This is a genomic window from Bacillus sp. PPSBB_2 (assembly GCF_045291115.1).
GTDB classification, from domain to species: domain Bacteria; phylum Bacillota; class Bacilli; order Bacillales; family Bacillaceae_G; genus Bacillus_A; species Bacillus_A cereus.
Map to the genome: position 1 here is coordinate 890,999 of NZ_CP147983.1, position 57,671 is coordinate 948,669.

Sequence of the window (57,671 nt, forward strand, 5' to 3'; positions counted from 1 at the left end):
AATAACGAATGTATAAGCTTCCGCAATGGTTCCTGATAATGTTGAGAATAGGAATACTTGCGACATAATGTTTGTTAATCGTAATGAGTAAATTGGACTTCCTTTTTTATTTGTTTTCGTGAAGAAGGAAGGGAAGAAACCTTCTTTTGCTGCTTGATAAGGTACTTCTGAGCTTAATAAAATCCAGCCTAAGATAGAACCGAACAGGGAAGTAAGAGCAAGTAATGCCATCAGTTTCCCGCCGCCATGACCCATTGCAGCGTTTAGTGCATCTGCTAATGGACGTTCAGAAGCTTGTAATTTATCAACGTGAAGTACACCCATTGTTAAAATTGTAATTCCTAAGTAAATCGCAACTGTAATAAGTAATCCCGCAACTGTTGCACGTTTTACCGTTTTTGGAGAAACAGCACGGTTTGATAAAAGAACGGCTGATTCAATTCCGATAAACGCCCAAAGCGTTGTAAGAGCAGCTAAATTTACTTGTGAAAGAAGACCGTGTGATGCACCTGATTTATCAATCATCGGTGTGTACCATTGTCCAAACTTAGAAGCTTCGAATGCAAATAACGTAACGACGATGAATAAAAGGAATCCAGTTACTTTCGTTGTTGTTGCTAAGAAGTTTAGTTTTCCAGCTCCGCTTACACCGTTTGTTAATATAATATGAGTTCCCCAAAGTAAGATGGAACAAATCGTAAATGTAATTAGTTTTCCGACTTCTACGTTAAACGAGCCGATTGAAAATAGTAGTCGCGTATCTTTCATAATTGGGAAGAAGAGTGATAAATATCCCGCAAATGATGTAATGATGGCAACGTTACTTGCCCAGTTTGCAACCCAATATCCCCATACCATACTGAAGCCAGCCATTTTTTTCTTTTTTGGTGTTGAGAATAAAGCATATGCATGACTTTGTGGCCCTGTCGTTAAATCAGGACGACGAATTGCTAAATTACCGAAAACAAGAGCTAGCATTAAAACACCAAACCCTGTAGTTAACCAAGCTAAAGTGACACCGAGTGGGCTTGCTGTTTGTGCCAACGTACTTGGCACCATGAAAATACCAGCGCCAACCATGTTACCGACAACGAAAGCTGTTAGTACCCAAAAGCCCCATTTTTTTTGTTGCATAGAAAATACCTCCAAAGTTAGTATAACCAAGTCAAGCGAGGAGATATGTATGTCTTCCTGAGTCAGGAAGAGAAGTCCCAAACAAAACAAAAAAAGCACGTAATTTGCCGCTACATGCTTTCTATCTTATAAGAAACCCACGACATACCTCTCGATAGCTCTCCACAAACGAAACGTTTGTGACAGTTCTGCACTTATTAAATGCAGACCCAGCAAGCGTGCATGGTGGACACGACTTACTTCGGCAACCATTCCTTTCTCATTCCTTCATCAATGCCACTACATCTCCTGAAATGATACTCTTAATGATTGCAACCTCTACCTCACCGAGATACGAATGAGGATTTAAATATTAAATTAACGTCTTTAAGAGTAACAAATGAATTTTTATAAGTCAATGGATATAGTAATAATCAGATTATAGAGAAGAGTTTGTGATTAAAAGTAAGAGGGATTGTTATGTGATATTTGAATTTTCGTAATATAATACATGTTATTAGCGCTAGATGATTGAAAAGGGGATGAAGTAAATGTCTGTATGTCATAAACATTCAGTAATAGGTGTGCTAGATTCGGGAGTTGGAGGATTAACAGTTGCGAGCGAAATTATAAGACAATTGCCTAAAGAAAGCATTTATTATATTGGTGATAATAAGCGTTGTCCGTATGGGCCAAGAAGTGTAGAGGAGGTGCAATCTTTCGTATTTGAAATGGTTGAGTTCCTCAAACAGTTTCCATTAAAAGCGCTAGTCGTAGCATGTAATAATGCTGCAGCTGCTGCAGCTGCTGCATTGAATGCGCTGCAAGAAGCACTTTCCATTCCAGTTATTGGCGTTATACATCCAGGAGCAAGAGCGACAATTAAAGTTACAAAGAAAGGGGAAATCGGGGTAATTGGAACTGTAGGTACGATAAAATCTAATATGTATGAAAAAGCATTACACGAGCTGGATACATATTTGGAAGTGCATAGCTATGCTTGCCCGACTTTAGCCACAGTTGTAGAAAATCAATTAGAAGATACAGCATATGTCACGCAGCAAGTGAAACAAGCTTTACTTCCATTAACGAAAGAAGATATAGATACGTTAATTCTTGGATGTACGCATTATCCACTTTTAGAGTCCTATATAAAAAAGGAACTAGGAGAAGACATAACGATTATTAGTTCTGCAGAAGAAACAGCGATAGAGTTAAGTACCATTTTACAGCACAAAGGAATTTTGTCTGACAATCTGAATCCGAAGCATCGCTTTTTTACAACGGGATCTGTTTTATCATTTGAACATATCGCTGAGCGATGGCTAGGGTATCAAATTTCTGTAGAATGTGTACATTTGCCTATGAAAAATGCGTGTATACATAATTAAGATTTAGTAAATTACTTTTTTTAATAAATGAGGTTCGTTTCATAAGAAGGAAAGAATAAGCTTTTAATTGAAGTGTTTAAGGGCAGTTCAATTAAAGGGGAGATTGGATTATGGAATTATTAAGATCTCAATTATTTGCTTTAGAGTATATTTCAAAATATGCAGAGAACGAAAAACGTGGGGCTAAAGCAACGATTAATCATATACTTAAAATGTCTAATATTACAGATGAAATATTTGAAGAAGCTGTCGCTAATTTAAAATCTCATGCAAGGATTGCTTTACACTTTCATCCAGACAGACTAGATTCGAATATGAAAAGTGTTGCTGAAGCACTGTTTGAGCAAGGAGTATATAAAAGTCAGTTTGAAACATTGCTATCTAATGGAAGCGTATCTGCTTACCCTGGTGGTGAACGTGACCTTTGGGAAAAAAGAATATTTGGAGGAGCATATCAATTAGAAGGCGTAACAAATAATCAACGGCCAAAATATGGAGCGCTAAATTTAATGTTACATCCAGATGGGCCGGCTCCGCGTTTTGGTTCCTGTTATTTTCTCTTATCTTCAAAAGTTTCTTCGCGCTCTACATATACGTATTTAGATTCGCATCAAGATCCGAAAGAAAAGGGGACTTATGAGGAGTTTGATATGATTTTAGCTGCTCTTTTGGAAGAGACATTTGTAAGAGATTTTGCAATTGGTGAAGGAAATTTGACTCCAACAATATTAATTAATCATTTACTGGCTAACCTGAAAAGGCCGTTTATAGATGTAGTAAGCAAAGAGCCAGCCCGTAATCTTAATCATTATATTGAAGCGCAGATTCATGGAGAGATTTCTCTTAAAGAAGACGTGGAGGCGCTTGTTGCAGATCCTTCATTTAAGGGTACGGATGTAGGAAGGGTTTTAGAAGAAATTTGCCTGAAGTATGCGATTGATTTGTATTGGCACATCGGTTTTGTACTTGCGGTAGAAGAAGTTCCGATGGATTTTAGAGGTTCAAAAATGCCATCTTTAGCAAGACGTATTGCACGGAATCATTGTATCGATGCAAATATAATCGGTTCTGCTGTAGCGGATTTGAAACGCAATCCATTATCTTGGAGTGATCGTGGAACTTATGAAGAAGTGCTTCAGGAATTAAAATTATTATGGCATGTTTTAGTTCGATTTGGAAAACCAAATCGGAAGTAGAACGAAATACTCCGTTTTCGGGAAGTATCTATATAGAAAAGAAGCTGATCTAAAATTAGATCAGCTTCTTTGTATAAGATTAAACTAAGTTTAATACAGTTACTTTTTCACGTGTCATAGACTCAAGGCTCTTACGAATACCTTGTGCGCCCATACCTGAACCTTTTACACCGATGAATGGGAAGTGGTCAGGGCCGCGCTCTGTGCGTCCGTTAATTTGAACAGAACCAGTTTCGATTTTGTTAGCAATTGCAAATGCTTTGTTAATGTCTTTAGTGAAGACACTTGCTTGCAGACCGAACTCTGATTTGTTAGCAATTTCAATTGCTTGCTCATCTGAAGAAACACGGATGATTGGAAGGATTGGGCCGAATGGCTCTTCCCAAGCAACTTTCATTTCTTCAGTTACGTGGTCGATTAATGTTGGGTAAATTAAGTTACGCTCACGTTTTTTACCGATAACAATCGTAGCACCTTTTTCTACAGCGTCGTCAACTAAACCTTGAACGAAGTCAGCAGATTTATCGTCGATTAATGGAACGATTGTGCTGTCTTGTTCTGGAGATCCAACTGATAGTTCAGCTACTTGCGCTTTTAATAAGCTAACAAGCTCGTCCGCTACGTTTTCGTGTACAAGTACACGTTTAATAGCTGTACAACGTTGACCAGAGTAAGAGAATGCACCGCTTACGATATGGTTTGCAGCATCTTGTAAGTCAGCATCTTCACGAACGATACCAGGATCTTTACCACCAAGTTCTAATACAAGTGGAATCATGGAAGCTTTTTTCGCTAAATGTTTACCTGTGTTTGTACCGCCTGTGAACGATACCATATTGATGCCTTCGTGTTCTACTAAGTAGTCACCAATTACAGAACCGCGTCCTGTCGCTACGTTTACAAGACCTTTTGGAAGGCCAGCTTTATGAAGTGCTTCAACCATTTTAATACCGCTAATTGCACCTTGAGTGGCTGGTTTGAAAATAACAGCGTTACCCATAATTAATGCTGGTGCAAGTTTTGCAGCAGATAAATTTACTGGGTAGTTAAACGGTGCGATTGCTAATACAACACCAAGTGGTGCGCGTTGGATAATCGCAAGTTTAGATTTTGTACCGCCCGGGAAGCTATCGCCCATCATGCTTTCTCCGTGCATATGTAAAGCTTCTTCGATTGTGTAACGAATGAAGTCAGCTGTACGAACAACTTCTTTCTTCGCATCTTTATATCCTTTACCGACTTCTTTCATAATGATATCGGCAATTTCATCTTGCATATTTACGAGCTCATCAGCCCATTTATATAAGTATTTTGCGCGATCTTGTAGAGAAGCTTCTGCCCATGATTTTTGAGCTTCTTTTGCAGATGCAATTGCTTCATCTACTTCTCCGCGAGTAATTGCTTGTACTTGTCCAATTACTTCGTGTAAGTATGGAGATGGAATTTCGATTGTTTCTCCTGAAGAGCTTTCTCTCCATTCTCCGTTTAAATAAAATTTGTACGTATTGCTAGTTGTCATGATTAGTCCTCCTAAAATAGCAACTTGTAAGAGTGAGTATAAGGTGATTGTAGGGGGTTTGATAACATTTTTCAAATGAAATGTTTGTGAAAACGATTTCTTATTCTTTTTTTATTTTGTATGCCCTTTCTTACAGAACATTCCCTTATTTCAAAATGGTGTATCATATATTTTTATTTAAAGTGTGAAAAAAATAATTGACAGAATACTCAATAAAGTTGTAAGATTATAAATGGAAAATAAATGAAAGGGGTGTGCGTAATGATTGTAATCGTAAATGTAATGGGCTTAGCTCTGTTAAATGGCAGAAAACATTTATATCATTACGCAACCCGTGCGGATATATAGGGCATCTTTGTCTTATAAGAAGCGTACGTTGCGTATATCGTAACGTACGCTTTTATGCATTCCTGTGCATATCGTCAAGCGGCGGTATGCTTTTTTTTGTTTATTTTCCCTTGTTTAGTTCCGATAAAAAACTTTGGAAGGTGGAAAAATGTGATGAGATTGTATGGGTTACGAAATGTAAATGTGATAGGTCTGGATAGTGGATAAAGAAATGAGAGGTAAACGAGAACGAGAAGGGAGAGGTTACATTGTTATCAGTATTACTAAAGCTAAAATGGTTTTTTAGGGAGCACTGGAAGAGATATAGTATTGCCATTGGAGCTCTTTTAATTGTGAATATAGTTGAAGTGATTCCCCCGAAAGTGTTAGGGGTTACGATAGATAACATAAAAACAGGAACGTTATCGAACGAAGCTATTATACAGTCTATTCTTATTTTAATAGGGGTTACGATCGTTGGATATGGCCTCACTTTCGTATGGCAACATCAATTGTTTGGCGGTGCATTCGTACTTGAGAAAACGATGCGCTCTAAATTTATGGGGCATTTACTTAAGATGACGCCGACTTTTTATCAAAAAAATCGTACTGGTGATTTAATGGCGAGAGCGACAAATGATTTGAAAGCAATCGCTATGACAGCTGGTTTTGGTATATTAACGCTTGTGGATTCTAGTTTATATATGCTTACGATTGTCTTTATGATGGGATTTACAATTAGTTGGGAGCTTACATTTGCAGCGCTTATTCCGCTTCCAATTATGGCGTATGCGATGAATATATATGGAAAGAAATTGCATGAAAGATTTACCGTTGCGCAAGATGCGTTTGGTGATATGAACGATAAAGTGCTTGAATCAATCGCTGGTGTGCGTGTTATTCGTGCATATGTACAAGAGAATGCAGACGAGGAAAGATTTCATCATTTAGGAGATGACGTCTACGAAAAAAATATGAAGGTAGCAAAGATTGATGCATTATTCCAACCAACTGTGAAAATGCTTGTCGGTCTTAGTTATTTAATCGGCTTAGTGTACGGTGCATACCTTGTGTTCCAGTCAAAGGTGACGCTTGGTGAACTCGTTTCTTTTAACGTGTATTTAGGGATGATGATTTGGCCGATGTTTGCAATTGGGGAACTAATTAATGTTATGCAAAGAGGAAATGCTTCGCTTGACCGTGTGAATGAAACGTTAGCGTATGAGCCAGATGTAAAGAATCCGAAACATCCAAAGCTTGTGCAAGAGCCGGATTATATTCAGTTTGATGATGTGTCTTTCTCATATCCTTCATCAACTGAAGAAAATTTAAAAAAGGTTTCTTTCACATTAAAGCAAGGAGAAACGCTAGGGGTTGTCGGAAAAACAGGAAGCGGGAAAACGACGCTTGTACGTCAGCTTCTTCGCCAATATCCGCTTGGAGATGGAGATATTGCAGTTTCTGATGTGACGTTAGATAAAATGACGAATGAAAATGTACTCGGCTGGATTGGTTATGTACCGCAGGAGCATATTTTGTTCTCAAAAACAGCGCGAGAAAATATTTTATTCGGAAATAGGGAAGCGACTGAAGAAGAACTAGAGAAAGCAATTGAAATTGCTGCGTTTAAAAAGGATTTAGAGTTTTTACCAGAAGGGTTAGAAACGCTCGTTGGAGAGAAAGGTGTTTCTTTATCAGGAGGGCAAAAACAAAGGATCTCGATTGCACGAGCTGTTATTCAAAATCCAGAAATTTTAATTTTGGATGATTCTTTATCAGCTGTAGATGCTCGTACGGAAGCAGCGATCATTGAAAATATAAGAACGGAAAGAAGCGGAAAGACGACGATTATTACGACGCATCGTTTATCTGCAGTGCAACATGCGGATTGGATTCTCGTTATGGATGAAGGTGCAGTTATAGAAGAAGGTACGCATGATCAGCTTATCCAAAAGGGAGGCTGGTATGCTGAACAGTTTGAAAGACAACAAGGTGAAAGTGAAAGTGCGGATAGTGGGGTGAAAATATGAGCGTTTCAAAACGATTGTTTCAATACGCGATGAAAGTGAAAGGGACGATTTTTGCTGCGATGTTAATGTTATTTATTTTCGTCATCGCAGAGCTTGCTGGTCCTTTCGTTGCTAAAACGATGATTGATGATCATATCGTCGGGATAGAGAAACCTTGGTATGAAACAGAACAGAGTGAAGAAGCTGTTTCGTATAATGGCGCTTTTTATAAGCGAAGTGATCGCTTTGAACAAGGCGAGACAAAAGGTAAAGAAGTACGTGTGATACAAGTCGGTTTTCAATATTATTTTGTACCGAATAAAGTAAATGCGGAAGGGTCACGGACTGTAAAAGGGGATATGATTACCGTTCAAAATGGTAAGGCGGTGCAAGTTTATAAAGCGAAAGCATTAACAAAGGAAGAAGTATTTGCATTTTATAAGCCAGAAATAAACCGTCTATTATTACTTGGTGGTGGCTATTTCGCTTTATTAGTAGTCGTGTCATTATTTGCATACGGAAAGCAGTTCTTCTTGCAAAAGGCAGCGAACAAAATTATTCAAATTATGAGGGAAGATGTTTTTTCTCATATTCAAACGTTGCCAATTCGGTACTTTGATCATTTACCGGCGGGGAAAATTGTTTCGCGTGTGACGAATGATACAGAGGCCATTCGTGATTTATATGTAACGGTGCTGGCAACATTCGTTTCTAGTATCATCTATATTATTGGGATATTCGCTGCGTTATTTTTATTAGATGTGAAGCTCGCTTCATTATGTTTATTAATTATCCCAATTTTAATTGTTTGGGCGATTCTTTATAGAAAATACGCGTCTGTATACAATCATAAAATGCGCTCTCGTTTATCTGATATTAACGGAACAGTGAATGAATCCATTCAAGGGATGCCAATTATTCAAGCGTTCCGTCAAGAGCGTGAAACGAAAAAAGAATTTGAAGAATTAAATGGCGATTATTTTAAGTATCAAAATAAAATTTTAAATTTAAATGCAGCAACTTCGCATAACTTAGTAGCCGTATTAAGAAATATCGCTTTCACAGGAGTAATTTGGTATTTCGGCGGTGCGTCATTAACTGCTACAGGTATTATTTCACTTGGGGTACTGTATGCGTTCGTCGATTATTTAACACGATTATTCTCGCCAATTACGAATATGGTGAACCAGCTTGCAAACTTAGAGCAAGCGCGCGTTGCATCAGAACGTGTCTTTGAATTGTTAGAGGAAAAAGGGGAACCGGTAGAAGAAGAATGTATGCCTCGTTTAAAAGGAAATGTAAAATTTGATAATGTATCATTTTCTTATAATGGAAAAGATGAAGTGTTAAAAAATATTTCTTTTGAAGCGAAACAAGGCGAGACAGTGGCACTTGTCGGTCATACTGGATCAGGAAAAAGTTCTATCATGAATGTACTCTTTCAATTTTATGAGTTTGAAAAAGGAAAGCTTACGATTGATGGTCACGATGTAAAAGAGATGCCGAAACAAGCAACCCGTGAACATATGGGAATCGTACTGCAAGACCCGTTTCTTTTTAGTGGGACGGTCGCTTCCAATGTAAGCTTAGAAAATGAAAAAATTTCAAAAGAGCGCATTGTAAAGGCGTTACGTGATGTTGGTGCTGAAAGATTTGCGAACAATATAAATGAAGAAATTACAGAAAAGGGAAGTACGCTTTCCACTGGAGAACGTCAGCTTATTTCGTTTGCTAGGGCGCTCGCTTTTGATCCGGCTATTTTAATTTTAGATGAAGCAACGTCTAGTATTGATACAGAAACAGAGGCGATGATTCAACAAGCACTAGAAGTTGTAAAAAAAGGAAGAACGACATTTATTATCGCTCACCGCCTTTCAACGATTAAAAGTGCAGATCAAATTATTGTGCTCGATAGAGGAACCATTTTAGAAAAAGGCTCTCATGATGAACTCATGAAAAAGCGCGGGCGTTATTACGATATGTATAAAACGCAAATGGAAGGCAATCAGAGTGCTTAATATGCATGGAGGAGAACTTGTGATTTTCACAAGTTCTTTTTTATTGATGAACATGTCGACTCTTTAGCGAATTACGACAGTTAAATAAGAAGTATTGTTTTACCTTTTTCTCCATAAATGCTATATTAAAAAATGTTACTTATTTTTTGTATGTAGCGTTATTTTTCCCTTTTGTTTGATTATGAAGAAAAAGGATAAACTAAATAAGAACATTTTCATTGAAAAATTGTTCAAGATTGCATACAATCAATATAGTTTTTAAATTCCTATCAGAATACTTGGAGGATTACTATCATGAAGAAATTATTTTCAGTGCTTGCAGTAACTACATTAGCGATCGGGATTGTAGCCGGCTGCGGTAAAGAAGAGAAAAAAGATACAGCTAGTCAAGACGCGTTACAAAAGATTAAACAAAGCGGTGAACTTGTAATTGGTACAGAAGGTACATATCCACCATTTACGTTCCACGATTCAAGCAATAAATTAACTGGATTCGATGTTGAATTAGCAGAAGAAGTTGCAAAACGTTTAGGTGTAAAACCTGTATTTAAAGAAACACAATGGGATAGCTTACTTGCTGGCCTAGATGCAAAACGTTTCGATATGGTTGCAAACGAAGTTGGTATTCGTGAAGATCGTCAAAAGAAATACGATTTCTCTAAACCATATATTTCATCTTCAGCGGCATTAGTTATCGCAAAAGATAAAGATAAGCCTGCTACATTTGCTGATGTAAAAGGGTTAAAAGGAGCACAATCTTTAACGAGTAACTATGCAGATATTGCTAAGAAAAACGGTGCAGAAATCGAAGGTGTAGAAGGATTTAGCCAAGCGGCAGAATTATTAGCTTCAGGACGCGTTGATTTTACAATTAATGATAAGTTATCAGTATTAAATTATTTAGAAACGAAAAAAGATGCAAAAATTAAAATTGTAGATACAGAAAAAGAAGCTTCACAAAGTGGATTCTTATTCCGTAAAGGTAGCGATAAGCTTGTACAAGAAGTAGATAAAGCGTTAGAAGATATGAAAAAAGACGGTACGTATGACAAAATAACGAAAAAATGGTTCGGTGAAAATGTATCTAAGTAGTGCATTAGTTTCAGATCGATTGTCTACTTGGATAGATATTATGCAGTCTTCCTTCATGCCTATGCTGAAGGAAGCTGTTTTTACAACAATTCCATTAACGCTTATTACATTTATTATCGGTCTTATACTTGCGACGTTAACAGCGCTCGCACGTATTTCAGGTAGTCGTATTTTACAATGGATTGCTCGTATCTATGTATCTATCATTCGCGGAACGCCACTTCTTGTACAGTTATTTATTATTTTCTATGGTCTTCCAACTCTTAATATTGAAGTTGAGCCATATACAGCAGCAGTTGTTGGATTTTCATTAAATGTCGGTGCATATGCATCTGAAATTATTCGTGCTTCTATCCTTTCCATTCCGAAAGGGCAGTGGGAAGCAGCTTATACAATTGGGATGACATATCCACAAGCATTAAAACGTGTTATTTTACCACAAGCAACGCGCGTATCAATCCCGCCGCTTTCGAATACATTTATTAGCTTAGTGAAGGATACTTCATTAGCATCGTTAATTTTAGTAACAGAAATGTTCCGAAAAGCGCAGGAAATTGCGGCGATGAACTACGAGTTTTTAATTGTTTATTTTGAAGCAGGTCTTATTTATTGGGTTATTTGTTTCTTATTATCAATCGTACAACAGATGTTAGAAAAGCGTTCAGAACGCTACACATTAAAATAATCCTTTTACAAAAGGAGTTTTTGTTTTTATGATTTCAATTCAGCACTTACAAAAAAGTTTCGGAGATAATACCGTACTAAAGCATATAGATTTAACAGTTGAGAAGGGCGAGGTTGTTGTTATTATTGGGCCGTCTGGATCTGGTAAAACGACATTCTTACGTTGTCTCAATGTATTAGAAACGCCAAACGCTGGTAATATTCGTATCGGTAATAAAGAGCTTAACTTCTCTCAAAAAGTAACGAAGAAAGATATTGTTAATCTTCGTACGCAAACAGGTATGGTATTCCAGCACCATAATTTATTCCCGCATTTAACAGCACTTCAAAATGTAATGGAAGGGCTCGTTACAGTGAAAAAGATGGGGAAAGAAGAAGCGAAGAAAAAAGCAAACTATTTCCTTGAAAAAGTTGGTTTAGCAGATAAAGTGGATTTGTATCCGTTCCAATTATCAGGCGGACAACAACAGCGCGTTGGAATTGCGCGCGCACTTGCGATGGAGCCGGAAGTGTTACTATTTGATGAGCCGACGTCAGCGCTTGATCCTGAACTCGTTCAAGAAGTTCTGAAAGTAATGAAAGAACTTGCTAAAGAGGGCATGACGATGGTTATTGTAACGCACGAAATGCGTTTTGCACATCAAATTGCGAACCGTGTTATTTTCATGGATGGTGGTGTCGTTGTCGAACAAGGTACACCAGAAGAAGTATTTACAAATCCAAAAGAAGAACGCACGAAGAAGTTTTTACAAATGTTGCAATAAATTAAGGAAGGTCTCAAGGCATATGCCTTGAGACCTTTTTGCCATATATATTTATTTGTGGAATCCGCCAAGGCTTTGCTCAGCCATTGCAACTAGACGTTTTGTGATTTCTCCACCAACTGAACCGTTAGCGCGAGCCGTAGAATCTGCTCCTAATTGTACACCAAATTCTTGAGCGATTTCGTACTTCATTTGATCGATTGCAGCTGTTGCACCTGGTACTACTAATTGATTTGAAGAATTTTGGTTTGCCATAGGAATATATCCTCCTTAGAGTTATAAAAGTTTTTTTGGTTGGACTAGCTGGAGTTGAACCAGATTATCGCCCCGGTTGGCGCTAATCCATCGGTAATTAAGTTTGTACTCATAGTATGGATGTTACCTAGAAAGATATACAAAATAATAATTTGTAAATTTTGTCAAAAAAACGTATTGATTTCGTAAATTATGAAATAAGAGTAATCGTTGTATTTTTAAGAAAACAGGCCAAACTAAGGAGGATATTAAATATAATTTTTTCATTGTAGCCTGCTACTTGTAGGCTAATTATTAGCTTCTTATTTATGATTTATTGAAATAAAAATGAAATCGGTAGCAACTTCATAGTTCTATTTTTAAGTAGGGATGGAGTGGGCGCTCCTATGTCTGGATAGGTTGCTCTCTTCACTCTAAAAAAGAGAGGCTTATAAACGATAACGTATGGAGGAATCATGATGGGAATTTGCCCGCTTTGCAACGCATTAGAATCACAAACATATTCTTGTCAAAATTGCCAAAGTATACTCCAAGATTATGGGAAGTCTGTAGATTACATAGACGATTATAGTGCCTATATGGATCAAGAATTATTAAGTGCAGTAGATGGTTTAACGCATAATAATTCAAATGAATATTGCAATCATATTTTTTATTGCAGAGTATGTAACGTGGAAACTGAGGTTGTAGTAAAACTTGTGTAAATAGAAAACTTCCACCTTATTATCTAGGTGGAAGTTTTTGTTTTTGTATTTGTGAGTGAATCATAGGAGAAGGGATATGTTCGGTGTTTGATGAAGCCCCTGATTTTATTTGAGACATTTTTTCTTTTGTATCACGTAAAGAATGTTCAGTTAAGTAGACGGCATATTCGTAAAATAACTGGCGCGTCAGTTCACTTTGCTCTTTTAATTTTTTATCTTGGAATACAGTTCGCCCAGGTTTAGAGTTGGCTTCAAAGAGCCACGGATTTTCCTTTGTGTCTAAACCGATATCAAAACCGATTTCTCCAATATTTCCAGTTACTTGTTCATCGAGCGCGTAACTTATTTGTAAGGCAGTATGTTTTAATTTATTTTCAATTTGAACTTGTTTCGTTGAATCTGGAAAAAGCTCTTGTAATAATTTTGTATCACCGCCACTATTTACGTGCGTTGTTAAACTGCCTTTGCCGGCGATTTTGGCGACGATTGCACTAACTATCCAATTACCGAAATGGTTTTTATTTGTATGAATGCGGAAATCAACAGGTTGCCCATCGAAGCGAAGTAACGAAATACCTTGCTGTACGATAAACTTTTTTAAATCATGTCCTTTTAATACATGGTTTAGAAGCGTTTCTAATGATTGATACTTTCTCAGTTTATTTTCTTCATTTTCGCGATAACGACAGTAGTAGCAATTCTCTGTTTGAGAATAAAATATTTGATGAATATTTCTACCAAAGCTCCCGTGTATTGGTTTCATGTACACTGATTTATACGTGCCAAGAAACCGTTCTACTTGTTCAAAATGCTGAAATGCTTCTGTATTTGGTAATAAGGGTTTAATTGATTCGTCTTTCGTAAGAAGTTGATGAACTTCCCATTTATTGAAAAAACCTGGGTTAAACCATGGAATGCAGTAGTCTTGTTCTAATTTTCTTTTTGCCCTGACAATTGGTTTATAATTTTCCGCTTGCCGATTCGGTAAGCGATCGTAAATGACATTTGGTAAAGGGACTTTTTTCTTTATCCATTGTTTCTCTTGAAAGAAATATCCTTCAATCGTTTCTTCTTCCCAGTGTATATGTTGAACGCCAAAGACGAATACGAACGGTCGTAATGAGAATGGTGGTGTTAACAACTCACTCAGAGCAATTGAACGATTTCCTAAAGGGTTAGAAGAATCATCATTAAAGCCAGCTGTAAAAATGCCGATTAATGGTCCGAAAATAATTGTTTGGTTTTGTGTAAATGCATGAATAGTAGTTGATTGAGGCAGTAAAAGTTTTTCGGCAATATGCTTTCCGATAATAATTTCGCGAGTAAAGGAATAATGAATTTTCACCTCTTCACTTGCAATATGACGTATGCCGAAGGAGAGAGATGTAATAGGCGGTGTAATAGAAAAAACGTAAGGTAAAGTAATGCTATTTGGATGGTCATCTGAAATATTTAATGTATATATATGCTCTTTCAAAATAGGTTTACCTCCTTTCATTATGGTGTAAAGCGACTGAATTTAAGTGGTCCGTGAAATATCTTTTCAGCTAATGAATCACTATGACGAATGTATTGTTCGTAAGGAGGAATCGTGTTGACATACATAAGCCAAATTGCGCCTTTTTGATCCATAATTGTGGAAAGTTCTAGTTCGAATAATGAAGAATAAGACTGATCTAGTGTTTGGAATACTTCATTTATAATGTCGTGTAAAGCGTCTTGCAATAGTTGCACACCTGTACTAGATAGTACGTATTTAATTTTTGAAAATGAATGCAATGAATCATCGTCTGTTGCTGAGGGTAAAAGTTGATTAGGAAATGAACTTTTTTGTATAAATTGACCGATAATATTCCAAGTTTGTTCTTTGTTTTTTTGCAAAATGGTTCGAATGTGGAGTGGGTATGTTAATTGATTTGGTGGTTGTAGCATGGTATGCACTATGTAGCGTGATGAACGTATGTTAGATTTACACCAAGATATAAATTCATCTGTCCGCTTGATTGGAAGAGAAGTATGGTATTTTTCATTTACTGTATCGATATGAAACGTTTTATTTTTGTAAGCGACTCGATATAAGTTATCTTTAGAATGTATATTAGTGGGGCGTATAATAATATCTTTAGTTTTTAACAACAGTTTGAAAATGTTTTGTATCGTTGCCACTTCAAATTTGGGTATATAAGGAGACAGTTTTTTATTAGTGAGAAATAAATCATGTAGTTCACTTAAGTTAATAAGTGTGTTATTTAAAAAGGTAGTGGAAGGACGGTTGTGCAAAGAGTGAATAATTGATTTTGCTTTTTCAAAGTCTGTTTCCTCGTGAAAAGAATAACGATCATATATATAAGAAGGAATAGGGAATGTTTGCTCTTTCCATTTTCCTGTATCTGTATCGTAAATAAGACCAGAAACAAGGTCTGTTTTAGAATCAATACAAAATGGCGTAAACTGGGCAACGACATTATGATAAAGCCGAGCGCGTTTAGCGATTTCGGTGTAATACGTTTGCTCATAATGAAGTTTAGAAGTTAAAAGGCCGAGAACCAACGAAATCACTCCTTTACTACTATTTGCATAATAGGCGAAGCTATATATTGCAAATACGTTTTTATACCATTATACTTTTGTCCGTATGATGATATGCTATAGTTTTGGAGAAGTGAAAGGTTGATTGTAATGAATATATGGTTAAATATGTTAACGACGACAGGGCTCGGAGCAATTATTGGGGGATACACGAATCATTTAGCGATAAAAATGTTATTTCGTCCTCATCGTCCTATTTATATCGGAAAGTTTCAAGTTCCATTTACACCAGGGTTAATTCCGAAGCGTCGTGATGAACTTGCTGTTCAATTAGGAAAAATGGTTGTAGAACATTTGTTAACACCAGAAGGAATCGGAAAAAAGCTAACAAATGAAGAGTTTCAAAAAGGTTTAATCCACTGGGCGCAAGTGGAAGTGGATAAAGTAATTACGAATGAACAATCACTGCGATATATGTTAGAAAAATGGAATGTAGCGCATGTAGAAGAAGAAGCGACTCGAAAAATCGAATATGTGATTACAGAAAAAATTCATGCATTTTTAGCAGAGTATTATACATATACATGGGAACAGGCTTTACCTCATTCTGTACATGAAAAGATAGAGAATGCGATTCCGAATGCCTCGGCGTTTATTTTAGAGCGAGGAATTAGCTTTTTTGAAAGTGAAGAAGGGAAAGCGCGTCTTTCAAAAATGATTGATGATTTCTTTGCTTCTCGTGGAACGCTACTTAACTTAGTTGGGATGTTTTTAGGAAATGTAAGTGTTGTGGATCGTGTGCAGCCAGAAGTTATTAAGTTTTTAGGGCAAGATGCTACAAAGCAGCTTTTAACTGACGTACTACAAAAAGAGTGGGAAAAGTTAAAAGGAAGAGATGTAAAAGAATTAGAAGCATTTGTGGAGAAAGAAATGATTGTAAGCTCCGTGCTGTCAGCAGTTAAAGTAGAGGAAACAGTGAGTAAGTTTTTAAATCAATCTGTTCAGCAAGTATGTGAACCAGTTCGAGAAACAATTATTGAAAAAGTGGTTCCAAGTGCAGTAGCGAAAGGCTTAAAGTGGGGAACAGAAAATGTAGAGAGTATACTAAATAATCTACACCTTGCGGAAATTGTCCAGCAAGAAGTGTCTACATTCTCAACAGAAAGATTAGAAGACTTAGTTCTGTCTATTACGAAAAACGAATTGAAAATGATTACGTATTTAGGAGCGTTATTAGGCGGAATGATCGGGCTCGTACAAGGATTGTTACTATTGTTTCTTAGATAATAAGGTGAGTACATAGAAATAAAAGTGAAATTTCTTCACATCTCTTGCATAGTTTGATATGGTAAGAAGAGGTGCGTATGTAAATGCACGTAAAAGGCAGTGCGAGTGAAAAGCGCTAGCCTTCTAAAGGAGGAAAAATAAAATGACAAAGAACATTCATGATGTTGCATATGAATTACAAAAAGCAATCGCTGAAAACGAAGACTTCAAAACTTTAAAAGAGAGCTACGCAGCAGTTCAAGCTGACACAGCTTCAAAGAACTTATTCGATGAGTTCCGTACAATGCAACTTAGCCTACAACAGAAAATGATGCAAGGCCAAGAAATCACTGAAGAAGACAACCAACAAGCACAAGAAGTTGTAGCTCGCATTCAACAAGATGCTAAAATTACAAAACTAATGGAAACTGAGCAACGCCTAAACGTTGTAATCGGTGACGTTAACAAAATTATCATGAAGCCACTTGAAGAATTATATAGCGCGCAACAACAAGCGTAATGAGAGAAGACGCTCCTAGTATAGGGGCGTCTTTTTCAGTGACAATAAAGGTGTTTAATTTTAGTATAAGAAATGTAATAGCCACCTATTAAAATTAACTTGTAGGTGGTTTTAAATTTATTTAAAACTAAATTTAATTGTTGTAGCCTTTAATTTATAAAAATAATAAAGTTGGTTAATTTTTCTTCAACTAATGCCGCTTATTGAAAAAAAGTAGCTTGCTCCATTTACTAAATTTTTATCCTGTTTTACATAGCTTAATCTGCCTCAACATCTTTTTCAACTAAATTTTGAACAAATCTTAATAGATAACCATCAGGATCCATAATTAAAAATTCTTTTTGTCCCTTTAATTTAGTATCAGCTCTATACCAATTCTCTTGAATATCAAATTTAATTGGATACTCGTTCTTTTTCAAACTATCATATAGTGAATCAATATCATTTATGATAATTTGAAAATTGATTCCTCTTCCGTAGGGATAAGATAACTCCCCAGTACTCCAATGACCATTTACTTCTTCAATCATAATCTGGCAGTCATTTAAAGACAGTAAAGCAAACTTATCCTCTGGTCTTTGATATTCAATTTTAAACAGGAGAATTTCCGAATAGAAATTTAAACTTTCCTCCATATCTGAAACTGATAGCTCTGGTATTAATGCATTGAGTTTGTGCAAAAATGCTGCCCCCTTTGCTTAAGTTATTGATTATTATAACACTCACTATAAATTCTTCTTCCATTAAACTACTTCGTTAGCCCTATAAGAAGTAAACAAGTTTATTATCTCTACACACGTCTTTTTTGTTTGTTATTTTTTGAAATACTCCGTTTTAATGTTTTTCTCCTTCAAAAACTCTTCAATTTCTTTTTGCTTCCTACCATTAACTTTCTCAAAGCGCTTTGTAAAAGAGAAATCAGTTTTGAATAAGTTACCATCTTGAGCGAATTTTTCTATTTCCTGATCTAATTCTACTGAAAGTGCTGTAGATGCTGAAATATAATTATGAATTTCCTTCGAAGGCTGTTTGTAATCAGCAGGAATCGTATTGTTACTAATAAAATGATGGAAGTTCGCATCGTTTTGTTGAGCTAAATCTATTAGTTTTTGTAATTTATCCCGGTCGGACTCAGTAACCTTCTCGTCAGACATGGCTGACGAAAGTGGAACGATGTTTTCGTATAACTCTCCGCTATAATCTAAATAAGTTTTTATATTTTGCTTCATTTCGTCTTCATTAATAGTTTCATTTTTCTTTGAGGAACTAAATATATTTTCTGGAACTTTAATAGCAACATCTTTAATAGATTGTACATCGTTTTCTTCCTTAGGTTGTGCACTGTTTGAACAAGCTGATAGAAATAAAATTGTAAGTAACATGAGTGGATATAAAATATATTTTTTCATAGTAATCTCCTTTTACATTCATTAGTATCTTTGTAAAATAGCTAAATTCCATTTTAAATACTTAACTAAAAGTGAGTATATATGTTTTATCATTTGATAACATATGACGGATATTAGTAAGCCGATGCAAAAGGCTATGAATACATTGTAAACATCGGAATAACTGATTTGATGAAACCCTTTAAAGAATCCTAATCCTATTAATAAGATAGGTGAAATAATTAATAACGGAGTGGCAATTATAAGTGTTAGAAGAAGCGGTAATAGAAAGAGTAATACGAAAAAGGCGATAATGATAAATATAAAGTTTAAAACACTTAAGCTCATAACAGAAAACAGTGCTGTCATAATATTTTTTAGGCTGCGTTTCTTGTCAGCTTTACTTATTACATATGAAATATTAAGTTCTTTAGCGATAGTTTTAGGGTTTCCTAGCTTTTTAGAAATTTCCTCTTCAGATATTCCATCTTGTTTACCACTAATAAAATGAGTTTCGTACTCTGAGATAATATCCTCCTTTTCTAAATTAGGCATATTCCGTAGGGAAGAACTAAGTTGCTCTAAAAATTCACTTTTGTTCATAACAATCACTTTCCTTTATAAAATGATGAATTATGGCTGAAAATCCTATCTTTTTTCTAAACAGCAAACACAATCTATATCTACTTTTTGAAAGGAGATATACTAATCGTGAATAATATTCCAAATAATGGTTATCCCATTATTTACAAATATATCACTTACTATTATTCTTTGCAAGGTACTATAAATTTGTTAATAATGTGAATAGGTGGAAGTATTTTTGTACATTTTTAGAAGAGATATAAAAATGTTATTTTAAGATAAACAAAAGATTGTAAGCGCATTCTTTAAATATTGTCAAAATAATGTCGAATTCATATCGTTGGAAAAATAATGCATTTGTAATATAATGATAAATGATACTTCACCACATTAATTAACTAGGTGAAATTAAAATCTTTATTACACACATTATGAAATAAAGGGATGATTAGTTTTGAGTACAGGTGTAAAAGCAAACGACGTGAAGACAAAAACAAAGGGAGTAGATCTTGTTGTTGATTGTTTAATTAAACAAGGTGTTACACATGTTTTCGGTATTCCAGGAGCAAAGATTGACTCTGTATTTGATGTATTGCAAGAAAGAGGACCAGAGTTAATCGTTTGTCGTCATGAACAAAATGCAGCATTTATGGCAGCTGCTATTGGTAGATTAACAGGAAAACCGGGCGTATGTCTTGTAACTTCAGGACCAGGGACATCAAATTTAGCGACAGGTCTTGTTACTGCGAATGCGGAGAGTGATCCCGTTGTTGCTTTAGCTGGTGCAGTTCCGCGTACGGATCGATTAAAACGTACACATCAATCTATGGATAATGCTGCACTATTCGAACCAATCACAAAATATAGCGTAGAAGTAGAGCATCCTGATAATGTGCCAGAAGCATTATCAAATGCATTCCGAAGTGCGACTTCTACAAATCCAGGAGCAACTTTAGTAAGTTTGCCGCAAGACGTTATGACTGCGGAAACGACTGTAGAGTCTATCGGTGCGCTTTCTAAGCCACAGCTTGGAATCGCTCCCACACATGATATTACATGCGTAGTAGAAAAAATAAAAGCAGCGAAATTACCAGTTATTTTACTCGGTATGAGAGCAAGTACAAATGAAGTGACGAAAGCTGTTCGTGCATTAATTGCGGATACAGAGCTTCCTGTTGTTGAAACATATCAAGCAGCTGGTGCGATTTCACGTGAGTTAGAAGATCATTTCTTCGGCCGCGTTGGATTATTCCGTAATCAACCAGGTGATATTTTACTAGAAGAAGCAGACCTTGTTATTTCTATCGGTTATGATCCAATTGAGTATGATCCAAAGTTCTGGAATAAACTTGGCGACAGAACGATTATTCATCTTGATGACCATCAAGCAGATATCGACCATGATTACCAACCAGAGCGTGAATTAATTGGTGATATTGCCTTAACGGTAAATAGCATCGCGGAGAAATTACCGAAACTTGTATTAAGTACGAAATCAGAAGCGGTATTAGAACGATTACGCGCAAAATTATCAGAACAAGCAGAAGTTCCAAATCGTCCTTCAGAAGGTGTTACGCATCCACTTCAAGTGATTCGTACACTTCGTTCTTTAATTAGTGACGATACAACTGTTACATGTGACATCGGTTCCCATTCTATTTGGATGGCGAGATGTTTCCGTTCTTATGAACCACGTAGATTATTATTTAGTAACGGTATGCAAACGCTAGGTGTTGCACTTCCTTGGGCAATCGCAGCTACTTTAGTAGAACCAGGTAAAAAAGTAGTTTCCGTATCAGGTGACGGTGGTTTCTTATTCTCTGCGATGGAGTTAGAAACGGCGGTACGTTTAAATTCTCCAATCGTCCATCTTGTTTGGAGAGACGGCACATATGATATGGTTGCATTCCAACAAATGATGAAATACGGCAGAACATCCGCTACAGAGTTTGGCGATGTTGATCTTGTGAAATATGCGGAAAGTTTCGGGGCGTTAGGTCTTCGTGTTAACACGCCTGATGAATTAGAAGGTGTGTTAAAATCCGCGCTAGCAGCAGATGGTCCTGTCATTATTGATATTCCAATTGACTATCGTGACAACATTAAATTAAGCGAAAAATTATTACCAAACCAATTAAACTAATGGAGGCAGATTTGAGATGACTGTTGCGCAATTAATTGATATTGATGCGAAAAAAACGAAAACGAGTAATGAAGTATATCAAACATCTACAATGCTTGCGCTATTAGATGGTATATATGATGGTGTAATTAGCTTTGAAGATTTGAAAAAACATGGTGATTTCGGCATCGGCACATTTGATCAATTAGATGGTGAAATGATTGCATTTGATAATGAATTTTATCATTTACGTTCAGACGGTTCAGCAGAAAAAGTAGAGCCAGAAGAAACAACGCCATTTGCGACTGTAACGTTTTTTGAAAAAGAAATGAGTTATACGGTAGAGCGTCCGATGAATCGTGAAGAAGTTGAAGCGTTATTACATGAATTAATGCCAAGTAAAAACTTGTTTTACGGTATTCGAATGGACGGTACGTTCCGTGAAGTAAGGACGAGAACTGTTCCAAGACAAGAAAAACCGTATACACCGCTCGTTGAAGTGACGAAATCACAACCAATCTTTTCATTTGAAAATACAGAAGGTACGCTTGCTGGATTTTGGACACCAGATTACGCACAAGGTATTGGGGTAGCTGGATTCCACTTACATTACATTGATGATGAAAGAAGCGGGGGCGGACATGTTTTCGACTATGTTATAGAAAACTGTACGATCCAAATTTGTCAAAAAGCTCATATGCATTTAGCACTTCCAGAAACAGCTGATTTTATGGCGGCTGAATTATCAAGAGAAAATTTAGAGGATAATATTGCAACTGCGGAAGGTGCAGAGTAAGAGGGAAAGACTGTTCCATTTTGGAACAGTCTTCTTTTATTCGTAATGTTATTATTTGTCGATAAATCGATATTTCTTGTCGAACCGTTGATATATTGTAAGTTACGATAGATATATTCGAAAAATCGTTGATATCGCTTATTTCTTTGAAACAAACGGATGCCCCTCATAATAAAAACGCCACGGATAATGTACAGCTTCTTCTGCATAGTCGATATTAATACGAGGTCCTGCTGTTATTTTATATTGTGATGATATGTGTTCTTCTTTTGGAACTAATTCAATATGTAACGTATCATTTTGTAACGATACGCCGCGTTCTTTTAAAGTAATTCCGAGTGCACGGCATAGTTTGCCAGGACCGTTTGTTAAATTTTTGTACTGCGCTTTTGTAATTTCGGTCTTATTGTAGCGCGCTAGTTTTATTTCTGCTATTCCATCTACTGGCTCAAGGGCTCGAATGAGAACACCTTGCGGGGTGCCCACTGGCGCTGTAATAACGTTAAAGCAATGATACATACCGTAAATTAAATATACGTAAGCATGCCCTGGTGCACCAAACATAACTTCTGTGCGATCTGTCCGTCTGCCTCCGTAACTATGTGCGGCCTTATCATCTGGGCCTTTATATGCTTCTACTTCTACAATGATTCCGCTTCGCTTTATTCCGTCTACAATATGAACAAGTTTTTGCCCGAGTAATTTTTTTGCGACTTCTAACGTATCGCCTTCATAAAAAGAAGGAGGTGCCTGCATTGTACTATCTCCTTTGCTAAGTGTATATGTATATAGTAAACCAAATTTTCAGTAGTAATTCTAACTCGTTCTATTTGCTACATTTATTTCATAAATTATGGATAGAGTACAACAGCGAAGAGGGGGAGTGCGACATGATTTATCGCTTACTAGCTCTTAATATAGATGGGACACTACTATACAACAATGGAAAAATTGCAAAAGGATTAAGAGAAACAATTGAATTTGTGAAAAGAAAAGATGTATACGTTACGTTATTTACGAGTCGTAATTTTCAATCCGCTCATAAAGTAGCAAAGGCGTTAAAATTAGATTCTATATTAGTGACACATGGTGGTGCTTTCGTTTCAGCAACGTTAGATAAGCCGTACGTTCAAAGAAGATTATCTGAAGAGAAGACTTTTAACATTGTGCAAGTGTTAGAGCACTTTGATTGTAACGTACGCATTTCTCATGAACGGTTTTCGATAGGAAATCGTGAGAGAAATACACCAAACTTAATTGCGCGCACTGTATTATCAAGCGCAGATCCGTTATTTTATCCAGTTCAATTTGTAGATTCGTTAGGTGACGCGCTTCGTGACCATCCGGTAGCAGCGCCAAAAATTGATGTTATTTTCCAAAGTAAAGGTGAAAAAGAAAGAGGACTGAACACATTAAGAAAAGCGTTCCAAGATGTAGAGTATGTTGAATGTGATTCAAAACGAATAGAAATTTTACCGCAAAATGTATCAAAATTACGTGGATTACAATTGCTTGGAGAGCATTTAAATATTTCGCTAAATGAAATGGTTGCGATTGGAGATAGTATGGAAGATTTAGAGGTTATTGAAAACGTGGGACTTGGGGTAGCGATGGGGAACTCGCCTGTAGAATTAAAGCAAGCAGCAGATTGGATTACACGTTCAAATAGCGAAAACGGTGTAGAGTATATGATTAAAGAGCATTTCCGTAAGCAATTCCCGCTTCCGTTTTTGAAGAATCATAAAAATACACCGAAACGATGAAAGAAAAACGTAGCTTTTTGGCTACGTTTTTTTGTTGAGCTTATTAAAAGGAATGGAAACGTTTTAAATTGTGAATTGTGTATGGGATTCATACAATTCACTTGAATCCTTTAGAAAACTAATGTAAAGTGAATGATGTTGTCAAAATAGTTACACCACATGAAATATTCTTCAGATTAATTTTATTGGGCTCCCATACGTAAAAGTATTTCCGCATGACAGTTTAGTTCACGTATTATTTCAAAAATGAATTGTAGTAATTTTATTAAGTAGTTGTAGCGTTCCTTTGTTGTATTTAAATGGATTATTTTAAGTTAATGTGAGTAAGAACTGGTACATATGAAATGTACTTCTTTTTGTGGTTTTAGGAAGTTTAAAAGGGGGAATGAATTTCTTGAGGAAATCATTTAATCAAAAAATTAAAAAGTTAAGTAGTAGTTTAATAGTTGTATTACTAATATGTATGAATTTTTTAATCCATTTACCATTTAAAGCAGAGGCAGCTACAACAGAATTAAAAGGTTTAGGTGATGTATCTTATTACAACGCCATCATTTTTGGAGATCATAGTGCAACGAGTGCGGATATTGAAGGTGCGATGGCTGTTCAGAAAAATATGAACGCATCAAGTTATACAGTCGTAGCGGCTGCAACTGGAGCAAATAACTTAGCTGGAGCAACTTGGGTAGATGAAGGATATCCATCATTATTACTAGGCGGTCAATTTACGAAAGCTGGAGCAGGACAGGTAATTATTCAAGATGGAACAGTGGCGATGACAAAAGACGGTGACCCAGATGGCGCAATGAAAACATCGTATGACCGTATCTCTTATAAAGAGCAAGCGGAGATTGATGCTAAGTTTAAAGAATTTAGAAAAGACGTTGATGGTGTAATTGGGGATGCAAGTAAACTACACACTGATAAGCCAAAACCTAATATGAGCTTTGGAATCGGTGAAGATGCAAACAACCCTAATATTTATGTCTCTTCAGGTCAGACGGGAAAGAAAGCATTCGATGTAAAAGACGTTTTTCTTCCGAATGTAGAGAATAAAGATTTTATTGTTATTTATTCAGATGCAGAAGAAGTGAGTTTTGGTGGCGGTGCAATTTTGTATGATACAAGAAATACTGGGATGGCGACGGATTTAATTAATACATCTCAAGCATATGACCCTAATTCATCTTTTACTGAGTTAGCTAGTAAGGTAATTTGGGTATTTCCTAATGCTACAAAGATAACAACTAAAGGTTATGGTGTAGTAGGTAGTGTGTTTGCACCTAATGCAGTTGTAGAAACAAAAGGTGGTTCTATTAATGGACAAGCCTATGTTGGAGGATTACACCAAAGAGATGGTTTTGAGGTTCATAACTTTAAATTTAACTGGCCAAAATGGAATAAACCAGCAGCTGAAAAAGGACATTTACAAATTAAAAAAGTTGATGAAAACGATGAAAACATTGTTTTAAAAGACGCAAAATTTGATGTTATAGACAAAGATAATAACGTTGTGGCTACTGTTACAACAAACGAAAAGGGTATTGCGGAAGTTAAAGATTTACCACTTGGTGACTATTTTGTAAAAGAAATAAATGCACCAGAAGGATATATAAAAGTTGATACACCAGTCAAAGTAACAATTGATAATACAAACGTAATTGAACTTGTTATGAAGAATACGAAAAGAGTAGAGAATGGCCAATTTAAATTATTGAAAAAAGATAGTGAATCTGGTCAACTTCTGCCAGGTGCAAAATTTGATGTTATCGATAAAGATGGTAATGTTGTGGAAACAATTGTTACAGGTGATAAAGGCGAAGCCTTATCGAAACAACTTCCAGTTGGAAGCTATACATTAAAAGAAGTAGAAGCACCGAAAGGATATGAATTATCATCTAGTTCAGTTTCTGTTGATGTAAAGGCTAATAAAGTAGTGACTGTAGATGTGGTGAATAAAAAGATCCCCGAAAAAGTAACAGGTCAATTCGAAATTGTGAAAGTAGATGCGGAAGATAAAACGAAAGTATTATCAGACGCAGAATTCGAAGTGTATAAAGACAGCAAGAAAGTAGATACGTTACGAACAGATAAAACTGGTAAAGTAATTTCTCAGAAATTAGAACCAGGAACATACACATTAAAAGAAACGAAAGCACCACAAGGATATAAATTGCTAAAAGAAGAAATTGAAGTCGTTGTGGAAGCAAACAAAGTAGTAGAAGTACAAGTAGAAAACGCAAAAGAACTAGGAAGCTTACAAGTAATCAAAAAGGATTCGGAGAGTGGAAAAGTTCTAGCAGGTGCAGATTTTAAACTGAAAAATGAAGCTGGTCAAGTAGTTGGAGAAGCGAAAACAACAAATAAAGACGGTGTTGTGAAATTCGAAAGCTTAGTGCCAGGAAAGTACACGTTAGAGGAAACGAAAGCGCCGGAAGGTTATAAAGCGCTAGAAGTGACAGTAGAAGTGAACGTTGTAGCGAACGAAGTAGTAAAACAAGAAGTCATGAATGAAAAAGTAATGGGTCAATTCGAAATCGTGAAAGTAGATGCGAATGATAAAACGAAATTGTTATCAGGTGCAGAATTCGAAGTGTATAAAGATGGTAAAAAGGTAGCGGAACTGAAAACAGATGAGAGTGGAAAAGTGATGTCACCGAAATTACCGCTAGGTGAATACACAGTGAAAGAAACGAAAGCACCAGCGGGCTACAAACTTTCAAATAAAGAATGGAAAGTAACAATTCAAAATGAGAAAGAAGTAGTAAAAGTAGAGGCAGAAAACGAAAAAATCTTAGGTTCTCTACAAATTATTAAAATGGATGATAAAGATCAAACGAAACGCTTAGTAGGCGCAGAATTTACATTGAAAGATGCGAAAGGAAATGTTGTAAAAGAAGGAATTACAACAGATAAGTCTGGAACGGTTAAAGTAGACGGACTTGTGCCAGGTGAATATACGTTAGAAGAAACAAAAGCACCAGAAGGTTATGAGTTAACAAAACAAATAATTCATGTAACAGTTGACGGTGAAAAAGTTATTGATGTAAAAGTAACGAACGGTAAGAGCCTTGGTCAATTCGAAATTGTAAAAGTAGATGCGGAAGATAAAACAAAAGTATTATCAGACGCAGAATTTGAAGTGTATAAAGATGGTAAGAAAGTAGATACATTACGAACAGATAAAACTGGTAAAGTAATTTCTCAGAAATTAGAACCAGGAAAGTACACATTAAAAGAAATGAAAGCACCACAAGGATATAAACTACTAAAAGAAGAAATTGAAGTCGTTGTGGAAGCAAATAAAGTAGTAGAAGTACAAATAGAAAACGCAAAAGAACTAGGAAGCTTACAAGTAATCAAAAAGGATGCAGAGAGTGGAAAAGTTCTAGAAGGTGCGGAATTTAAATTAAAGAACGAAGCTGGTCAAGTAGTTGGAGAAGCGAAAACAACGAGTAAAGACGGTGTTGTGAAATTCGAAAGCTTAGTGCCAGGAAAGTATACGTTAGAAGAAACGAAAGCACCAGAAGGTTATAGAGCGTTAGAAGTAACAGTAGAAGTAAATGTTGTAGCAAATGAAGTAGTAAAACAAGAAGTTATGAATGAAAAAGTGAAAGAAGAAATTACAGGTCAATTAGAAATTACAAAGGTAGACGCTAATAATACAAATAAAATATTAGCAGGCGCAGTGTTTGAAATTTGGAAAGACGAAACAAAAATTGACACATTAACAACAAATAAGAGCGGTAAAGCAATTTCTCAGAAGTTAGAACCAGGAGATTATATTTTAAAAGAAATCCAAGCGCCAGAAGGATATACTTTAGCCGATAAGGAAATGAAATTTACGATTTCTAATGAAAAAATTGAATTTGTAAAACTTCAAATTACAAATAAAAAAGATACAGAAAAAGGTCCGGAAAAACCAGGTGAAGGAACAGAGAAGCCAGGTGAAGGAACAGAAAAACCAGGTGAAGGAACAGAGAAGCCAGGTGAAGGAACAGAAAAACCAGGTGAAGGAACAGAAAAACCAGGTGAAGGAACAGAAAAACCAGGTGAAGGAACAGAAAAACCAGGTGAAGGAACAGAAAAACCAGGTGAAGGAACAGAAAAACCAGGTGAAGGAACAGAAAAACCAGGTGAAGGAACAGAAAAACCAGGTGAAGGAACAGAAAAACCAGGTGAAGGAACAGAAAAACCAGGTGAAGGAACAGAAAAACCAGGTGAAGGAACAGAAAAACCAGGTGAAGGAACAGAAAAACCAGGTGAAGGAACAGAAAAACCAGGTGAAGGAACAGAAAAACCAGGTGAAGGAACAGAAAAACCAGGTGAAGGAACAGAAAAACCAGGTGAAGGAACAGAAAAACCAGGTGAAGGAACAGAAAAACCAGGTGAAGGAACAGAAAAACCAGGTGAAGGAACAGAAAAACCAGGTGAAGGAACAGAAAAACCAGGTGAAGGAACAGAAAAACCAGGTGAAGGAACAGAAAAACCAGGTGAAGGAACAGAAAAACCAGGTGAAGGAACAGAAAAACCAGGTGAAGGAACAGAAAAACCAGGTGAAGGAACAGAAAAACCAGGTGAAGGAACAGAAAAACCAGGTGAAGGAACAGAAAAACCAGGTGAAGGAACAGAAAAACCAGGTGAAGGAACAGAAAAACCAGGTGAAGGAACAGAAAAACCAGGTGAAGGAACAGAAAAACCAGGTGAAGGAACAGAAAAACCAGGTGAAGGAACAGAAAAACCAGGTGAAGGAACAGAAAAACCAGGTGAAGGAACAGAAAAACCAGGTGAAGGAACAGAAAAACCAGGTGAAGGAACAGAAAAACCAGGTGAAGGAACAGAAAAACCAGGTGAAGGAACAGAAAAACCAGGTGAAGGAACAGAAAAACCAGGTGAAGGAACAGAAAAACCAGGTGAAGGAACAGAAAAACCAGGTGAAGGAACAGAAAAACCAGGTGAAGGAACAGAGAAGCCAGGTGAAGGAACAGAAAAACCAGGTGAAGGAACAGAAAAGCCAGGTGAGGGAGTAGAAAAACCTAATTTACCAGAAAAAGGACAAGGTTCTTCTAATAATCAACAACTTCCAGCTACAGGACACAATACGAATTACGTTTCATTCATCGGTTTTATGCTTCTGTTACTAGGAATACGTTTAAGATTCATGGCTAAAAATAGTTAACGGATGTATAAAAGGCATCAGAGATATATAATCTCTGATGCCTTTTAAGTGAATACAGATAAAATGAAAATATCTATATGGAATGATAAATATGTTAAGCTTCAATTACGCTAAGCATTCTGTTTATAAATGCAGCTGCGTGAGCACGTTGTGATGGTCCTTTTGGTACGAATTGATTAAATTCATTACCTTTTACAATTCCATATCCATACACTCTTTGTACTTCTTCTTTAGCGTAAATTAAGTTTTGGTCTACGAATGGTAGTTCAACTTGTTTTGCAAAAATACCAGCGTGTTTTAGAGAACGATCGATCATAATAACAGCTTCTTCGCGTGTAATTGTAGTATTTGGATCAAATGTATTATCACCACGTCCGCGGATTATGCCTGCGCTTGCTGCACGATTAATACCGTCTCTTAAAGATGGGTGTACTTGTTCTAAGTCTGTGAAATTAGCATTTCCACTTGGTAATTGTAAAGCACGAGTAATTAATGTAGCAAATTCAGCACGCGTTACAAGACGTTCTGGGAAGTACTTGCCGTTCCCTTCTCCTTGCATAATGCCTCTAGCTGCTAATTGACGAATGTCTTGTTCATACCATCCACCTGTAATGTCATCAGTTACGGGATTTTTTTGGTTTTCCTTATAGTATGTTTCAGTTCCTTTTAAGAAAGCATCCCATTGTCCGCGTTGAATCATAAACGCAGGGCAGTTTTTTCCTGACCAAAATTGGTGTTTTTGGACCTTATCTAGAGAAATATTTAAGTCGTTCATTAAATAAGCTGCCAATTTACGCGCATTTTCTACCGCTTTTTCATAGTTTCCATCTTGATTAACGGCAATTTCAATTCCGATAGATTCATAGTTTCCAGTTTTATTTCCAGCATGCCATCCAACTTCATTTACTGGAAGATGTTGATAAATTTCTTTATCATCTACTGTGAAATGCCAAGATGCAGCGCGATCAGCTGTTCCGCGTGCTTGATTATCTAAGAATTTTGCATGATTCAGAGCATTAGCACCTTTCGCTGTATTAGCCGTTTCGTGAATCGTAATATATTTAGGCACCATCGGGTAGCCAGGGCGAATATCGTCATTTCCTTTTGGGACAATCATTTCTTTAAATGTAACGCCATAAATATTGTTTGTTTGTAGAGCTTCTGGCGATCTCAATAAACTATTTTTAGCAGTACGACTGTTTTTTAATAATGAAGCTTTTGTACCTTCAAATGTAGCAGAAGGTGCATAAATCCATTTTGCTGTTTCATTTATTTGGACTTTAAACCAATTTCCAGCTTGTTCAGTAGGAGTTATGACTTGTGGCTCTAGTTTTCCTTCTTCTTTAAATGATTGGAACGGAAGTGCATGTATGGAAGCTTCTTCTTTTACGATTAATTTTTGGTTAGATAGTTTATGAATCTCTTGAACTTCTAAGCTATTATCATTGTTATCTATCCATCCAGCGCCAGTTGACGTCGTTATGTAATAAGCATTTCCTTTTTTCTTTGTCGCCGTTACGACTTGTTCTGTAATCTCGATATTCGATTTGTTTTTTAAATCATTCGCGGTATATAATGAATGTTTTTTTGAAGTGTATAGTAGGAATTGGCCAGTAACCTCGATATCTTCTTCATGAGTACTATGCTCATTAACATGTTCTTTAATACTTTTAAAAACTTGATCCTCCGTATATACTTCGGCAGATTTTTCAGCACTCTCTGCAAATGAATAAGTAGGTGCAAGAACAGTTTGTAATGCAAGAGAGAGAGTTAAAACACTATAAAATTTCTTTTTCATATTTGTTTTTAACACATTAGATTGTGGAATCTAGTGTTAACAGTCCTCCTTTTTATATTGTATTTTCACTATGTATCGATTTTAACACTAATAAATTTTAACAAGAGAAAATCATGATGTCTATATACATGAGCAATATTCATAAAAAGAATTATTTGAAAAAATGTAAGAGAAACAGGTAAAACCTTCTGTATTGACCTGTAAACGCCCTTCAAGTAAACTAAAGAGAGTTTGCAAATGAAAAGGTGATAATGTTGTTAATTTCAATTAAAACGTTACAAGATGATCGTTTTTTACGTCCGCTACAAAATATTGGCGGCTTATTTTTTGAAGATAGTACGATTGGATTTGAACAAGAGGAAGCAAATCTGATCGTTGATATACACATTGAGGATAATGTGAAAGCATCTGCTCAATTGACGGATGTTAGCACAGGAAATGTGTATGAAGAAACATTCTCGAAAGATTTATCTGCTTTCACAGATGAAAAAGAGCGTATGAAGCAAGTGAAGCACGTTGTTTCTTATGTATATCTTTCTGTTCTTCAGCAGTTAACTGGTATTGAACAAAGCTGGGGTATTTTAACGGGAGTACGTCCGACGAAACTTCTTCACAAAATGCTTCAAAATGGTATGTCAAAAGAAGAAGCGCATCAAGAACTTCGTGAAAGTTATTTAATTCATGAAGAGAAAATTGAACTTCTTCAGCGCATTGTTGATTGCCAATTAGCAGTTGTTCCGGATTTATACCGTTTGAAAGAAGAAGTAAGTATTTATATCGGTATTCCGTTCTGCCCAACGAAATGTGCATACTGTACATTCCCGGCTTATGCAATTAATGGACGCCAAGGATCTGTTGATTCGTTCTTAGGTGGTTTACATTATGAAGTTCGTGAAATTGGTAAGTTTTTAAAAGAAAAAGGTGTAAAAGTTACGACGATTTATTACGGCGGCGGTACACCTACAAGTATTACAGCAGAAGAGATGGATATGCTGTATGAAGAAATGTATGAAGCGTTCCCAGATGTGAAAAATGTGCGTGAAGTAACAGTTGAGGCAGGTCGCCCAGATACGATTACTCCAGCAAAGCTAGAAGTGTTAAATAAATGGAACATTGACCGTATTAGTATTAATCCACAGTCATACCATCAAGAGACACTAAAAGCAATTGGACGTCATCATACTGTAGAAGAAACAATTGAGAAATACCATTTAGCTCGTGAAATGGGAATGAACAATATTAATATGGACTTAATTATTGGTCTTCCTGGTGAAGGGTTAGATATCTTCAAGCATACGTTAGATGAAACAGAAAAGTTAATGCCAGAATCATTAACAGTTCATACGTTATCATTTAAACGTGCTTCTGAAATGACGCAAAACAAACGTAAATATAAAGTAGCAGGTCGCGAAGAAATTACAGCGATGATGCACGAAGCAGAAGAGTGGACGCAAAAGCATAATTACGTACCATATTACCTATATCGTCAAAAGAATATTTTAGGTAACTTAGAGAATGTTGGTTATGCAATGCCGACGCAAGAAAGTATTTACAACATTGTCATTATGGAAGAAGTACAATCAATTATCGGACTTGGTTGTGGTGCATCAAGTAAATTTGTTCATCCGAAGACGGGAGCAATTACGCACTTTGCGAATCCGAAAGATCCAAAATCATATAACGATGGCTTTGTGAAATATACAGAAGATAAACTGAAAATTTTAGAAGAGCTATTTGCATAAGAAGAAAGAGGTTGTTCCGAGTCGGAACAACCTCTTTTTTATCCTGCAGTAACGGGCGGTCCGATTATATCTTGTCAGTTTTTGTCGGTAAGTTGATATATTCGAAAAATCGCTGATATAAATTGAGTTGTGGTTGATATATTTTGAAAGTCGCTGATATATTTCAAGTTACGGTCGATATATCTGGAAAATCTCCGATATAATTTCATTTACTGTCTAGCGGTATCGTATGTAAAACTATGTCGATAATAATCAGAAAAATTAGTCAAATCATTAGAGGACAATGTCTACTTATGGACGAAATGATAGATTTATGAAAGAGAAAAGGGGGAAATTGTTGGCATGTATATGACGATAGGGAGAATTTTTGATTTATCAGTTGGTAAGTATCCAAATAAAGAGGCGTTAGTGGAACCTGAAAAAAAAATTCGCTGGACGTATAAACAGTGGGATGAACAAATAAATAAAACAGCGCACGCTCTATTAGAAGAAGGGGTAAGAAAGGGAGATACGGTATCTGTTTACTTATATAATTGCCATGAATTTGTAAACGTTTACTTAGCCTGTGCGAAAATTGGAGCGATCTTTAACCCGATTAATTTCCGCTTAAAAGCAAAAGAAGTATCTTATATTCTTCAGGACGCATCCTCGAAAGTCGTTGTCTTTGAAAAAGCAGTTGAGTCAACTGTTGCTATAATTGAAAGAGATTTTCCAAATACATCTTTTTGGTCTATAGAAAACGATAAACCTTCCTATGCAAGTTCCTACCATGAAAAAGTGAATGAAGCATCTTCTGAGAAAGTAAATATCGAAATTGATGAAATGGATTATTGTTCTATGCTGTATACGAGCGGTACGACAGGTCATCCGAAAGGCGTGTTACATCGCCATCGTGAAATGGCTGAGCATAGTATGATTTGTACGTATTTCCTAAAATATAATAGAGATAGCGTTGGGCTTGTTGTTGCACCTTTATATCACTGTGGTGAATTAAATGCCGGAATCATACCACGCATTCAAGTTGGCGGAAAGAATGTTATTTTGCATCATTTTGATACAGAAACAGTATTACATACGATTCAAGAAGAAAAGATTACGACGTTCTTTGCAGCGCCGACGATGTGGAATATGTTGTTGCAAAAAGATTTAGCTCAGTATGATTTAACGTCAATGAAAATCGGTATATATGGCGGAGCAGCAATGGCACCGGCGTTAGTGAAGGAATGTAAAGAACGTCTTTATATTGATCTTGTTCAAATATACGGAATGACAGAAATGGGGCCAGTTGTTGCATTTCTCGTAGAGGAGGATCAAATTACGAAAGCTGGTTCAGCAGGCACGCCATGTTTTAGCCATGAAGTTCGTATTGTGAAACCGAACGAGGATGCACCGGCAGAACCAGATGATGTATTACCTCCTTATGAAGTGGGAGAAATTATTTTACGCGGCCCAACTATGATGGCTGGCTATCATAATCGTGAAGAAGCGAATAAAAAATCGATGTATAAAGGATGGTATCATTCTGGTGATCTAGGCTATTTTGATAAAGACGGTTATTTATTCGTTGCTGATCGCGTTGATGATATGGTAATTAGCGGTGGCGTAAATATTTATCCTCGTGAAATTGAAGATTTCCTTCATAGTCATCCAGGTATATTAGATGTGGCGGTACTTGGTGAGCCAGATGAATTATGGGGAGAGCGTGTTGTGGCAGTTATTGTGAAGAAAGATGAAACAATAACAGAAGCTGATTTAGAAACGTATTGCAAAGAAAGTGATGAACTAGCAGATTATAAACGTCCGCGTCATTATTTATTTGTAGATGAACTCCCTCGTAATGCGAGCGGGAAGTTGCAGAAGTTTGTACTGAGGGAGTCGTTGAAAGGTGCGAAAAAATAGAAAATGCAGGATGCCCCATATCTATGGGGTATCCTGCATTTTTCTGTATTAAACAGAAGAAACAATATCTTTGTTAATTCTCATTTTTTCTTGGTGAAGGTTAATTAGCGCATTTGAAATAAGTCTAGTGGTAATAAGTCAAGAGTAAAACAAGACTGATTTTTTCTAGGTGCGATTTTTTCAGCATACGGAAATAGACCCGACCAAAAATGAAATTTTTTCGGGCCGTTTCCAAGATTGCGTCAATAACAAAGTGTTATTTTTCTATCACGCTCCTTGGTGGCGTGTAGAGTTGATGGTTACGTAGTAGCGTATCCACCAGACGCACAAATTTTCTTGCGGTTAAGACGATGGCTCTTTTGTGTTGATGTTTGGGTGTTTCTTTGTATTTCTTTTGATAAAATGCTTGATATTCAGGCAAATATCTTCTTACTGAATTGGCAGCCTCNTCGCCTACGAGAATACAATGACAACTTTTGGGGGCTACCTTTTGAACTACTATCCAAAAGCCCAATCAGTTATCGAAACAGCTAGTGTGTTGGTAGTGATAGCAATGGCTCGGGTAACAGACTTTTTATCGTAGACAGAGCTACAGGGGAAATGAGCAAATTCCCGATGGATCCTTTCCATACATCCATTGTATCTGGGAAATTCAATAATATCGAAACAAATTCCGTAAGGAATCTTGTTATCTATTTTTTTTAAAATCAGGGTAATTAGAAAGCAGAAATACTGATCTAAACTATATTCTACGAGGTGGAAACACAAAGTGGATGTAATACAAAAAGAAAAGACACCCTAAGGTGCCTTTCTCCGACTTGAACCATTTCATTTCATACGAATCGGAATCTATCCGTATTACCATTACCCCTTTGTTATGAGTGTAAACACACACTATAAAGCAGAATCGTCTATATACACTAGATTGTTAGTTCACAAAAGACAAGAGATTTGAGATCAATATCGAAGTGACGCCACATCCCCTATAATAATTGATATGTTACGCCTTTTAAAAGAATCTGCTTTATAGAACGTGCCCACAAGTTATATTTTACTACATGTAATATTCATTCAGTGTATTTTTTGATGAATATGTATAATTACATAAACTGTATGAAAAAAGAGAGTATACTCTGATGTTGTGTAATAAAGATAAAGCCCGCCTATGGAATAGGGGGCTTTTCTTACTTTTTATAAATATTTATTCCAATTATATTATCAGATGAGTCTAAACGAATATAAACGTCAGCTGATAAAAGGTGTGCATTATATATTCGTTGTTTATATGTTGATATCTCGAAGCGTTTTCCATTTAATTCACATTCTAGAATAATCATATCGCCATGTTCTTTCCAATTTATTAATTTAGCAGTTGTATTCATATAAACCTCCTCTGAATCATTTTATGAAAATTAATAGAGATAGTGTGAGAAAGGAGTTTATATAACAAAAAAAGACACCTTAAGTGTCTTCTTTGAGTACTATAAAAGTCGTTGAATGAAATAGGTTTCTATTTTTATTTGCGTGAAAAGCCTTCTTCATCAAGGTATTCCGCAGCTTCTGGATAAGAGTTGAATGTACCGTCTAAGTTTACACCAGCGTACACGTTCCACATGTCATCCTCTGAAATAAGAGTAAGAATATGACCATCTTCGTTCTGCCATTCTTCTTCTTTCGCAGGTTCTACAGGTGCTACTACTTCTTCTTGTGATAGAAGGTCAATTGATTTCTCAATTACTGAACGTAACTCCTCTGCTGAAAACTCACGGATGTTAACCATGCCTTTATCATCTGTTTTATAACCTTTAATACCGCTTGCATATACAAATCCATTTCCATTTGGGTGTAAATGAAATACAACGTTCTTTTTATCTAAACGACTTTCTTCAAAGTGGAAGTTTACACGTTTTAATGATACGTTCTTTCTTTCTAGTTCTGGGAAAGATTCAATAATCGATAATTTTTCTTCAAAAGTTAGCATAGTGCCTCCAAGTATATAGTAAAAGATTTAATTTGTTCATTATAGCATAGTTGCAATTGTTTCCAAAGATAAGGGGGAAACTTTTCGTTGAATACGTTTACGTCACGAGAATGTAAAAAGTGAGCTAACGAATGTATCTTTTTAGGTGTACAATGGAACATGGACTTTATACAAAGGTGGTTTTTTTATGTTTCAAAAAATAGCAAAGGAATGTTTAGCAGGATTTACTGTTGCGATTGTTGCGTTACCACTTGCGATTGCATTTGGTATTGCCGCGACAGGAACGTCTGAGGGAGCGCTTGTTGGATTGTATGGTGCGATTTTTGCAGGTTTATTCGCAGCGTTATTTGGCGGGACACCTGGGCAAGTAACAGGGCCAACTGGACCAATTACCGTTATTGCAACAGGAGTTATTGCGACGCACGGGTTAGAGGCAAGTTTTATTGCCTTTATGATGGCAGGGTTATTTCAAATTTTATTCGGTGTATGTAAGCTCGGTTCTTACGTTCGATATATTCCGTATCCTGTCGTTTCGGGATTTATGAATGGTATTGCATTAATCATTATTTTAGGCGAAATAAAGCACGTACAAAATAGTTTTTTACTTGTTGTGTTAACGATTATTGTAATGATTGTTTCTGGTAAATGGATTAAGGCGATTCCGTCTAGTTTAGTAGCACTAGTCGGTGTGACAGCTTTGCTTCCTTTATTTTCTTCCTTACTCGAAGGACTTACAGTAAAGTTACCGATTATCGGAAATCTTTCACTAAATAAAGTAATTGAAAAGATTGGAACCATTCCAGAAGCGATGCCTACGCTTCATATTCCATCTTTAAGTGGAACAGGAATAGCAGCACTTATTTTGCCAGCGCTTAGTATTGCTTTATTAGGATCGATTGACTCGTTGTTAACATCGGTCGTAATGGATAATGTGACAGGTACACGTCATAAAAGTAATAAAGAACTGGTTGGACAAGGTATCGGTAATATGATGAGCGGATTGTTTGGCGGATTAGCAGGTGCAGGTGCGACTGTAAGGTCTATCGTGAATATAAGAAGTGGCGGTAAAACGGCACTTTCGGCATGTATGCATAGTGTTATCTTATTTATTTTTATTATGGGTCTTGGTTCGGTCGTACAATATATTCCACTTGCTGTATTATCAGGTATTTTAATTTTAACTGGTATTGGAATGTTCGATTGGGGAAGCATGAAAAAGATGCATGTCGCTCCTAAAGGTGATGTCGTTGTTATGCTCGTAACGATGATTGTAACGGTGAAGTTCGATTTAATGATTGCTGTTGCATTCGGTATTATTCTTTCGTTCATCATATATATGGTGAAATGTAAAGAACGCAAAACTTCTATCGTAAAAGAAAAAGAAGAAACGTACACAATTCAAGGACCGCTCTCTTTCCTATCAGTAGATCGTATTTTCTCTACTTTACAAGATGTGAAGTCACCGGTTGTTTTACGTATGAAAGATGTGCGTTATATGGATGTATCAGGAGCTATGGCATTATTAAATTTTGTTGAGCAATCAAATAAAGTAGGAGCAAGTGTAAAGCTTGAGCAAGTACATCCGAGTATTGAAAAAACAATCGCAGTAATGGCAAGCGATGAACAGAAAGAGCAATTGAAAATTTTAAGTGTTTAGATGGTAATTAGAATATCTCACAATCTTACATAAATTATAATGTAGAGTTGTGGGATATTTTTATAATGTTTTTAGTAATATGTATCGCAGTGATAGAGAGGAAGGGCTCTTTTTGCGTAACAGAAACGGTTATAGTGTGTACATATATAATGGAAGGAATTGGAAAAAATATTGTGAAGAGACAGGCTTAAATGGGTTCTCTTTTCTATTTTGAAAAAAAAACCAAGTATTCAACCTATAATAAATTTGTTATGATAACCAATGGGATAAAGTGAATTCCTATCGTTTAAAACAATATGTTTGAGAGTATATGTATAAAAGAAAAGAGAAAAAATATGAATAAAACATTTGTAAAAGGAGCAGCAATTTTAACCATTACAACTTTTTTGTCGAAATTGCTGGGTAGTTTTTTTCAAATTCCATTACAAAATATTGCAGGAGATGAAGTGCTCGGTATTTTCCGCCTTGTTTTTCCTGTATATATGATTGCTCTTACATTATCGGTAGCCGGAGTTCCACTTGCAATTTCGAAACTAATTGCAGAGTTGAACGAAAAAAATAAGCAAAAGGAAATTGCGAAATTATTTAAATCAGCGTCAATTATTGGGATAGCATTTGGCGTTTTCGGCTGTTTAGTCATTGTATTATTTTCTATTGAAATTGCAAATATGCTTGGTGGACAAGAAACTAGAATGCCGTTGCTTATTACTTCATTAGCGTTACTCATTGCGCCATACATGGCGGTGTATAGAGGGTATTTTCAAGGTTTCGGTGATATGAAACCAACAGGGGTATCACAGGTCATTGAGCAATTTGTACGTGTGTTTTTTATGTTAATAATTGCTTACATACTAGTATCATGGGATAAGAGTAATACTGTTATTACTAGTGGTGCGATGGTTGGCTCTTTTCTTGGAGTCATTAGTTCGCTTATATATTTGCGTATAAAATATAATAGAAGTCCATACTACAATAAAAGCAATTCCTATTCGCTCCGAGATTTAAGAGAAAACGGCAAAAAGATATTGCGGGTATCGATCCCAATCGCTATTGGAGCTTTATCAATGCCACTTTTAAATTTAGTAGACTCGCTTACAATACCGCATGTATTACAAGGATCATCAACAGAAATTCAAGAACAATTTGGAATATACAGTCGCGGTTTTGCATTCACGCAAATAATTGTTATTTTTGCAAGCGCAATTGTATTTCCGTTAATACCACTCTTAACTTCCGCATTGGCCAAAAGAGATATAAATTTGGCGAAAATAACAATTCAAAATACAAATCGACTAGCGCATGTTTTGACAGCACCGTTAACAATATGGTTGATGGCATTAACAGTACCGTTAAATGTCGGATTGTTCACAGATGTAAAAGGCAGTAGTATGTTAACAGTTATGATTGGCAGTTCGTATTTTACTGCGGTTATGGTATTATCAATAGGTGTTTTACAGGGCATTAACCGTTCTGCACAAGCTGCATGGATTGTTATTGGTGCGAGTTGTGTGAAAGTCGTGTTAAACATAATGTTCGTGCAGAAGTTTGGCATAGATGGAGCGGCGTATAGTACATTAATTACTTACGTATTGATTTGTATTGTAAATCATTTGTATATTCGAAGCTATATTGCCTATTCTATTCATTTAAAAAGCTTTTTTGGTGTGCTAGCAATAGCATGTATTTTGGGACTAGGATTGTATGAATTATGTAATGTGATAAATATTACATCTTCAAGAATTATGACGTTATTATTCAGTGGTATAGCATTAAGTATTACAACCATTTTGTATGGTGTATGTGCTTTGAAATTAAAATGGATATCAATAAACAAAATACCATTTTTAAAAAGATAAATATAGAAATTTAATTTTTTATTATAATTCATATGAACTGATAAAGAGGAAACTATGTAGGGTATCAAGTGTTTAGGTAAGGAATGGGTACTAGTTTATGTTAGATGAAATAAATGGTTACCTAGTTTTGGAGGAGATTTAGGGTGCGTTTAGTCTTATCAGGATATTATGGTTTTTATAATGTTGGAGACGAGGCGATTCTACAATCAATTATTGAATCGTTAAGTAAAGAGAACCCGGATATAGAACTAGTAGTACTATCAAATGATTCTAAATATACAAAGGAAATGTATGGTGTAGAATCGGTAGATCGCTGGGATATAAAAGCTGTTTATCATGCGATAAAAAACAGTGATGGAGTTATTAGCGGTGGCGGGAGCCTTCTTCAAGATCAGACAAGTACGAAGAGTATTCTATATTATACGGGTATTATGGGACTCGCTCGATTATTAAAAAAGCCGTATTATATTTATTCACAAGGAATAGGTCCAATTACAAAAGGATATAATCGTCTATTAGTAAAATGGAACTTGTCAAAAGCTTCCTATGTATCAGTTCGAGATGAGGATTCGTTTTTATATTTAAAAGAACTTGGCATAAAAAACGATATTGAAATTGTTCCAGACCCTGTTTTAACATGGAAACGGACAAAACAATCGGATTGGTTGCAAAAGCATTCGATACATGGAAAAGTAATTGCGGTTAGTGTGCGTTATTGGAATGCAAAAGAAGATTATATAAAAAAATTAGCTGCGGCATTAAAAAAATTAAAGCAAGAAGGATACCAAATTCTATTTGTTCCAATGCATGAGCCATTTGATCAAAAAGCTTCGCGTGAAGTAGTAGACTTAATGGGAGAAGAGACGTATATGCTTCCATATAAAATGGATATCGACGAGAAAATATTCATTTTATCACAATGTTCATTACTAATTGGTATGCGTCTTCATGCACTAGTTTTTTCTGCTGTAGCCAAAACTCCAATGGTCGGGATTTCATACGATCCAAAAATTGATTCGTTTTTAAGTCAAGTGAATCAGCCAGTTATAGGAAGTGTGGATGGCGAATGGAGTGCTGAATATTTATATGAAATTGCGAAAAAGCAATTAATGCAACAAGGAACTGTGCAGCAAGAGTTACAATTGACAATAGATGAGCTTCGGTTGCAAGGCAAACAGGCAACAAAGAAACTCATTGATCATATGGAAAAAGGCACTTTATTAAAAAAGTAAAGTGTCTTTTATTTTGTTTTGAATGTAATGAAAATTCAAATTAAAAAACGTTTTATTTTAATTCCTATTTATTATGCTAAAATGATTGTGATTATTATATAATCAAATTTGTGATAATAAATTCGTAGATTACGAGGAGGATAACCTTGAAGACTTTTTCAAAAGGTATAACAGCAGTGGCATTAACGGGATCATTACTTTTAACTCCTATTTCAAGTTATGCGGCAAATGATGATATTACAGGACATATGTTTGAGACGAATATGCGCTCACTTATTACTAAAGGAGTTTTAATGGGGTATGGAGACAATGTATATGCGCCTGATAAATTAGTAACAAGAGCAGAGTTTGCTACATTCATAGCGAGGGCTTTAAATTTACCGAAAGCTGATTCGAATTTCGAGGATGTGCCGAAGACTTACGGTTTATATGATGGTGTAAGTAGAGCATATGGAGCGAAAATTATTAATGGTCGTACGAACGAGACGTTCTCACCAAATGATGTGATTACACGTGAAGAAATGTCGATAATGGTAAAGCGAGCGTTAGACTATAAAAATATTAAAGTAGCTGTAAGTCCGCTTACCTTTACTGATAAAGATAGTATTAACTATAAAGAGCATGTGCAAGTTATGGTGGCTACTCAAATTATTAAAGGGTATCCAGAAGATAATACATTTAGACCACATTTATCAGCTACAAGAGGGATGGCTTCAGCTATGTTGGATCGCATGCTTCAGACGATTGAAAAAAACGGAAATAGCAATCCTGTAGAAACTAAGAAATATGTCGTGACAAATGTAAGAGAAAACGGAACAGAGCAAGAAGTAGAGCGCTATAATACGTATAAAGAAGCGGTTACCGCTGCTCAAAATAAAGGTATGAATGCGGTAAAATACGAGAACGAATTTTTATGGATTAAAGATGGTTTTGCAAGTGCGAAAAGAATAACTGGGCAAAACATCATTAATATTTATGATGAGAATTTATCAACAGTATATACGTATATTCAGTATGGAACAGAATTGAAAGTGTTAGAAGTTGGCGAAGATCGTGTGAAAGTTCAACTTTCTGGTTTGACAGGTTATGTGAAGAAGAATGAAATCACTTTAATTCCTACCAATGAAATGAAACAGTCGTCTTATTATGTGAAATCAGATGGATATTTATACCATAAATATTATACATATAATACAAGTTCACCTGGATATACAGAATTTAGATATGGTGTGGCACCTTCTTTCATGAAGCAAGGACAGCAAATGTATAGTGTAGATGGAAAGACATTTGGAGACGAAACTTTCTATCAATATTTCAATTATTTATCATTACGTTCGAAAACAGATTATACAGCTGAACAACTAGATAGTTATGTGAAATCGATTAAGCCAGACTCTCCATTAATTGGTTTAGGAAAGAAATTTAAAGAAGTAGAAAGCAAGTATAATGTAAATGCATTATTCTTATATTCATTAGCAATTCATGAAAGTTATTATGGAACAAGCGCTCTTGCAAAAGACAAAAATAATTTATTTGGTTTAAAAGCAACAGACGATAGTCCATATGGTAACGGAGAAGCATTCAATTCAAAAGAAGATTGTATTGAACATGCAGCAAAATTATACATGAATGAAGGATATTTAAATCCAGGACATTGGCGTTATACAGCAACATATACAGGTGATAAAGCTGCTGGTTTAAATGCGAAATATGCATCTGATGCGAACTGGGGTAAAAAAGTAGCGGGGCATATGAACCGTTTTGATTCTTATTTAGGTAAAAAAGAATACAACAAGTACAAACTTGCACGTGTGATGAATAACGTGGAAGTGAAAAAGAATCCTAGTATATCAAATGAGCGACTGTATCGTTTAAATACAAATGTAGTTGTCACAGTTACTGGTGAAGAAATAATAAATGGAAAAGCGTGGGTTAAAGTTATTTCAGATAATCCTACTGTAACAGAAGCGTATATTGCAAAAGAAAGCTTAGAGTACGTAAAACATTAATTAAATAAAAAAGAAGGTGCTACTCTAATATTTCGTAGCACCTTCTTTTTATCCCGCATTAACGGGCAGTAATCCCCCACCTCAAAAAAGGAAGTTAGGTAGGGGATGAACTGCCCGTAAAAGCCCGATTGGTTCAACTAATAATCAGTGGGGATGAACAAAACCCCCACTGATTAAAGTTTCACTTTATTCAATTTCAAAATCAACAATGATATAAGCGAGTATCACAACGAAGAAAATACTAACGGCTGGCGCTGTTAATACGTGGCCAGACATAAAGCCAATGCCAAGTGATAGAATGAGTGTGCTCGTTAATAGCATATACTTTACGCTCATGATTTTCTTAAAGTTTGTGATCATGCGGATGAATAATTTAATACCAAAGTATAGAAACGGTATTAAATAAATAAGGAAACCGACAATTCCAAATGCGAAAAATAGGTCATGGAAGTCCATTTCAATTAATTTAATTTTATCTGTGTAGTTACCAGCATAACCCATTCCGAATAGTTTTTGTGAAAGCGGTGCGTCTTTATAGTACTGTTTGTATGTTTTTAAGAATTTGTCGCGATCGCTGTAAATTAAACTTTTTACTTCAGAATCTGTAAGTTCACCTTTTGCATGTTTTTTTGCATCTTCTGGATCTTCTTTAATTACTTTTCCTTCTTTTCGATCTTTCTCTTCTTGTACTGATTTTTTGTATTCGTATATTTGCATGTGAATGCCCATATTTTTTGCGATAGGAGTATGTGGTGTAAGAGCAATTAAACCTCCTAGTATAACAGCGGCAACAACGGTATTTACAATATGTGTGAATCCTTTTCCTTCTTTTTTACGATTTATCATATATTCAATGAATGAGAAGAAAAGTGCTACGCCTAATGTAATAACAATTGCGCCATATCCGACTTTCGTTCCGACCATAATACTTGCATACATCGCAAGTATTGTTGGAATCCAGTAATATATTTTCGAGAAAGAAGTTGTTTTATGAATCGAATATAAGACAATGATTGGGAACATAATGGCGAAAAGAGAACTTAAATCATTTCCAGCGAAGAACCAACCTCTTGAACCGATTTTTGAGTGAGGATAGCTTGGGAAATCCGTTCCAGTTTGCATTGCGACAATCATTGTGATGCTTAAAATTAAAGTTGCATATAAGAAATATGTAATGATTTTATGAAATACATACTCTTTATTTTTTAGCTCTTTAAAGGCGATAATATATCCAAACAGTAGCACAATTGGATATACGGTCTTTAAGATAAATTTAACTTCTTCTCCAAATGAAACTGGAGATTTAACCATCATATTATTTACAAGACCGATTGCGAGTGCGATTCCGAGTAAACATAAATAGAAGATGTACTTTTTCGCATCTTGTTGTTTGTGATGAAGAAGTAGGTATCCTAATGCAAGAAGCATAAAGGCGAAACGGACTACAACTCCAACTGTTGCGCTCATGTGTAGTATATAGATTGAAAAAGATGTTAATAAATCTAAAATTGGTTGAAACACAATGAATAGCAATAGGAAATGTGGGAAGTAGTTATCCGTTTGTTTCAACTTATTAACCATATGTTCCTCCAGTTCTTCATTCCTTTATTACAACACCCAAAAGATGGGTATAAAGCCTTTTTTATATAGTAAGGCGAATGAATTTCAATATTTGTTTTTTTATCAAACTTAAGAATACACCATTTCATTGTAATGGTAAATAGATGAAAAGCATGGATAAACCGACTTTAATTTCTATATTTTTCAACGGAATTGTATGTTTTATACGGTATATGTACAAATTGCGAGATTATTAGACAGAAAATTGAGAAAAAAAGAAGGATTTTTCAATGGTTCTCTATAATTATATAAGTATAATCTTTATGGAGAAAAGAGGGGTATATATAATGGAAATAACAAGTAAAACAGAATCTGTCGTTGTGAAATATGAAGGCCACGTTGCAACGGTTATGGTCAATCGCCCAGAGGTGTTAAATGCGTTGGATGAGCCGACCTTAAAAGAGTTATTACAAAAGTTGAAAGAAGTAGCGGAAAGTTCTGCGCATATCGTTGTGTTATGCGGGAACGGCCGTGGTTTTTCTGCGGGTGGGGATATTAAATCGATGCTTTCAAGTAATGATGAAAGTAAGTTTGATGGTATTATGAATACTATTTCTGAAGTTGTCGTGACGTTATATACGATGCCAAAGCTTGTTATTAGTGCAATTCATGGACCAACTGCAGGTCTTGGATTAAGTATTGCGTTAACAGCTGATTATGTAATGGCGGATATATCATCTGTTATTGCAATGAACTTTATTGGAATCGCTTTAATTCCAGATGGAGGCGGTCATTTCTTCCTTCAAAAGCGTGTCGGTGAAAATATGACGAAGCAAATTATTTGGGAAGGTAAGAAATTATCAGCGACAGAAGCGCTTGATATCGGCTTAATTGATGAAGTAATCGGCGAAGATTTCCAAACGGCTGTGAAGCAGAAGATTAATGAATGGTCACAAAAACCGATTAAAGCAATGATTCAAACGAAGCAAATTTTGTGTGAAGTAAATCGCTCTAATTTAGAGCAAACATTGCAATTAGAAAAGCGTGGTCAATATGCAATGAGACAAACAGCGGATCATAAAGAAGGTATTGCCGCGTTTTTAGAGAAACGTTTACCAGCATTTAAAGGGGAATAAAGTGAAGTGTGGATTTTGTCCATTCCTCACTGATTATTAGCTCGTTAATTCGGGATAAAGGGGAGAAAGTGCTAACACATTTTAGTATAATTGTGTTAGCACTTTTTTTAGGAGTAATACATGAAGAAAATAATCGGTGTTATCACTATTATTTTGCTTACATATTCTGCTTTGCATAGTACACCATCTTTGGCAGTTCGGACTGCGTTATTTTTTGAGGGACATCCAAGTGTTGCATTTTCTGACGGGGTGACGAAAGAAAAAGATGTGAAAAAAGAAGCGATTCCAGATCAGTACCAAACTCTATATGGTAAGGAAGAAGACTTAGAGCACTATTTCTTTCCGCATGTAAGAGCACATGGATCAGAAATTGATATGTTAAGTGCATGCGTGAAGAAAAAATGGTTTTTCTATAAAGCAGAGCTCGGATGTTATTAAATATAGGAGGATGAATGATGTCAGCATATAACAAGTTAGTAAGAGATCGTGTTCCAGAGAAGATTTTAATGTCTGGAAAAACATATACAGCACAAAAATTAACAGGTCAAGCCTACATACAAGCTTTAGCGAAAATTGGAACGGAAGAAATTCGTGAATTTGCTTCTATGAAAGAACGCGAACATGCGCTAGATTCTCTTGCAGATGCGCTAGAGGTTATCATTTCATTAGCACGTGCAGAAGGTGCATCGATTGAAGATGTGGAACGCCTTCGTAAGCAAAAAGAGATAGAGCGCGGTGGATTTGAAAGAGGGATTTATTTATTAGATGTTTCAGAAGAATAGTTTTATAGGAAAAGCATAGCGTTAATGAGTAACGCTATGCTTTTTTGTTGCAATGAAGCTAATAATGAAGAAGATAGTTGTTAATATCCAGCCGATTGTAATAGAAGTAGTAGTATGAATGGCATAAGAGATTTGTAAACAAAATAATGATGCTAAAAACCAAATGAGTGCAATGTGTATATATTTTTTTGATATATTCATATTTCAGGACTCCTTTTGTATACTAAAAAGAATTTTACTACAATTTAGAAAATTAAGCTATATAAGTAGAGGTTTTCTGGCGAATTTTGTATACTGAATAGTAGAGAAAATGAGGAGGAAACGACAATGGCACATCATACGAAAGAAACGATGGAACTGATTAAGGAGCTTGTCTCTATTCCGAGTCCGTCTGGAAATACAGCAAAAATTATTAATTTCATTGAAAACTATGTCAGTGAGTGGAACGTAGAAACGAAACGTAATAATAAGGGAGCTCTTATTTTAACGGTAAAAGGGAAGAATGATGCGCAGCACCGCTTATTAACGGCACACGTTGATACGTTAGGTGCGATGGTGAAAGAAATTAAGCCTGATGGTCGCCTGAGTCTTTCTATGATTGGTGGATTTCGCTGGAACTCTGTAGAAGGAGAATATTGCGAAATTGAAACATCAAGTGGCAAGACATATACAGGAACGATTTTAATGCATCAAACATCTGTACATGTATATAAAGATGCAGGTGAAGCAAAACGCGATGAGAAAAATATTGAAGTTCGTATTGATGAGCGCGTATTTTCAGCTTATGAAGTACGCGAATTAGGAATTGAAGTAGGAGACTTCGTTTCATTTGATCCGCGTGTTCAAATTACAGAGAGTGGATACATAAAATCCCGTCATTTAGATGACAAAGTAAGTGTTGCGATTTTATTAAAATTAATTAAAAGATTACAAGATGAAAACGTAACATTACCATATACGACGCATTTCTTAATTTCTAATAATGAAGAGATTGGATACGGTGGTAATTCTAACATTCCTGAAGAAACTGTTGAATACTTAGCAGTTGATATGGGAGCGTTAGGTGATGGACAAGCATCTGATGAATATACAGTATCTATTTGTGCAAAAGACTCTAGCGGCCCGTATCATTACGCACTGCGTAAACATTTAGTAGAGATTGCGAAAACGAATCATATTGAATATAAAGTAGATATTTATCCATACTACGGATCTGATGCATCAGCTGCGATTCGCGCGGGATTTGATGTGAAACATGCTTTAATTGGAGCGGGTATTGATTCTTCTCACGCATTTGAACGTACACATGAAAGTTCTATTGCGCATACAGAAGCATTAGTGTATGCATATGTAATGTCTAATTTAATTGAAGAATAATTTCATAGATAATAGAGAGCTGATTAAAGATATTATTTTTAATCAGCTTTTTATTTGGCAAAGCGATTAGGAGACATGTTCTAATCGCTTTTTTATCCCGCTATTTGCCGAGTAGTAAGACCCCTACCTCAAAATTCAGCGAAAGCAAAAAAGTTAGATGGGGACCGGGCTGCCCGTAAAAGCCTGATTGGTGAGGGCTGATTAAAGTTTTTTTATATACATTCATTATAAGTTATATATATGCGATTTTTGTTATACGGCCGGAAACGTATTTACTATAGATATATAATGTTATACACTATGAAAGGAATTAATTAATAGTTAATATTTTTTAGTTAGCTTGATTAAAAAAATTGTATGAATATGAAGTTTTGAGAGGAGATTTATTTTTCATGAAGTACAAAGCAATAGCCGCAGGTTTATTAGCAGCAAATTTACTAGCACATCCAATTAGTAGTTTAGCAGAAACGAAGAAATTTCCTGATGTTTCAGATAGTGCGTGGTCAAAAGACGCAATTTATTATTTAGTAGAGAGAAATGTAATTAACGGTATGCCAGATGGTAACTTTATGCCATACGGAAATTTAACACGTGCCCAGGCAGCAAAGATTATCGCAACAGCAATTGGTGCTAAAGTAGATCCAAATGCAAAGCCGTCTTATAATGATGCAAAAAATAGTTGGGCAGCTTCATTTATTGCAGCCATGGAAAAAGAGAATATTATTAAGGGACGAGAACCAGGAGTATTTGATCCAGAAGGAAAAGTAACTCGTGCTGAAATGGCAGCTATGCTTGTAAGAGCATATAATCTGAAGAGCAAAGTAACAGGACCAGTTCCTACAAAATTTGCTGATTTAGAGAATCATTGGGGTAAAGAAGAAGTTAATATTTTAGTAGAATTAAAACTTTCTTTAGGTACAGAGAATGGCTGGAAACCGAATGATTCTATTACGCGTGAACAAGCAGCTCAGCTTACTGCGCAAACAGATAAATTTAGCAAGAATAGTGATCGTCCAGTAGAAACAAAGAAAATGTACATAGATAGAAAATTCATTACATATCACGCGCCATCATTAAGTTCTGGGATTAGTGCAAATCAGCATAATCCACAAATGGTTGAAATTAAAGAAGAACGAGATGGATGGATCAAAATTGCAACAAGTAACGGTGATAAATGGACACCTTTAGTAGAGAAAACAGAAGTTATTAATGAAGGATTCACTACTTATGCAGAAGCTTCTTCTTCGTCAAAAGTAATGGGAACACATAACGCACAGCAAGTAACTGTTATTGAAGAGAGCGGCAGTTGGATTCGTATCCGCATGGGCGCTGGTTTCCAATGGGTTAATAAAAATCAATTAAATCCAGTGAAGCAAGGTAACTTCTTAGAAGGAAAAGCGATTATCATTGATCCAGGTCATGGTGGAGCGGATTCAGGTAATCCAGGTTATTATGAGAAAGAAAGTGAAACTGTATTAGATGTATCACTACGATTACAGAAAATATTTGAGAAAAAGACACCATTTACTGTGTTATTCACTCGTACAGATGATACACGTCCAGGAACAAGTGCTTCTGATTCTTTAAAGAAACGTGTAGAATTTGCTCAAAAAAATAATGGGGATATTTTTGTAAGTATTCATGGTAATGGCACGGAAGAGAAAAATGGACAAGGTACAGAAACGTTCTACTATGAATCAGCGACAGCAAGAGGAACAAATCCTAACGTATCAGAAAGTCGTTTACTAGCAGAAAAAATTCAAGAGCGTCTTGTAGATGCACTGGGAACAAAAGATCGTGGTGTGAAAAAAGGCGATTTATACGTAATTAGAGAAAATACAATGCCAGCTGTATTAGCAGAATTAGCATTTGTAGATAATAAAAGTGATGCAGATAAAATAGCTACACCAGCGCAGAGACAAAGTGCAGCGGAAGCTATTTATCAAGGTATTTTAGATTACTATGAAGAAATGGGTAACAACGTGTCTTCTTTCCGTTAATAAATAATAAGAGATTGCCATTGGCAGTCTCTTTTATTTATTAACGTTTCTCTTTATTTCCGGCATATGATATCATTTAATTTTATATACAAAAGAAAAGTATTTGAGTAATTGTAATCATAACAAGAGGGTGTTGCAAAACTAAAATAAACATGCAATGTTATGAATCAGAAAAACTAGCTGAACATGCAATAGATAGCGATTTTGACCATACCAACGTGGCTGTTCCAACCCTTTATCTTTGAGTTTACTAAACTGTTGTTCAATTTTCCTACGTTCTTTCATCAATTGTTTACCAAAGATAGTTTGTATAAAATGAGATAATACACGACGATGTGTACTCTTATTTTGTTCACCATTCCTAGGATTGATTGGATTCATGGCAAAGATGTTACATGTTCGTGCAATTTNACGAAATGAAGGATATTGATGCAAAAAACGTGTTAATTTGCGTAAAGAGTCAATTTGAAATACAGTTTTCAAGAAAAAGCATTTCAGTAAGGCTTTTCTACAGATTGGTGGGCGACCTGTCACAGGCGGAACGCCTTCAATAGTTAAACTGTCTACGTATGCAAATAAAATCTGTAAAATGGATTGATTTTCATCAAATTTGGTTATCATACTAGTAAATCCGTCCTTTCTGGAGATAGTTTCGGTTACTATCATTTTTCCAGGAAAACGGATTTTTTTATGCATTCATTTTTGGATATTTATGAGTTTTGCAACACCCTCATAACAATTTTAAACGATAGAGGATGATAATAGATTGAATAATCATAGTAAAACACCTGCCTGTATATATACGTATGCATTTCGTGAGGAGGAGCGTGCTTTATGTTACTTGGAAATGCGCTCGTTCTTTGGAATGGAGTCCCACGTTAATATTTTAAAAAGTGATGTCAAAATTGACCCTAGTAGAAGTGCGTTTATGAAAGAGCGAATTGAAGTTATGTATGAAGGGGACGACTTAGAAAGCATTTTAAAACAAGTGGAACAAATTGATTTGGCGGGAGCGACATTTAAAGTTATCTTCGTTAAAATCAATGACCTCGTTGGGGAGAATAAAATTGAATATGGAGAAAGACGTCTTATTGAACGAGACCTTGGCATGCATATTGAAGGAGAAGCGGATGTTCGTAATCCAGAGCGTGTATTTGGGATTGTTCCTCTTGGAGGACGCTGGTACTTCGGGCACTATGTAGAAAGCGAACCAGTTTGGTATCATCACATAAAAAAACCGCATAGCTATTCGACATCACTTAGCACACGTGTTGCGAGATCAGTTGCAAATATCGCTGTACCAAATCCAGAGGGAGTACGAGCAATTGACCCGTGCTGCGGTATTGGAACAGTAGTAGTAGAAGCACTTTCTATGGGGATTAACATCGTTGGTAGAGATATAAATCCACTTGTAGTTCTTGGAACGAGAAAAAACATCGCACATTTCGGATTTGAAGGAACAGTAACAAAAGGACCAATCGAGGAAATTACTGAGAACTATGACGTTGCCATTATCGATATGCCGTATGACTTATTTACGCATGCCACACCAGAAGACCAGCTCTCCATTCTTTCAAGTGCGCGCCGCATCGCTAAAAAGGTAGTCGTTGTAACGATGGAGACAATGGACGACATGATCCATGAAGCAGGATTTGAAATTACAGATCGCTGTATTACAAGAAAAGGATCATTTACTAGACAAATTCTTGTTTGTGAATAGAAAAAGGTCACCCGTTTGGGTGACCTTTTTCTATTGTAGTTTGATGTGTGATTGGTTGGTGGTGTAGATAGATGAATTAGCGGAATTTGTCGGTAAGTCGATATTCCATGGCAAATCGCCGATATATTGTGTTGAATCGCTAATATATTCCGAGAATCGTCGATATCGTTACATTAGAATGTTACTGTTCTTTTAATTTTTCTTGTTGTGCGATTAATAAATTGCGTAATATGTGTCCGCGGTAACTTTCTAGTTTTCGTCCTTCATGATAGCGCACACCTAATTTTTTTAGTTCAGCTACGTACCAGCCCTTTGTTCCGTAATACATGGGATCACTTCCTTTTTGCTTTTGAACAGTATATGTTGGGGGACGAAGTAACTTTACATTGAAAATAATAAGACTGGTTGTATCAAGGGGGCCCCCATAACATAGCCTCTGGACAGTGTATAAAAAAATAGACAGTAGTGTATGTTTTTCTGAAAAATGCATACAAATTTATAGCCTATGCGTTGGCATGATATTTGCAATGAAAAGAGTATCAACGTATAGGGGAGAGATCGAAATGAAGGTTAGTAAAATATATACAACGATTGATGCACACGTAGCTGGGGAGCCGCTTCGAATTATTACGGGCGGAGTGCCAGAAATAAAAGGGGAAACGCAGCTGGAAAGACGCGCATACTGTATGGAACATTTGGATTACCTTCGTGAAATTCTGATGTATGAACCGAGAGGGCATCACGGGATGTATGGTTGTATTATTACCCCGCCTGCAAGTGCTCACGCTGATTTTGGCGTATTATTTATGCACAATGAAGGCTGGAGTACGATGTGTGGTCACGGTATTATCGCTGTTATTACAGTTGGAATTGAAACAGGCATGTTTGAAGTAAAGGGGGAAAAACAAAAGTTCATTATTGATAGCCCAGCTGGGGAAGTTATTGCGTATGCAACATATAACGGGAGTGAAGTAGAATCTGTATCATTTGAAAATGTTCCTTCATTTGTATACAAAAAAGACGTTCCTATTAAAATAGATGACTATGAATTTCAAGTAGATATCGCGTTTGGCGGAGCATTTTACGCTGTTGTAGACTGTAAAGAATTTGGTTTGAAAGTTGATTTTAAAGACTTGACTGCTATTCAAACATGGGGCGGTAAAATTAAACATTATATAGAGAGCAAAATGGAAGTGAAGCATCCACTTGAAGAAGGATTAAAAGGGATATACGGCGTTATCTTTTCAGATGAACCGAAAGACAAAGGTGCTACGCTACGAAATGTAACGATTTTTGCTGATGGGCAAGTAGACCGTTCTCCTTGCGGTACAGGAACTTCAGCGAGAATCGCAACTCTTTTTGAAAAAGATGCTTTACAAAAGGGAGAAATTTTCGTCCATGAATGCATTACTGACGGGAAATTCGAGGGGGAAGTATTGTCGGTAACCGCAGTAGATACATATGAAGCTGTCGTTCCAAAAGTAACGGGGAATGCCTTTATTACAGGATTTCATCAGTTCGTTGTAGACCCGAGAGATGATTTGAATCGAGGATTTTTGTTAGGATAAGAGGAGGAGGTGGAAAGATATGCTAGTCATAAGCGCGAACGAACAACGAAACTTAGTAAATATGAACGAAGTCATTGAATACGCGGCGCTTGCTTTAAAAGAATTTTCCGCAGAAAGAACGATCACACCAATTCGAGGCTCATTGCCATTTGCGAACGAGAAAAATACGGCATTAATTATGCCTTCAGTAGCGGAAGGGCTTGAGGCGCTTGGAGTAAAAATAGTAACGGTAGTCCCGCAAAATAAACAGATAGGAAAGAAAACGATCAACGGGATTGTGATGCTATCAGACTTTCAAACGGGAGAACCGCTCGCACTTTTAGAAGGATCGTACTTAACGATGATCCGAACAGGCGCCTTATCAGGAGTAGCGACAAAATATTTAGCTCGTCATAACGCAAAAACTTTATGCATTATCGGCACGGGTGAACAAGCGAAAGGAATTGCCGAAGCAATATTTACGGTTAGAGATATCGAAAAAGTTATCTTATACAATCGCACAGAAGAAAAAGCGTATGCATTTGCGCAATATATACAAGAGAAATTTGGAAAACCAGCTTACGTTTACAGGGATCCAAATGAAGCAATACGTGAAGCAGACATTATCGTCACAACTACGAATGCATCCACACCAGTCTTCTCAGAAACAATACAAAAAGGCGTCCACGTAAACGCCGTCGGCTCATTCAGACCGAGCATGCAAGAACTACCATCTCACGCCATCACAAGCGCAAACAAAGTAGTAGTTGAATCAAAAGAAGCAGCACTAGACGAAACAGGAGACCTTCAAGTTCCGATAAAAGAAGGTTTATTCAAAGCAAACGCCATTCACGCTGAACTTGGTCAAATTATAAGCGGAGAAAAAGCTGGACGCGAAAATGATGAAGAGATTACTATTTTCAAATCAGTTGGTTTGGCGGTAGTAGATATTATCATTGCGAAGTATTTGTATGAGAAAGCGGTGGAGCAAGGGATGGGGAATAAGATTGAGTTTTGAGACTGCCTTTTGGTGGTCTTTTTTTCAATTCATCAAATGTCATGATAACCTCCTAAATGTGTTTTTTGTCTTTAATCCCATTCTACAGTTCCGAGTATATATAACAATCATTTTAGAGGGGTTTTCTGTAAGTTGATAGTTTTTTAACTCATTTTATGAGGCTACTTATTCGTGGTCTTTTTATTTTCTCCTCCGCATAAATATAGTTTATCGCAAGAATGCATTAATAGATTACAAACTTTCTACCTTTGCGAAAAAGTTTGACAATACATACCGGTAGTGGTAATTTAAAACCTATAAGAAAACTCGGTATTAATTCCGAGTTTTCTTATAGGTGTAAATAGTCGAGAGGGGTCGAAATATGAAGAAGAAGTTGTTTGTATTACCATTTGTCCTACTATTATTTATTGCATTAGCTGCTTGTTCAGGGGAAAAAGATTCGAAGCAAGCGGGCACTAGTAAATCAGGGACTCCGAAAGATGGAGGAACGTTAACGATTGGTGTTAGCGATAATCCAGATACGATGAATCCGCTTTATGCGAATGATCGTGTTTCATTAACTGTGCAGCAAGCTTTATATGCGCCGCTGTATCATATGGAAGACGGTAAGAAAAAGTTTGTTCTTGCTGAGAGCTTTACGCCTTCAGAAGATCAATTAACTTGGACACTGAAGTTAAAAGATAATTTGAAATGGCATGATGGTAAGAAAATTACATCAGACGATATAGCATTTACATTCCAATCTATTTTAGATGAGAAGCAAAATAGCTCAAGTCGTGAAAACTTTATTTTTAAAGGAAAGCCGCTTGAGGTGAAAAAGGTAGATGAGTTAACCACTCAATTCGTTTTACCACAAGTAAGCGCATCTTTCGAAGGTGTGATGAATGATTTCTTCCCAATTCCGAAACATGTATTTGAAGGGGAAGCAGATTTAGCGAAGAGTAAGAAAAACTTACAGCCTGTAGGATCAGGACCGTTTAAGTTTAAAGAGTATAAATCAGATGAGTACGTTGCATTAGATCGATTTGATGATTATGTAGGTGGGAAAGCTAAATTAGACTCTATCGTATACCGCGTTGTAAAAGACCGTAATACAGCAAATGTTTCACTGCAAAATGGTCAAATCAACATGAAAATGATTGAGCCGCAAGACTTTAAGAAACTAGATAGCACTGGGAACTTCTCAATGGTGACATTCCCTGAAGGTAGATTATTCTACTTATCTTATAACATGAATACAGATTTGATGAAGAAAAAAGAAGTGCGCCAAGCAATTGCGCATGCGTTAGATAAAAAAGAAATGATTAACTCAGCATTCGTTTCAGGTGAATTTGCAGAACCAGCAAATTCAATCTTAACGCCAGACGCTATGTATTATGCGAAAGATATTAAAGACTATAAGTATGATAAAAAAGAAGCGAAAGATTTATTAGCAAAAGCTGGCGTGAAAGATAACGAAAAAGTACGTGTGATGTATGTAACGAATAATAAAATCATGGAAAGCTTAGCGTTATATACACAACAAAAATTAAAAGAAGTTGGCTTAGAAGTTGAACTAAATGCATTAGATGCTAGTGCAGCAAGTGAAAAAGGCTTAGATAAAGAGAATAAAGAATATGACATTACATTTGGTGGTTACATAATGGGACCTGAGCCAGATTCATATAAGAGCTTATTCTTAAGTAATGCTGAATACAATTATGCACGATATAAAAACGCTGATTTCGATAAGTTATGGGAAGAAGCTGCAGTTGAAACAGATAAAACAAAACGCGCAGAGCTATACCATAAAATTCAAGAGACAGCTAGAGAAGACGTACCTTATCTACCAATCGCGTATCCGAAAGCAGTTATTGCAGTAGATAAAAAGTTTGATGGATTAAAAGAAGCGAAAGCAATTCCTGTCACAATGTTTGAAGATCTATCTAAGATTTATGAAGTGAAATAAGAAACAATAAAGAAGCTGGTGGAAATCAGCTTCTTTAGCTTGAGGGGGGAAGTTTGTGTATAAAGTAATTGCGAAGAGGCTTTTAAATGCAATTCCGCTTTTATTTGTTATTTCTATTATTTCTTTTCTATTAATAAAGCTAGCGCCGGGGGATCCCGTTCGAAACTTTGTAACGCCAAACATGAGTCCAATTGATGTGGAGCGTATTCGCAAAAGTTTAGGACTAGATCAACCAATTTACGTACAGTATTTTTTATGGTTAAAAAACATTTTAACAGGAAATTTTGGTTACTCACTTCAAAATCATCGTCCTGTTTTGGAACTTATCACAGAAAGATTACCTGCAACAATTGGGTTAATGGGATCATCTTTACTCGTCTCATTCGTAATCGCAATACCACTTGGACTATTTACAGGTGTGAAAAAGAATTCATTCTTTGACCGCATTGTAAACTTTATTTCATACGTTGGTATTTCTATGCCGGTTTTCTGGTTTGCACTACTATTAGTCTACTTATTCTCTTTAAAATTGAACCTACTTCCGAGTATGGGTATGCGCACCGTAGGTAAAGATTCTGTCTGGGATATTGTGCAACACGGCATTTTACCTTGTATGGTGTTAGCATTCCAAAACGTATCTGTTTATATGAGATATATTCGTTCAAGTACGATTCAGCAATTAGAAGAAGAATATGTACAAATTCAATATGCGTACGGCGCTTCAAAGAAAACGGTGTTATTTAATCACGTACTTCGAAATGTATTAATACCAATCATTACAATTTTCGGATTATCGATTCCAAGTTTAGTAGGCGGAGCGTTTATTACGGAAACAGTATTTTCATGGCCGGGTCTTGGTTCACTTGGAGTAAATGCTATTTTTAGATTTGATTATCCGATTATCATGGCAATTACATTACTATCATCATTCATGTTAATTCTCGGTAACTTAATTGCTGATATTTTATATGGCGTAGTAGATCCGCGCATTCGAATGAGGGGGTGATTTGGAATGAATAATAGGAGATTTCAAACGATAAAAAGTAGTTTTACGAAAAATAAGTTTGTACTAATGGGAGTTATAATACTTGCGATTTTAACGGTCGCATCAATTTTCGCATTCGTATCGCCGTACGATCCTAGCAAAATGTCGATTCCAGATCGCTTACAAGAACCAAGTATGAGTCAT

Annotated in this window: 47 protein-coding genes, 1 pseudogene and 1 riboswitch (2 of these 49 running past the window's edge); of the genes and pseudogenes, 31 read left to right on the plus strand and 17 right to left on the minus strand. The window is 36.0% G+C overall.

All coding sequences use genetic code 11. The annotated features are described in order from the left end of the window. Positions 1-1,134, minus strand: partial view of an amino acid permease gene (locus V6946_RS04495; RefSeq protein ID WP_001186301.1) — the 5' portion only. 291 nt of this gene lie to the left of the window's left edge; the window shows 1,134 of its 1,425 coding nt (coding positions 1-1,134); the start codon lies at positions 1,132-1,134; its stop codon lies beyond the left edge, outside the window. A gap of 147 nt (positions 1,135-1,281) precedes the next feature. Beyond that, positions 1,282-1,463, minus strand: a riboswitch (Lysine riboswitch). Between the two features lie 201 nt (positions 1,464-1,664). Between V6946_RS04495 and racE the strand changes: the two genes are divergently transcribed. After that, complete coding sequence (gene racE / locus V6946_RS04500; RefSeq protein ID WP_406622248.1) at positions 1,665-2,504, plus strand: glutamate racemase; 840 nt, start codon at positions 1,665-1,667, stop codon at positions 2,502-2,504. A gap of 110 nt (positions 2,505-2,614) precedes the next feature. Further along, positions 2,615-3,700: a DUF3626 domain-containing protein gene (locus V6946_RS04505; RefSeq protein ID WP_366981609.1), complete on the plus strand. Its 1,086-nt coding sequence runs from the start codon at positions 2,615-2,617 to the stop codon at positions 3,698-3,700. A 79-nt stretch (positions 3,701-3,779) separates the two neighbouring features. Here V6946_RS04505 and gapN read toward each other — a convergent pair whose 3' ends face one another. Continuing rightward, complete coding sequence (gapN, locus tag V6946_RS04510; RefSeq protein ID WP_006917036.1) at positions 3,780-5,219, minus strand: NADP-dependent glyceraldehyde-3-phosphate dehydrogenase; 1,440 nt, start codon at positions 5,217-5,219, stop codon at positions 3,780-3,782. Positions 5,220-5,815: 596 nt separating this feature from the next. Between gapN and V6946_RS04515 the strand changes: the two genes are divergently transcribed. From V6946_RS04515 to V6946_RS04535, 5 genes are all read left to right on the plus strand, one after another. Further along, a complete protein-coding gene (locus V6946_RS04515; protein WP_000953783.1) occupies positions 5,816-7,576 on the plus strand; it encodes an ABC transporter ATP-binding protein in 1,761 nt (586 codons plus the stop codon). Continuing rightward, positions 7,573-9,573, plus strand: a complete 2,001-nt coding sequence (locus tag V6946_RS04520) for an ABC transporter ATP-binding protein (RefSeq protein WP_006917035.1) — start codon at positions 7,573-7,575, stop codon at positions 9,571-9,573. Before V6946_RS04515 ends, V6946_RS04520 begins: the two co-directional genes overlap by 4 nt. A gap of 294 nt (positions 9,574-9,867) precedes the next feature. After that, entirely contained in the window at positions 9,868-10,665 is a 798-nt protein-coding gene (locus V6946_RS04525) for an amino acid ABC transporter substrate-binding protein (protein WP_000732840.1), read from the plus strand. Beyond that, entirely contained in the window at positions 10,652-11,350 is a 699-nt protein-coding gene (locus V6946_RS04530; RefSeq protein ID WP_000281497.1) for an amino acid ABC transporter permease, read from the plus strand. Before V6946_RS04525 ends, V6946_RS04530 begins: the two co-directional genes overlap by 14 nt. A 28-nt stretch (positions 11,351-11,378) precedes the next feature. After that, on the plus strand, positions 11,379-12,113 hold the full coding sequence (locus V6946_RS04535; protein WP_000623610.1) for an amino acid ABC transporter ATP-binding protein: 735 nt from the start codon (positions 11,379-11,381) through the stop codon (positions 12,111-12,113). A 51-nt stretch (positions 12,114-12,164) separates the two neighbouring features. Here the strand turns inward: V6946_RS04535 and sasP are convergent, their stop codons facing one another. Beyond that, entirely contained in the window at positions 12,165-12,368 is a 204-nt protein-coding gene (sasP, locus tag V6946_RS04540) for a small acid-soluble spore protein, SasP family (RefSeq protein WP_000013338.1), read from the minus strand. Between the two features lie 458 nt (positions 12,369-12,826). Here sasP and V6946_RS04545 point away from each other — a divergent pair, with 458 nt between their 5' ends. After that, positions 12,827-13,072: a hypothetical protein gene (locus V6946_RS04545; RefSeq protein ID WP_000510476.1), complete on the plus strand. Its 246-nt coding sequence runs from the start codon at positions 12,827-12,829 to the stop codon at positions 13,070-13,072. Between the two features lie 19 nt (positions 13,073-13,091). Here the strand turns inward: V6946_RS04545 and V6946_RS04550 are convergent, their stop codons facing one another. Together V6946_RS04550 and V6946_RS04555 are read right to left on the minus strand one after the other, a co-directional pair. Then, complete coding sequence (locus V6946_RS04550) at positions 13,092-14,549, minus strand: YheC/YheD family protein (RefSeq protein ID WP_006917021.1); 1,458 nt, start codon at positions 14,547-14,549, stop codon at positions 13,092-13,094. Positions 14,550-14,569: 20 nt separating this feature from the next. Next, positions 14,570-15,622, minus strand: coding sequence for a YheC/YheD family protein (locus V6946_RS04555; RefSeq protein WP_000242827.1), 1,053 nt, complete (start codon positions 15,620-15,622; stop codon positions 14,570-14,572). Positions 15,623-15,751: 129 nt separating this feature from the next. Between V6946_RS04555 and V6946_RS04560 the strand changes: the two genes are divergently transcribed. Together V6946_RS04560 and V6946_RS04565 are read left to right on the plus strand one after the other, a co-directional pair. Then, positions 15,752-16,888 (plus strand): DUF445 domain-containing protein, encoded by a 1,137-nt coding sequence (locus V6946_RS04560; protein ID WP_025709955.1) that lies wholly within the window; start codon positions 15,752-15,754, stop codon positions 16,886-16,888. Between the two features lie 142 nt (positions 16,889-17,030). Continuing rightward, on the plus strand, positions 17,031-17,387 hold the full coding sequence (locus V6946_RS04565) for a YlbF/YmcA family competence regulator (RefSeq protein WP_000164614.1): 357 nt from the start codon (positions 17,031-17,033) through the stop codon (positions 17,385-17,387). A gap of 257 nt (positions 17,388-17,644) precedes the next feature. On the opposite strand, the gene V6946_RS04570 is transcribed toward V6946_RS04565, so the two are convergent. The 3 genes from V6946_RS04570 to V6946_RS04580 form a co-directional block, all read right to left on the minus strand. After that, a complete protein-coding gene (locus tag V6946_RS04570) occupies positions 17,645-18,067 on the minus strand; it encodes a VOC family protein (RefSeq protein ID WP_000549334.1) in 423 nt (140 codons plus the stop codon). A gap of 132 nt (positions 18,068-18,199) precedes the next feature. Next, positions 18,200-18,796 (minus strand): NDxxF motif lipoprotein, encoded by a 597-nt coding sequence (locus tag V6946_RS04575; protein ID WP_000760028.1) that lies wholly within the window; start codon positions 18,794-18,796, stop codon positions 18,200-18,202. A 21-nt stretch (positions 18,797-18,817) separates the two neighbouring features. Beyond that, the gene (locus V6946_RS04580) at positions 18,818-19,378 is read right to left on the minus strand and encodes an HAAS signaling domain-containing protein (protein WP_001042965.1); all 561 of its coding nucleotides are present in this window, start codon (positions 19,376-19,378) and stop codon (positions 18,818-18,820) included. Between the two features lie 436 nt (positions 19,379-19,814). Here V6946_RS04580 and alsS point away from each other — a divergent pair, with 436 nt between their 5' ends. Beyond that, the gene (alsS, locus tag V6946_RS04585; protein ID WP_366981608.1) at positions 19,815-21,503 is read left to right on the plus strand and encodes an acetolactate synthase AlsS; all 1,689 of its coding nucleotides are present in this window, start codon (positions 19,815-19,817) and stop codon (positions 21,501-21,503) included. 16 nt (positions 21,504-21,519) lie between these two features. Then, the gene (gene alsD / locus V6946_RS04590; protein ID WP_000215024.1) at positions 21,520-22,278 is read left to right on the plus strand and encodes an alpha-acetolactate decarboxylase; all 759 of its coding nucleotides are present in this window, start codon (positions 21,520-21,522) and stop codon (positions 22,276-22,278) included. Positions 22,279-22,416: 138 nt separating this feature from the next. On the opposite strand, the gene V6946_RS04595 is transcribed toward alsD, so the two are convergent. Continuing rightward, complete coding sequence (locus V6946_RS04595) at positions 22,417-23,034, minus strand: DNA-3-methyladenine glycosylase (RefSeq protein WP_001148783.1); 618 nt, start codon at positions 23,032-23,034, stop codon at positions 22,417-22,419. 134 nt (positions 23,035-23,168) lie between these two features. Between V6946_RS04595 and V6946_RS04600 the strand changes: the two genes are divergently transcribed. Both V6946_RS04600 and V6946_RS04605 read left to right on the plus strand, forming a co-directional pair. Further along, entirely contained in the window at positions 23,169-24,041 is an 873-nt protein-coding gene (locus V6946_RS04600; RefSeq protein ID WP_000640415.1) for a Cof-type HAD-IIB family hydrolase, read from the plus strand. A 394-nt stretch (positions 24,042-24,435) separates the two neighbouring features. Next, entirely contained in the window at positions 24,436-29,220 is a 4,785-nt protein-coding gene (locus V6946_RS04605; protein ID WP_406622249.1) for a SpaA isopeptide-forming pilin-related protein, read from the plus strand. A 94-nt stretch (positions 29,221-29,314) separates the two neighbouring features. Here V6946_RS04605 and V6946_RS04610 read toward each other — a convergent pair whose 3' ends face one another. Beyond that, a complete protein-coding gene (locus V6946_RS04610; RefSeq protein WP_044307491.1) occupies positions 29,315-31,018 on the minus strand; it encodes an S-layer homology domain-containing protein in 1,704 nt (567 codons plus the stop codon). A 251-nt stretch (positions 31,019-31,269) separates the two neighbouring features. On the opposite strand from V6946_RS04610, the gene V6946_RS04615 reads away from it, so the two are divergent. Further along, complete coding sequence (locus tag V6946_RS04615) at positions 31,270-32,760, plus strand: coproporphyrinogen III oxidase (protein ID WP_002164625.1); 1,491 nt, start codon at positions 31,270-31,272, stop codon at positions 32,758-32,760. A gap of 342 nt (positions 32,761-33,102) precedes the next feature. Beyond that, positions 33,103-34,659, plus strand: coding sequence for a fatty acid--CoA ligase (locus tag V6946_RS04620; protein ID WP_006919751.1), 1,557 nt, complete (start codon positions 33,103-33,105; stop codon positions 34,657-34,659). 256 nt (positions 34,660-34,915) lie between these two features. Here V6946_RS04620 and V6946_RS04625 read toward each other — a convergent pair. From V6946_RS04625 to V6946_RS04635, 3 genes and pseudogenes are all read right to left on the minus strand, one after another. Then, positions 34,916-35,107, minus strand: a pseudogene (locus V6946_RS04625) (IS110 family transposase); the annotation flags it as partial. Positions 35,108-35,843: 736 nt separating this feature from the next. After that, complete coding sequence (locus V6946_RS04630) at positions 35,844-36,041, minus strand: hypothetical protein (RefSeq protein ID WP_001098258.1); 198 nt, start codon at positions 36,039-36,041, stop codon at positions 35,844-35,846. A gap of 134 nt (positions 36,042-36,175) precedes the next feature. After that, positions 36,176-36,640, minus strand: coding sequence for a hypothetical protein (locus tag V6946_RS04635; RefSeq protein WP_000954998.1), 465 nt, complete (start codon positions 36,638-36,640; stop codon positions 36,176-36,178). 187 nt (positions 36,641-36,827) lie between these two features. On the opposite strand from V6946_RS04635, the gene V6946_RS04640 reads away from it, so the two are divergent. The 4 genes from V6946_RS04640 (at position 36,828) to V6946_RS04655 (ending at position 43,394) form a co-directional block, all read left to right on the plus strand. Continuing rightward, a complete protein-coding gene (locus V6946_RS04640) occupies positions 36,828-38,297 on the plus strand; it encodes a SulP family inorganic anion transporter (RefSeq protein WP_000486654.1) in 1,470 nt (489 codons plus the stop codon). Between the two features lie 335 nt (positions 38,298-38,632). After that, the gene (locus V6946_RS04645) at positions 38,633-40,153 is read left to right on the plus strand and encodes a polysaccharide biosynthesis protein (RefSeq protein ID WP_006919753.1); all 1,521 of its coding nucleotides are present in this window, start codon (positions 38,633-38,635) and stop codon (positions 40,151-40,153) included. A gap of 143 nt (positions 40,154-40,296) precedes the next feature. Next, positions 40,297-41,385, plus strand: a complete 1,089-nt coding sequence (gene csaB, locus V6946_RS04650) for a polysaccharide pyruvyl transferase CsaB (RefSeq protein ID WP_001241591.1) — start codon at positions 40,297-40,299, stop codon at positions 41,383-41,385. A gap of 146 nt (positions 41,386-41,531) precedes the next feature. Continuing rightward, positions 41,532-43,394, plus strand: a complete 1,863-nt coding sequence (locus V6946_RS04655; RefSeq protein WP_000847506.1) for an S-layer homology domain-containing protein — start codon at positions 41,532-41,534, stop codon at positions 43,392-43,394. 186 nt (positions 43,395-43,580) lie between these two features. Here the strand turns inward: V6946_RS04655 and V6946_RS04660 are convergent, their stop codons facing one another. Further along, entirely contained in the window at positions 43,581-44,975 is a 1,395-nt protein-coding gene (locus V6946_RS04660; RefSeq protein WP_006919757.1) for an O-antigen ligase family protein, read from the minus strand. A gap of 302 nt (positions 44,976-45,277) precedes the next feature. On the opposite strand from V6946_RS04660, the gene V6946_RS04665 reads away from it, so the two are divergent. The 3 genes from V6946_RS04665 to V6946_RS04675 all read left to right on the plus strand — a co-directional run bounded on the left by V6946_RS04665 (position 45,278) and on the right by V6946_RS04675 (position 46,872). Then, positions 45,278-46,090, plus strand: a complete 813-nt coding sequence (locus tag V6946_RS04665; RefSeq protein WP_001999174.1) for an enoyl-CoA hydratase — start codon at positions 45,278-45,280, stop codon at positions 46,088-46,090. 120 nt (positions 46,091-46,210) lie between these two features. Continuing rightward, positions 46,211-46,528 carry a hypothetical protein gene (locus V6946_RS04670; RefSeq protein ID WP_006919759.1) on the plus strand — a complete coding sequence of 106 codons (318 nt, stop codon included), beginning with the start codon at positions 46,211-46,213 and terminating at the stop codon, positions 46,526-46,528. Between the two features lie 17 nt (positions 46,529-46,545). Next, on the plus strand, positions 46,546-46,872 hold the full coding sequence (locus tag V6946_RS04675) for a nucleoside triphosphate pyrophosphohydrolase (RefSeq protein WP_001277350.1): 327 nt from the start codon (positions 46,546-46,548) through the stop codon (positions 46,870-46,872). Positions 46,873-46,893: 21 nt separating this feature from the next. Here V6946_RS04675 and V6946_RS04680 read toward each other — a convergent pair whose 3' ends face one another. Then, positions 46,894-47,073, minus strand: a complete 180-nt coding sequence (locus tag V6946_RS04680; protein WP_006919761.1) for a hypothetical protein — start codon at positions 47,071-47,073, stop codon at positions 46,894-46,896. A gap of 126 nt (positions 47,074-47,199) precedes the next feature. Here V6946_RS04680 and V6946_RS04685 point away from each other — a divergent pair, with 126 nt between their 5' ends. Next, complete coding sequence (locus V6946_RS04685; protein WP_006919763.1) at positions 47,200-48,249, plus strand: M42 family metallopeptidase; 1,050 nt, start codon at positions 47,200-47,202, stop codon at positions 48,247-48,249. A gap of 392 nt (positions 48,250-48,641) precedes the next feature. Then, entirely contained in the window at positions 48,642-50,249 is a 1,608-nt protein-coding gene (locus V6946_RS04690) for an N-acetylmuramoyl-L-alanine amidase (RefSeq protein ID WP_006919767.1), read from the plus strand. A gap of 141 nt (positions 50,250-50,390) precedes the next feature. Here V6946_RS04690 and V6946_RS04695 read toward each other — a convergent pair whose 3' ends face one another. Next, complete coding sequence (locus tag V6946_RS04695; RefSeq protein WP_406622250.1) at positions 50,391-50,870, minus strand: transposase; 480 nt, start codon at positions 50,868-50,870, stop codon at positions 50,391-50,393. Positions 50,871-51,015: 145 nt separating this feature from the next. On the opposite strand from V6946_RS04695, the gene V6946_RS04700 reads away from it, so the two are divergent. Next, positions 51,016-51,969, plus strand: a complete 954-nt coding sequence (locus V6946_RS04700) for a TRM11 family methyltransferase (RefSeq protein ID WP_001059319.1) — start codon at positions 51,016-51,018, stop codon at positions 51,967-51,969. A gap of 181 nt (positions 51,970-52,150) precedes the next feature. On the opposite strand, the gene V6946_RS04705 is transcribed toward V6946_RS04700, so the two are convergent. Beyond that, a complete protein-coding gene (locus tag V6946_RS04705; protein WP_115609907.1) occupies positions 52,151-52,426 on the minus strand; it encodes a YflJ family protein in 276 nt (91 codons plus the stop codon). A 106-nt stretch (positions 52,427-52,532) separates the two neighbouring features. Here V6946_RS04705 and V6946_RS04710 point away from each other — a divergent pair, with 106 nt between their 5' ends. From V6946_RS04710 to V6946_RS04730, 5 genes are all read left to right on the plus strand, one after another. Beyond that, positions 52,533-53,537 (plus strand): proline racemase family protein, encoded by a 1,005-nt coding sequence (locus V6946_RS04710; RefSeq protein WP_006919769.1) that lies wholly within the window; start codon positions 52,533-52,535, stop codon positions 53,535-53,537. A 19-nt stretch (positions 53,538-53,556) separates the two neighbouring features. Continuing rightward, positions 53,557-54,534, plus strand: coding sequence for an ornithine cyclodeaminase family protein (locus V6946_RS04715; RefSeq protein WP_006919771.1), 978 nt, complete (start codon positions 53,557-53,559; stop codon positions 54,532-54,534). Between the two features lie 361 nt (positions 54,535-54,895). Then, on the plus strand, positions 54,896-56,482 hold the full coding sequence (locus V6946_RS04720; protein WP_006919772.1) for an ABC transporter substrate-binding protein: 1,587 nt from the start codon (positions 54,896-54,898) through the stop codon (positions 56,480-56,482). A gap of 55 nt (positions 56,483-56,537) precedes the next feature. Next, positions 56,538-57,488, plus strand: coding sequence for an ABC transporter permease (locus V6946_RS04725; protein WP_000278778.1), 951 nt, complete (start codon positions 56,538-56,540; stop codon positions 57,486-57,488). Positions 57,489-57,494: 6 nt separating this feature from the next. Then, positions 57,495-57,671 carry the start of an ABC transporter permease gene (locus V6946_RS04730; RefSeq protein WP_001065302.1) on the plus strand. Its footprint extends 675 nt past the window's final position, so the window shows 177 of its 852 coding nt (coding positions 1-177); the start codon lies at positions 57,495-57,497; the stop codon falls past the right edge of the window.

Coding starts and splice junctions, on each gene's coding strand:
- racE (WP_406622248.1), top strand. CDS start 1,665: ATGTCTGTATGTCATAAACATTCAGTAATAGGTGTGCTAGATTCGGGA.
- V6946_RS04505 (WP_366981609.1), top strand. CDS start 2,615: ATGGAATTATTAAGATCTCAATTATTTGCTTTAGAGTATATTTCAAAA.
- gapN (WP_006917036.1), bottom strand. CDS start 5,219: ATGACAACTAGCAATACGTACAAATTTTATTTAAACGGAGAATGGAGA.
- V6946_RS04520 (WP_006917035.1), top strand. CDS start 7,573: ATGAGCGTTTCAAAACGATTGTTTCAATACGCGATGAAAGTGAAAGGG.
- V6946_RS04525 (WP_000732840.1), top strand. CDS start 9,868: ATGAAGAAATTATTTTCAGTGCTTGCAGTAACTACATTAGCGATCGGG.
- V6946_RS04530 (WP_000281497.1), top strand. CDS start 10,652: ATGTATCTAAGTAGTGCATTAGTTTCAGATCGATTGTCTACTTGGATA.
- V6946_RS04535 (WP_000623610.1), top strand. CDS start 11,379: ATGATTTCAATTCAGCACTTACAAAAAAGTTTCGGAGATAATACCGTA.
- sasP (WP_000013338.1), bottom strand. CDS start 12,368: ATGGCAAACCAAAATTCTTCAAATCAATTAGTAGTACCAGGTGCAACA.
- V6946_RS04545 (WP_000510476.1), top strand. CDS start 12,827: ATGGGAATTTGCCCGCTTTGCAACGCATTAGAATCACAAACATATTCT.
- V6946_RS04560 (WP_025709955.1), top strand. CDS start 15,752: ATGAATATATGGTTAAATATGTTAACGACGACAGGGCTCGGAGCAATT.
- V6946_RS04565 (WP_000164614.1), top strand. CDS start 17,031: ATGACAAAGAACATTCATGATGTTGCATATGAATTACAAAAAGCAATC.
- V6946_RS04575 (WP_000760028.1), bottom strand. CDS start 18,796: ATGAAAAAATATATTTTATATCCACTCATGTTACTTACAATTTTATTT.
- V6946_RS04580 (WP_001042965.1), bottom strand. CDS start 19,378: ATGAACAAAAGTGAATTTTTAGAGCAACTTAGTTCTTCCCTACGGAAT.
- alsD (WP_000215024.1), top strand. CDS start 21,520: ATGACTGTTGCGCAATTAATTGATATTGATGCGAAAAAAACGAAAACG.
- V6946_RS04595 (WP_001148783.1), bottom strand. CDS start 23,034: ATGCAGGCACCTCCTTCTTTTTATGAAGGCGATACGTTAGAAGTCGCA.
- V6946_RS04600 (WP_000640415.1), top strand. CDS start 23,169: ATGATTTATCGCTTACTAGCTCTTAATATAGATGGGACACTACTATAC.
- V6946_RS04610 (WP_044307491.1), bottom strand. CDS start 31,018: ATGAAAAAGAAATTTTATAGTGTTTTAACTCTCTCTCTTGCATTACAA.
- V6946_RS04615 (WP_002164625.1), top strand. CDS start 31,270: ATGTTGTTAATTTCAATTAAAACGTTACAAGATGATCGTTTTTTACGT.
- V6946_RS04620 (WP_006919751.1), top strand. CDS start 33,103: ATGTATATGACGATAGGGAGAATTTTTGATTTATCAGTTGGTAAGTAT.
- V6946_RS04630 (WP_001098258.1), bottom strand. CDS start 36,041: ATGAATACAACTGCTAAATTAATAAATTGGAAAGAACATGGCGATATG.
- V6946_RS04635 (WP_000954998.1), bottom strand. CDS start 36,640: ATGCTAACTTTTGAAGAAAAATTATCGATTATTGAATCTTTCCCAGAA.
- V6946_RS04640 (WP_000486654.1), top strand. CDS start 36,828: ATGTTTCAAAAAATAGCAAAGGAATGTTTAGCAGGATTTACTGTTGCG.
- V6946_RS04645 (WP_006919753.1), top strand. CDS start 38,633: ATGAATAAAACATTTGTAAAAGGAGCAGCAATTTTAACCATTACAACT.
- V6946_RS04660 (WP_006919757.1), bottom strand. CDS start 44,975: ATGGTTAATAAGTTGAAACAAACGGATAACTACTTCCCACATTTCCTA.
- V6946_RS04665 (WP_001999174.1), top strand. CDS start 45,278: ATGGAGAAAAGAGGGGTATATATAATGGAAATAACAAGTAAAACAGAA.
- V6946_RS04670 (WP_006919759.1), top strand. CDS start 46,211: ATGAAGAAAATAATCGGTGTTATCACTATTATTTTGCTTACATATTCT.
- V6946_RS04675 (WP_001277350.1), top strand. CDS start 46,546: ATGTCAGCATATAACAAGTTAGTAAGAGATCGTGTTCCAGAGAAGATT.
- V6946_RS04680 (WP_006919761.1), bottom strand. CDS start 47,073: ATGAATATATCAAAAAAATATATACACATTGCACTCATTTGGTTTTTA.
- V6946_RS04685 (WP_006919763.1), top strand. CDS start 47,200: ATGGCACATCATACGAAAGAAACGATGGAACTGATTAAGGAGCTTGTC.
- V6946_RS04690 (WP_006919767.1), top strand. CDS start 48,642: ATGAAGTACAAAGCAATAGCCGCAGGTTTATTAGCAGCAAATTTACTA.
- V6946_RS04710 (WP_006919769.1), top strand. CDS start 52,533: ATGAAGGTTAGTAAAATATATACAACGATTGATGCACACGTAGCTGGG.
- V6946_RS04715 (WP_006919771.1), top strand. CDS start 53,557: ATGCTAGTCATAAGCGCGAACGAACAACGAAACTTAGTAAATATGAAC.
- V6946_RS04720 (WP_006919772.1), top strand. CDS start 54,896: ATGAAGAAGAAGTTGTTTGTATTACCATTTGTCCTACTATTATTTATT.